The sequence below is a fragment of the Pseudomonas sp. L-22-4S-12 genome (assembly GCF_009799935.1).
GTDB lineage: Bacteria > Pseudomonadota > Gammaproteobacteria > Pseudomonadales > Pseudomonadaceae > Aquipseudomonas.
The window spans coordinates 1-53,821 of sequence record NZ_WELL01000009.1; the positions used below are offsets into that span (position 1 = coordinate 1).

The window sequence follows — 53,821 nt, forward strand, 5'->3', positions numbered from 1 at the left end:
GGCCATGGCGGCCTGACTTAAACGAAACGGCCTCCACAAAACCCGGGGCGATTCATTTGCCCGCTCGCTAGTTGATGTAACTCGGTGAGATTTAGCTGCTGAAGATATTTCAATGACAATGCAGTCAGCGGCCGCCCATGAAACATGTTTTCGAGGATCTTGCTCAGCCGAGTGGCTGGGATGGCCGCACCGTTAATGTAGCTAACGCAGAAGTGGCATGCGATGTAGTAGAGGGTTGGGCTTTTCAATCGTGAGTCCGTTCTTGCCTGGGTGACTTGAGCCGAATGTTCTCACAGTTATCTGGGATTAGCTGCTGGCTGGTGTCCCCAGCCACAGGTGGTCATAGCAGCTAATGCAGCACTCAACACCACTGATCTGAGCGTGGCTGTGCTGCCTTTCTCCCTGTGCCGCTGTGACTCTGCGCCTGAGCCTGGCGATCTCACTTCATGGCCTGGCGCTGGAGCTGTCGCGGCACAACATCCAGGTCAACGTCGTCGCCCCCCAGCATCATCGAAACGCCGATGTATGACCACGACCGAGTACCGCAGCAAGACTCCCCCAGGGTTGATCGGACGACTTGCCCCCAGCTCAGCCTTGGCCACCGGGAGGTGCAAGGTGGTTAGTCGGTCTTTTACCCGATCAGGTTGCGGGGTAGACCCGAGCCCCATAGTGGCATCCGAATGCTCGCTTCGGCTCGTTTGCCACCATCCCTTGCGGGGACCGGTAGCGCAGATAAAGCCCTCCTTGCTGATTTCACAACCCGTCACGCGCTGCCTTGAAGTGGCCCGCAAGCAAGCCCTGTCGCGGACATGGCCATGGCTCATGTGTAGCGAACATCACTGATATCGATCGACACCAGCAGCTCCGCAGCGATGGCCTGGCCGTTCGGCGCTCGACGATAAGCCCGGCGCTTGCTTGGCATGAGCAAGCCACTGGAGCTGACGTAGTCATGCACATACTGGGCAGCCGGAATGGCGCCACTGACGTCGACGCAGTAGTCATGTCGGCGCAAGAGGAAGTCATCGCCGAAATAGAACTCCTGCACCTGGCAATGGGTCGCGACGTCTGCGGGAAAACGGACCCGCAAGCGCCGCCAGAGCGCTGCCCCTTCCTGCCAAGGTTCGACCTCCTCGGCGTGCACCCCGGGCAAGCCAAACAGGAAGGGCATGGTCAGGTAGGACCAGAGCGCATAGCCGTTGAAGTAGGCGCGATGCAGTGGGTCCCAGGGGGTCGTTTCGCCATGCCCCAGAAAGGAACTTCTCGGATCAAGCCGCTCGGCCACCAGCTGTCCTTCGACGGTCTCGATAGCGATGCGCTCGGGAGAATAGGCTGTACGCTGATTAGGGGCGCCGAAAGGCATTAGCGAAGCGCGCTGCTCGTGCAGCCAGACCGACATCTGCCGCGCCTGGCTATCCTGCTTCATGCCCTTCATTCCCCACAAACCACCTCCACTGGTGATGCTGGCTTCCACCCGGTTGAATTGACGCCAGCGCTCCAGACCGCCATGGGCGTCCAGTACCAGCTGCAGCAGTGCAGATTTCTGATGGTTCATCTCATTGCCCTCTTGCAGAAGCTGATTGCCCAAACACCGCCCTGACCCGCGCGGCGATGAGGTGACAGTGGGTTTCCAGGGCGAAGTGCCCGGTTTCCAGCAACTCGACCACCGCGTGCGGCACGTCGCGGGCGAACGCTTCGGCACCGGCTGGGAGGAAGAACGGGTCGTTACGCCCCCAGATGACCAGCACCGGGAAGTCGCTCTTGCGCAGCCAGGCCTGGAAAGCCGGGTAGTGCTTTATGTTGTTGGCGTAGTCGAGGATCAGATCGAGCTGGATCTCTTTAACCCCGGGCCACTCGAGAAGGCTGTTGTCGAGCATGATGGCTTCCGGCGCGATCAGCTCCGGGTCGGGAACACCGGTGAGGTACTGCCAGCTTGTGGCCTCGGCGCTCAGCAGGGCATCGCGGATGGCAAGGATCGGACCAGTACGCCCGCACCGGCGCCCAGGCCTCGCTGAGTCCTTCCTCGTAGGCGTTACCGTTCTGTGAAACCAGGCCGACTATCCGCTGCGGCTGCAACAGCGCCAGGCGCAGCCCTACGGGCGCTCCATAGTCGAACAGATAGAGTGCATAGCGCTGTAGCCCCAGCGCGCAGGTAAAGGCAGCCAGGGTGCCGGCAATCTGCTCGAAGCTGTAGACATAGCCACGCTCGGCGGGCACCTGAGTGAAACCGAAGCCGGGAAAGTCGGGAGCAACTACATGAAAGTGCTCAGCCAGCAGCGGCAGCAAATGGCGGAATTGATGCGAGGAACTTGGGAAGCCATGGAGCAGAAGCAAGGTCGGCAGCTCGGGCTGCCCGGCCTCGCGATAGAAGATACGTACGCCATCAACCTCGGCGTAGCGATGGCGTACGGCTGTCGGGGGCAAGGCGCTTGCTTGGTTCATGACAGATCACCTGACGGGGTCGTAGTCGCAGACATTTCGGCACCTCACGATGCTTAGTGAGTCAACCTGGAGACGGCAGGCGACAAACACTCTGCCGCCTGCACCGATCATCTTTGCTCAGTCGCGGCGATAGCGTTCGGCTACCGACTGGCGGGACAGATTGGGCAGTAGCTTCTGCCGTGCAGCCTCATAAGCCTGCCAATCGGCCAGCTCGGGCAGCGATGGAAGGGTAAACAGTTCCCCCTGGTCAAAACCGGCCAGCGCCGCATCCACCAGGTCTGCCGGCTGCATCACGATCTGGCTCGGCAGGGCCTCCAGCGGAGTCCCGGCGACCGCCCAGAAGTCGGTGGCGATAGCCCCGGGAACGACGGCCTGGATTTGCACGCCCTTGCCGGCCAACTCGTGATGCAGCGATTGGCTGAAGGCCAGCACGAATGCCTTGCTTGCGCCATACACCCCGTTGAGGATCTCCGGGGCAATCCCCACGATCGAAGCGATGTTGATGATCGCGCCCCGGCCACGCGCGACGAATCCCGGTGCGGCGGCATAGGCCAGGCGGGTCAACGCGGTCACGTTCAGCTCGATCATGCGGGTCATCGCCTCCACATCCGAATCGAGCAATGCGGAGGTCGCGCCGACGCCCGCGTTGTTGACCAGCAGCGAGACGTCATCCTGCGTGCGCAGCAGCTGCTCCACCCGCGCCAGCCCCGCCTGGTCGCCCAGATCGGCGACCAGCACCTCGACCTGGCAGCCGGTCTCTTCTCTCAGACGCTGGGCCAGCAGATCCAGACGCTGCCGCGAGCGCGCCACCAGAATCAGGTCATAGCCGCGGCGGGCCAGGCGCTCGGCGTAGAGCGCCCCGATACCGGACGAGGCGCCCGTGATCAATGCACTGCCATGGGAAGTCTGAGTAGTCATAAGGGTTTCTCCTGAGGCGTTTGCAAGGTTGTTGAATAGAAGCCTTGAGAAGAGATTAACCAGCCTTGATAACGTCTCAAATGTCATATATACGTCTTTTTAGGACATGGCTCGAAACAGGTCAGAGAAACACGTGCATCGCGTAGGTTTTGTCGTTTTTCCCAACTTTCAGGTCATGAGCCTGGCGATCGTTTCGGCCTTCGAAATGGCCAACATCGCCGTCGGCGAGGCCTTCTACGGCATTCGCCTGTTATCCGAACATGGCGGCCCGGTGCGTACCTCGGCCGGTTTTGCGGTTGAAACCGAGCCCTTCGGCAAAAGCGCGCTGGATACGCTGGTGGTCAGCGCCGCAACCTACATCCATCCGGCATCGCCGGGGTTGCTGGACTTTGTGCGCCGGTCCGTCAGCACCTCACGACGCGTCGCGGCGCCGTGCACCGGGGCCTTTACCCTGGCCGAGGCCGGCGTCCTCGATGGCCGCCAGGCCACCACGCACTGGTTCTTTGCCAGCGACCTGCAAAAGCGCTTCCCTGCCGTACGCTTGGAGGAAGACCGCATCTTCATCGTCGATGGCAATGTCTGGACATCGGCCGGCATGACCGCCGTCGTCGATTTGGCCCTGGCAATGATCGAGCAGGACCTCGGCCCCGAAGTTGCCCGCGACGTAGCCAAGAGCCTGGTCGTCTACCATCGCCGCGCTGGCGGGCAGTCCCAGTTCTCCGCGCTGTCGAAGCTGAAGCCGAAGTCCGACCGCATCCAGAAGGCGCTGGACTACGCCAAGAAGAACCTGCACAGCCGCCTGGCGGTGGACGAACTCGCCGAAGCCGCCAATCTCAGCACCCGCCAGTTCAGCCGAGCCTTCCGGGACGAAACCGGTCAATCGCCGGCCAAGGCGGTCGAGAGCCTGCGCCTCGAGGCCGCGCGCCTGCTGATCGAAAAGGGCCGCCTGTCGATGGATCGGATCGCCGTGGAAACCGGTTTTGTTGACCGGGAAAGGATGCGCAAGGCCTTTCTCAGAGCCTTTGGGCAGCCGCCACAGATGCTCAGGCGCGCCTCCCGGACCGAGCTATAGCCGGCGCATGCAGCTCCCCACCCTGCGGCTGCGCATCTGTGCAGCCGCAGGCAACCCGAGATCAGGCCGGGCCGGCAGAAAGACCGGCCAGCAACTCGATAACCGTCTTGCCCTGGCCGCGCCCCTGCACAACCTGGCGTAAAGCCTCGTTGACCGCATGCAGCCCGTAGCGCTGCGGATCCACTCTGACCCTCAATTGCCCGGCGTCGGCCAGCGCCGCGGCCTCGCGCAGGATGGCACCGTGGTGTTCGCGCCCCTGGCCGGACAGCAACGGCAGCAGGGTGAAAACGCCCGAATAGGTGGCGCCCTTGAACGACAGCGGCGCCAGGCTGTGCTGCCCCCAGCCCAGACAGCTGAGCACATGCCCGGTGTAGGACTTCACCGAGCGGAACGCGGCGTCCAGCGTAGCGCCGCCGACGGTGTCGTAGACGATGTCGAAGCCTTCCCCGGCCGTATAGCGCTCGACATAGCCCTCCACGGCCTCCTCCTGGTAGTCGATGGCCGTGGCCCCCAGCGCACGAATGAAATCGAGACTGGCCGCCGAGCCGGTGGCGTAAACCTCGGCGCCCCGGGCCCTGGCCAGCTGCACGACCATCTGGCCGACCCCGCCAGCACCGCCATGCACCAGTACGCGCTGACCGGCACGCACATTGGCGCGATCCACTAGGCCCTCCCATGCCGTGATGAACACCAGCGGCACTGCCGCAGCCTCGCGCATGCTCAGCTGCCGCGGCTTCGGTGCGATCAGGCGGGCATCGACGGCGATATAGTCGGCCATGCTGCCTTGGGCACCGCCGATCCCGCCGGCCATGCCGAAGACCTCATCGCCTGGTGCGAAATCTTCAACCCCGGCCCCCAGCTCGACGACCGTACCGGCCAGATCCAGGCCAAGCACGGCGGGCAACGGCTGGCGGGCATGCGCCGCCGCGCCGGCGGCGATCTTGCCATCGAGCGGGTTGAGCCCCGCGGCATGCACTCTGACCAGGACCTGCCCTTTGGCAGGCACCGGGCGAGCAATGCTGCGCACGACCAGAGGGGCCTGGGCGGATTCGGCGATGGCGGCAAGCATGGTGTTATTCATGATGGTGAACCCCGAGAGATTGGACATCTGCAGGTTGCCGTCACCCTTGCATTCCGATAAGAAGCTAAAAGTGCATATCACCTATTCCGGTAAGAGGCCTAATTGCCGATGGACCTGTTCGACAGCATGCGCATCTTCGTTCGTGTCGTGGAGCGCGGCTCGTTCTCCGCGGTAGCTCGCGAGCGCAACCTCGGGCAACCGGCGGTGAGCAAGCAGATCCGGGCCCTGGAGCAGCATCTCGGTGGACCGTTGTTCGTCCGCAGCACCCGACATCTGGCCCTCACCGACCAGGGCCAGCGGTTCTACGAACACAGCCAGGACATTCTTGCCAACCTGGAAAGCGCCACGCTGAGCTTCGCCAGCGGCCAGGAAAAAATCGCCGGGCAACTGCGCATTGCCGCGCCCGTAAGTTACGGACGGCTGTGCATGGCACCGCGGCTAGGCATTTTTCTGCAGCGTCATCCCGAGGTGCGGATCGACTTCAGGCTGAGCGATCACAACGAGGATCTGCTCAGGGAAGATATCGACCTGGCCATCCGTATCGGCGTACTGAGAAATGAGGGCCTGGTGGCGGCACCCCTCGGGGCCAGCGCCCGCCGGGTCTACGCAGCGCCGGCCTATCTGGCGCGCCATGGCGTACCGCGCACGCCAGGCGAGCTGAGCGGCCACAACTGCATCGGCTTCACATTGCTGGAGCACTACGATGTCTGGCACTTCAGCCGTGGCGCAGAGGAGTTCGAGGTTGCCATCGCGGGCAACATGACCAGCAACAGCAGCGAGGCCATCCGCGAAATGGTCCTCTCCGGCCTGGGGATATCCCTGTCTCCCGAATGGCTGTTCGCGGCCGATCTCGAACAGGGCAAGGTTGTCAGCGTGCTGGACGATTATCGGACCATGGCACTCCCCATCCATGCCGTTTTCAGCGCCGAGCGGCGACGTTCGGCGCGGACGATGGCCTTCGTCGACTTTCTACGGGAGCAGCTCTGAACGTGAGCGATGAATCGCCACTGATCCGGGCGTGGGCTGTGTAGGCTTTCTCCTGGTGCAGCTGTGACGCTGCGCGTACGCCTGGCGGTCTCAGCAATGACCAGGCCCTGTCTTCTGCTTGGCTGATCCATACTCCAGTTCATCCACCGATGCCTGTTCGGCCTGTTTCCCCAGGCTCTCACTGATCGAACCACCGAGCTGTCCATGACCAGTATTTGGAAGTCGTTTCGCTCACTGTATTTCGCCACCTTGCTGATGCTGATCGGCTCCGGCCTGTTGAGTACCTATCTGGGCCTGCGCCTGGCCGCGGATAAGGTCGATACCGCATGGATCGGCGCGCTGATGGCGGCCAACTATCTCGGCCTGGTGCTGGGCGGCAAGGTTGGCCATCGGCTGATCGCCCGGGTCGGCCATATGCGCGCGTTTGTTTCCAGCTCCGGGGTGGTCGGTGCCGCCGTGCTCGGTCACGGCCTGATCGATTGGCTGCCGGCCTGGCTGGTGCTGCGCGCGCTGGTGGGCCTGGGCATGATGTGCCAGTACATGGTGATCGAGAGCTGGCTCAACGAGCAGGCTGATGCCAGCCAGCGCGGGCGGGTGTTCTCCGGCTACATGATTGCCTGCTACCTCGGCCTGATGCTCGGCCAGCTCACGTTGGTGTTGCATCCGGCGCTGGGCTTGGAGCTGCTGATGCTGGTGGCGCTGTGCTTCACCCTGTGTCTGGTGCCGGTGGCCATGACCCGTCGCAGCCACCCGGCGCCCATGCAGCCGGTGGCGCTGGAGCCGCTGTTTTTCATCAGGCGGGTGCCGCAGTCGCTGACCACCATTCTGGTCTCGGGCCTGGCCATCGGCTCCTTCTATGGTCTGGCGCCGCTGCACGCCTCGCGCATGGGCCTGAGTACCTTGCAGGTCGGCCTGTTCATGGCCAGCTGCATCCTCGCCGGCCTGCTGGTGCAGTGGCCGCTGGGTTGGCTGTCGGACCGTTACGATCGCGGCGCGCTGATCCGCAACTGCGCGGTCTTGCTGACCCTGGCCAGTCTGCCCCTGGCGATCCTGACCGAGCTGCCGCTGGCGCTGCTGTTCCCCCTGGGCTTTGTCTTCTGCCTGCTGCAGTTCAGCCTGTACCCGCTGGCGGTGGCGTTTTCCAACGACTACATCGAGGCCGAACACCGGGTTTCGCTGACGGCCATGCTGCTGGTGACCTTCGGCATCGGTGCCTGCCTGGGGCCGCTGACCGCGGGGCTGCTGATGCGCGAGCTGGGGCCGAACATGCTCTATGCCTTCGTCTGCTTCTGCGCCTTCGTGCTGATCTTCCGCGTGCGCCCGGACACCATCAAGAACATGCAGCCGGTGGAAAATGCGCCGCTGCAGCACGTGGCCGTGCCGGACAACATGACCAGCTCGCCGCTCTCGGCCGCCCTCGATCCACGTGTGGAGGAACGCACGGTGCATGAGCAGATGCAGCGGGCCAATCCGGCGGCAGAGGCGGGTGACCAGTCGGCGCCGTGATGGCGCCCGGCCAATCAGTGGCCAGCCCGCCGGCATTTCCGTAACATCGCCGGCCCTCGTTTCCCACACGCTCCGCGGACCGGCCTTGCCTGCCCGCTCTTGGGTCATTACATGAAAATGAAACGGCTGCGCGCCGACGTCCTGGCCGGGCTCACCACCTCCTTTGCGCTGGTGCCCGAATGCATCGCCTTCGCCCTGGTGGCGCACCTCAATCCGCTGATGGGGCTGTACGGCGCCTTCATCATCTGCACCCTGACCGCGTTGTTCGGTGGGCGGCCGGGCATGGTGTCCGGTGCCGCCGGTTCGATGGCTGTGGTGATAGTCGCGTTGGTGGTGCAGCACGGTGTGCAGTACCTGCTGGCCACTGTGCTGCTCGGCGGGTTGCTGATGATCCTGTTCGGGGTGCTGCGCCTGGGCAAGCTGATCCGCATGGTGCCGCACTCGGTGATGATCGGCTTCGTCAACGGCCTGGCCATCATCATCGCCCTGGCCCAGCTGGAGCACTTCAAAGAGGGCGAGGCCTGGCTCAGCGGCAACGCGCTGTACCTGATGCTCGGCCTGGTGGCGCTGACCATGGCCATCGTCTACCTGCTGCCGCGTCTGACCCGCAGCGTGCCGCCGGCGCTGGTGGCGATTCTCGGCGTGGGCCTGGCGGTGTACCTGCTCGGCCTGCCGACCCACACCCTGGGCGACATGGCCCATATCGCCGGCGGCCTGCCGGAGTTCGCCCTGCCGCAGGTGCCCTGGACCCTGGAAACCCTGCGCATCATTGCGCCCTACGCGATCTTGATGGGCCTGGTCGGTCTGCTGGAAACCCTGCTGACGCTGAACCTGACCGACGAGATCACCGAGAGCCGCGGCTTTCCAGATCGTGAATGCGTGACCCTGGGCGCGGCCAACATGGTCTCCGGGGCATTTGGCGGCATGGGCGGCTGCGCGATGATCGGGCAGACCGTGATCAACCTCAGCTCCGGTGGCCGTGGCCGCCTTTCCGGCGTGGTCGCCGGGGTGATGATCCTGCTGTTCGTGCTGTTTCTCTCGCCGCTGATCGAGCGCATTCCGCTGGCGGCGCTGGTCGGGGTGATGTTCGTGGTGGCGCAGCAGACTTTTGCCTGGGCCTCGCTGCGGGTACTCAACCGGGTGCCGCTGAACGATGTGCTGGTGATCATTGCGGTAACCAGCATCACCGTGTTCACCGACCTGGCCACCGCCGTGCTCTGCGGCATCGTCATCGCCGCGCTCAACTTTGCCTGGCAGCACGCCCGCGAGCTGTATGCCGACAGCCATCTACAGGCCGATGGCAGCAAGCTCTACAGCCTGCACGGCACGCTGTTCTTCGCCTCGACCACGCCTTTTCTCAACCAGTTCGACCCGGCCAACGATCCGCAGCAGGTCGTCCTCGACTGCCGCCACCTGAGCTTCGTCGACTACTCGGCCATCGCCGCGTTGAAGACCCTGCGCGAGCGTTACGCCAAGGCTGGCAAGCAGCTACGCGTGCTGCACCTGTCCGCGCGTTGCAAGCAACTGCTCAAGCGCTATGGCGTAGCGCACGACTGAGGTCGCCATGCGGCGCGGCTTGGCTGTCCTCAGTCTGAACCTTGGCTAGCGGGGCGGCGGCGTGCCCTTGCGCAGGCTCTTACTGCGCTTGCGCTCATGCGCGCTGGCGGCCGCCGCTTGCACCAGGCGCTGGAAGGTCGGGCACTCGGCGTGGCTCGGTGCCGGGCAGGCCGCTGCGTGGCGTAAGCCATTGCTCATGGCCTGCAGGCGCTTGATGGTGGCATCGAGCTCATCGGCCTTGGCCGCCAGCATCTGCCGGTCGATGGCCGGCGCACCGCCGGGCGCGAACATCGAGCGGATTTCCTCCAGGGTGAAGCCGGCCGACTGGCCGAGCGAGATCAGCGCCAGCTGATCGAGGATCTGCGGCGCGAAGCTGCGCCGCTCACCCTGGCGGCCGAGCGAAGCGATCAGCCCCTTTTCTTCGTAAAAACGCAGCGCCGATGCTGGCACACCGGATCGTCTGGCGACTTCAGCGATATCCATCAGCTACCCCTTGACCTCAAGTTCACTTGAACTTGTAGATTCGAGCAGAACCCCTGGCGGGTCAACCTTGAAGAGGTCCTTATGACGAACTTACTGCAATTCATAACCCTGGCGGCCGGCATTGGCATCCTGGCCACGGCGCTGATGGATATCTGGCTGATGCTGTTGAAATACGCCGGCGTGCCGACCCTGAACTTTGCCTTCATCGGCCGCTGGGTGGGGCATCTGCTGCGCGGCAAGCTGGCCCATGCGGCCATCGCCAAATCGCCGCCGATCCGTGGCGAATTGGCCCTGGGCTGGCTGATGCATTACGTCACCGGCATCGCCTTTGCGGCGCTGCTGCTGGCCATCGTCGGCCTGGACTGGGCCTGGCAGCCGACGCTGCTCCCGGCGCTGCTGCTGGGCATCGCCACGGTCAGCATCCCCCTGCTGGTGATTCAGCCGGCCATGGGCTCCGGCTTCGCCGCCGCCAAGACGCCAACCCCACTGCGCAACTGCCTCAAGAGCCTGGCCAATCACAGCGTATTCGGCCTGGGCCTGTACCTGGCCGCCGCGCTGATCGGCGCGCTGCTGCGCTGAGCGCAGACACCTATCCCTCGGCTTCCTGGAGTTACAGTCATGAACAAAGTCGCGATCATCTACCACAGTGCCCATGGGCACACCGCGCACATCGCCCGCATCGTTGCCGAGGGCGCGCGCAGCGTGCCCGGTATCGAAGTTGGCCTGTTGCAGGCGCAAGACCTGGCCACGGCGCCGGATGCGCTGCTTGGGTTCGACGCCTACATCCTCGGCTCACCCACTTACCTCGGCGGGGTGTCGGCCCAGGTCAAGGCCTTCATGGACGCCACCGGCGGGCTGTGGCGCAGCCAGCAACTGCGCGGGCGCCTGGCGGCGGGTTTCACGGTGTCGGCCTTGCCGGCCGGTGACAAGCAATCGACGTTGCTGTCGATGTTCGTCTTCTGCATGCAGCACGGCATGTTGTGGGTCGGCAATCCGATTCTGCCGGAGCAGCATATGGGCGTTGCCTACGACGAAGCGGCAAACCGCCTCGGTTCCTGGTCGGGGCTGATGGCCCAGGCGGAGAAGGCCTCGTCGGCCGATTCGTTTGTGCCGGGTGATATCAAGACCGCGCGGTTGTTCGGGCAGAACTTCGCCGCCACCCTGCAGCGCCTGCACCACGGCAGCCCACTGACGCAGAGCCTGGAGGTGGTCGGATGATCCCGCGCAAATACAGCCCGCTGCTGTTCGCCCTGATTCTCTCGGGGGTGATGTCTCTGCTGGTCTCGGGACTCTCCACCTTCCGCGCCACGGGTCTGATTCCCGGCTTTGCCAGCCTGTGGCTCGGCGCCTGGCTGTCAGCCTGGCTGCTGGCTTTGCCGCTGGTGCTGCTGATCAGCCCGCTGACTAGGCGCCTGGTCGAGAGGCTGGTGCGCAGCGACTAGGAACGTTTGCCGCAATCATCCGCTCAGTCCCGCCGCGGAATCGCCAGCCCCCGTACCACCGCCGGCCGCGCCAGGAAGCGTTCGAGCACCCGCTGTACATGGGCAAAACGCTCGAACTCCACCAGTTCGCCCGCCCCATAGAAGCCGATCAGGTTGCGTACCCAGGGGAAGATGGCGATATCGGCGATGCTGTAGGCCTCGCCCATGATCCACTCGCGGCCCTGCAGGCGCTGGTCGAGCACGCCGAGCAGGCGCTTGGCTTCCTCGATGTAGCGGTCGCGCGGGCGTTTGTCCGCGTAGTCCTTGCCGGCGAATTTATGGAAGAAGCCGACCTGGCCGAACATCGGGCCGACGCCGCCCATCTGCCACATCAGCCACTGGATGGTCTGGTAGCGCGCGGCGGCGTCCCGGGGCAGCAGCTGGCCGGTCTTCTCGGCGAGGTAGAGCAGGATCGCGCCGGACTCGAACAGCGCCAGCGGCTGGCCGTCCGGGCCGTTGGGGTCGAGGATGGCGGGGATCTTGTTGTTCGGGTTGAGCGAGAGGAATTCCGCGCTGAGTTGGTCGTTGCTGTCGAAGCTGACCAGGTGCGGCTCGTAGGGTAGGCCGGTCTCTTCCAGCATGATCGACACCTTGACCCCATTGGGCGTGGGCAGCGAGTAGAGCTGCAGGATATCGGGCTGGGTGGCGGGCCATTTGTGCGTGATGGCGAAGGCGGACAGGTCTGGCATGGGCGCTCCGGTCGGGCTGGCGGAAAGGGGCAGGATAGCGGCGAATGTCCGTTCGGTCAGGTGGCGGGTTTCTCCCGGCGGGCCGAAACCGGTATGGTTCGCTCCTTTGCACAGCGCTACCGGAGATCCTTGATGAGCCTGCACGGCGATTACGATGAACAGAACATCTTTGCCAAGATCATTCGCGGCGAAGCCCCCTGCTACAAGCTGTACGAGGACGACGAGGTGCTGGCCTTCCTCGATGTGTTCCCGCAGTCCTTCGGCCACTCGCTGGTGATCCCGAAGCAGGTGCAGGCGCGCAATATCCTGGAAATCGACAGCGCCAGCCTGGCCAAGGTGATGGCCGTGGTGCAGCGCCTGACCCGCGCGCTGGTGGACGAGCTGCAGCCGGCCGGCGTGCAGGTGGCGCAGTTCAACGGCGCGCCGGCCGGGCAGACGGTGTTTCACATCCACATGCACGTGATCCCGCGCTTTACCGGCGAAAGCCTGGGCATCCACGCCAGCGCCAAGGCCGACCCGGCCGAGCTGGAGCAGCTGCAGGCACGCTTGCTGGCGCGTCTGGGCTGAGGGCGGCGCTGGTCGGTGAACCGTCCGGGCCGGGTTTATTGCTCCAGGGCCAGGGCGACATCCGGGCAGCGGGCTTCCTCGCTGACGGTCTGGCGCTTGAGCCATTGTTCGGCCTGGGTGTACCAGGCGGTATCGCTGGTATCCAGTTCGGCGATGGCCTCTTGAGAGCCGCTGGCCGCGGCCTTTTCCAGCCAGAGGCGGCGTTGGATCTGGTTGCTCGGCATGCCGCGGCCGATGCTGTAGGCATGGCTGAGGCCGTACTGGGCCTGTTCATGGCCGCCCAGGGCGGCCTTGCATAGCCACTGCAGGGCCTTGTCGTCGTTGCTGACGTAACGCTCGGCGAGGCCGTCGTCGCTGCTGATGTCCTGAATGCCGTTGTCGTCGGTCCAGTATTCCTCGGCGAGGAGGTACTGGGCGTGGGCGTTGCCCTGTACGGCGGCCTTTTCGAACCACTGCATGGCGATGAACTGCTGCTGCGGGTCGTCGCCCTGCAGCAGGTAGTCGACGCCCAGTTCCACCTGGGCCAGGTCGAGGCCCTGGTTGGCGGCCTGTTCCAGCAGGGGCAGGCGTTTGGCATCGCCGCCGGGGAGCAGTTCGTCGCGGTAGAGGATGGCCAGCTCGAAGGCCGCGCGGGCGACCCCCTGGTCCGCGGCCTGGGCATACCACAGCTCGCTGAGGGCGTAGGCCTGGCGGGTGTAGTACACATAGCCGAGGTTGAACTGGGCACAGGCATCGCCCACCGCGGCCTTGGCCTTGAGGGCCTCGACGCCGGGCGCATCGGCCGGGTCGACGACTATGGCGCAGGTGCTGGCCCAGGCGCTCCCGGCGCCGAGGCTGCCGAGCAGGGCCAGGCTGGCCAGCAGTCGTGGAAGATGGCGGGGGTACTGCATGGTGGGGCTCCTTGCCGGTTCCGGCTCTGCGGTGGGTGCTGGGCGGTTGGGTTGGGCGGGCTCGCCGCCAGGCTGGCGATGGGGCTAGAAGATCGTGTCGATCCTGCCGATCAGATTGGCCTTGGGCACCAGGCCGAAGATGCGGCTGTCCCTGGAGTTGTCGCGCGAGTCGCCCAGCATGAAATAGTGCCCGGCAGGTATGCGGGTGGGTGCCAGAGACCCGTAGCTGCCTCGCCCGGGGAAGAACGGCCGGCGAATGTAGGGTTCGGCAATCGCGACCTCATTGATGTAGACCTGATGGTCGTACATGGCCAGCAGGTCGCCGGGCAGGCCGATCACCCGTTTGACATAGCTGGCTGCGGTCTTGTCCGGGACCCGGAAGACCAGGATGTCGCCGCGTTTGGGCTCGCCCAGGACGTAGGGCCAGATGTTGCACAAGACCAGATCGCCCGATTCCAGTGTGGGCTGCATCGATTGCGAGGGCACCGAGTAGAGAACGAAGCCGAGCATGCGCGCCCGCGGGTCGAGGCTGGGGATGCCCAAGGGGTTGGCCAGGTAGTAGGCGGCTGCGGCCACGAGAATGCCGGCGAACAGTTTCCAGGGTTTGACGCGCATCGAGATCCTTCCGTGGTCTTGCCGGGCGTTCCGGCGCTGCGCTCCATGCGCGGGGTGCCGGCCGAGGTGGCGGGCAGGCTGGGGACGACATTAGCCATTCGCCGCAAGCCGCACAAGTTGCCCGTGGCGGGCTTGCCGGCTGGGCACGGGCGGACGTTCGCCCCGGCCCACGGCGCCGCTGCGCTGCAGATCTGCGCCGCGCCCGGCTTGTGGTGAGCGGCGCGAGCGCCAATACTGGGGCCGCATCTTCGATCGCCCAAGGAGGGCTTCCATGCGCTTGATCTCTGCGGTTCTGCCCCTGCTGTTGCTCGCCGGTTGTTCGTCCTTCCGTGCCGATCCCGAGGATGTGCGCCCGGTGCCGGCCGATCGGCTGCTGGCCTTTCAGGATGCGCGCGAGGGCGGCGGGCAGATCGTGGTCAACCGCGACCTGGGCATGATGGGCGGCGGCTGCTACGTGGCCATCGAGGTGGATCGCCAGGTGGCCGCGCGCATCGGCGTCGGTGAGGTGGCGAGCTTCCAGGTGCCGGCCGGCACCCGCGTGGTGGGCATCACCTTGGACAAGCAGGACGACACCCTGTGCAGCAAGGGCCGCCTGCTGCGCGAACTGGCCGTGCCGGTGAAGGCCGGCGAGAGTCATGCCTTTCGCATCGTCAGCCAGAACAAGGGCGGTTTCGACATCCTGCCCGAGCAGCCACGGCCCTGATCGCCCGTGCCGGCGAGCCTGGATGACCCGGGTTTGCCGGCCGGACGCCAGCGGATGAGCTGTGCCGGGCTGCTGCGCGGCCCGTCGGCTGCCGCGAGTGGTAAGGCTATGTCCCAATAGCGTGTTGCACAGGCCATCAAGCTTTAGTGGGAGCGGATTTATCCGCGATAAACAGGCAGCTCGGCGTAGGCCCTGATCGCGAATGAATTCGCTCCCACGAACAGCCAGAGCAGCCACCGCGAGCGCTTGAGCCAAACAACAGCGCGGCGTAGCAAGGCGTAACAGGTACATAGCCAGTGGTAACCCGCTTTACAACTCGAACAGCAGCAGGTTGCTGGTGCCGCTGAACAGCGCATAGCGACCGCTCTGCATGAACGAGCCCAGCTCCTGCTGGCTGGAGAGGTGGTCCTTGAGCGAGCCGTCGCGCCGGTCAAGCAGGTACAGCTGATCCTCGGCGCTGCGCAGGAACAGGGTGTTCCCGGCGAAGTGAAGGGAGCTGTCGCTAAGCTCGCTGCCCAGCTGGACCTGCCATTGCGGTTGGCGGTTACGCAGATCTATGGCCTGCAGATCGCTGTTGGCGCTGCTGTGGAGATAGAGCAGGTGCGCGTCGGCATCGAGATGGGGCGTCTGGCTCTCCTGGAAGCCGAGCCGCCACAGCGTCTTGCCGTTGTCCGTGGCCAGGGCCTGCAGGCTGTGCTGCTCTTCGTCGAGGACGTACAGCTGGTTGCCGGCGAGCAGGCTGCCACTGGCACCCATGGGGCGTTGCCAGAGCGCCTTGCCGTTGCTGTCGAAGGCCTGCACCCGGCCCTCGCCGTCGAGCAGGAACAGGCGGTTATCTACGCTGCGCAAGGCTTGGTAGCCCTCACCTTGCAGTTCGAGCCGCCAGCGTTCGTCACCGCTGGTGCGGTCGATGGCGACCAGCTGGAAATCTTCTTCGATCCATACCAGCAGGTCGCCCAGCACGGTCAGGTCGCTGGCCAGGCCTTGCTGCTCGAAACGGGCCAGGGTCTTGCCGTTGCTCGTGTCGATTGAGTGGATGAAGAAGGCTTCGTCGGCCAGGTAGATCTGCCCGCCGGCGAGGGCCTGGCTGCTTATCTCGCTATCCAGATCGCGTTTCCACTGCGCCTTGCCCGTGCGCAGGTCGACCGCGTGGAGGACGCTCGTGCCGCTGCTGAACAGTGCCTGGTCGGCCGTGCTGGCGAGCAGGTGCAGGCCCTCGCTGGCCCGGTTGTAGGACCAGGTCATGGCGCGGGCAGGCTTGCCCTGCGGGCTGTGCAGGTTGTCCAGGCGCAAGTGGCTGACCAGCTCGACGCGGCTGCCGGTATTGGGCTCCGGATTTTTCGCCAGTTGCCGGTGGCAGGCGCGATAGGCGCTTTCATCGAACTCGGGTTCGCTGGCGCGTGCGGCGAGCAGGGCGTTGAACTGGGCTTCGACATAGGGGGGCAGGTCCGTGCCCTGCAGGCGCTGGTTGATCAGGCGCTGGCGTTCGGGGTCGTTGTCCTCGTAGCCATCCTCGAAGAACAGCCCGTCGATGCAGTGGATCTGGGTCTGGTACCAGCCGAGCTGTTGTTCATCGAGGGCGGCATAGGCGTTGCTGTGGTCGGCTGGCGCCGCCTTGGCCGGGCAGGCCTGGGTTTGCTGGCTGAGCTGGCCGGCAGCGTTCGCGCACAGGTACTGGGTGGCATGGCAGGCCTGGCTGATGCTGGCGAGCAGGAGAAATCCCCGCAGGGAAAGTGATAAACGCATCCTTGTGTTCCTGGCAGATGCCCATGGCGTGGGCGACGCGGCATTCTAAGCAATGCCGCGGGCAAGGGCCGGTCGACATGCCCAGGCCATGCTCGGCGTCACGCTATCGGCGCTTGCCCGCGCCGGCCATGGGCGGCTCCGCTCAGCGCACCACGCCACGCCCGGTGAAGTGCAGGTGGGCGAAGTGGCCGTGGCTGTTCTGCGCCTGGATGTGGATCGGCCCCTGGGTCTGGTAGCTGCCGCTGGCCATTTCCGCTTCGTTGAACTCGAAACCGTCGGGCAGTACCAGGCGCACGCGCTGGGCTTCGCCGCTGACCGGGTTGCGGATCGGTTCGCCACTGGCTTCCAGCACCTCGGGAATGCGCACCCGGGCCTGGCGCCCGTCGACATCGACGCTCAGCTCGATGGCGACGAACTGGGGTTCGTGCATCTCGCTGATGGTGCCGGCGAACACATTGAACACGGTGGCGCCGGGATCGGTTTCGGCTCCGGAGAGAATGGTCAGCAGGGCGTTGCGCTGTTCGGCGCTGGCGCGCTGGTCGATGAATACCTGGCAGCGGCCGTTGCCTTCGTGGATGGCGCCCGGCCAGGCGAACATGCCGACCCAGCACAGGCCGTCGAGAACGGTTTCGTTGAAGTGGCCCCGGTCGATGCGCATCGACACCACGGCTTCACACTTGCCGCGGCTGGGCCGGGCGCTGAATTGGCAGGGGCAGCCCCAGTCGCAGTTGCAGGTGACGAATTCGTCGCCCTGCATCCGCCAGTCGGCCATGGACATGGCGTCCTCCTTCCCGCCGCAGCGGGGTTGGCAATCCCCCATCAGTCAGGCTAACCCCGGGGCCGGGTGGGCGGGGCGCGAGCCGACTAAAGGCGGCCGCCGGCTCAGCGGTACTTGGCCAGGATCGCCTCAAATTCGCCGTCCTGCTTCATCCGCACCAGGGCGCGCAGCAGGCGCATGGTCGGCACGTCCGGCTCGTCGCGGACGATGCAGGCGATCGGGTCGGCGCTCACTTCGCCCACTGCCTGCAGCTTGCGTTCGGCGGGCTGCCGGCGGTTGTACCAGTCGAGGGACAGTTCATTGCTGACGGCGTAGCGGTAGCGCCGCGCCTGCAGCTTGTCCAGGGCCTGTTCCTGGGTGCGGGCGTCGTCGCGGCGCAGCCGGCCGCTGGCGAACAGCGCGTGCAGCCGCGGATAGCTGAAGCCCAGCACGGTGCCGATCGTTTCGCCCGGCAGTCGGCGCGGATCGAGTGCGGCGCCGTCGCGGCGGCTCACCAGCAGGTCGCGCTGGACCATGAAGGGCACGCTCCAGATGTACTGGTGATGGGACTCCTGCAGCCAGTCCTGGGTGACGTAGCAGCGCACGTCGATCTCGCCGCGCACCAGCACCTGCTGCACGCGCAGGCGCGGCATGACCAGCAGTTCGGCGCGCCGCCCGACCTTCTGCGCCAGGCGGGTCTGCAGGTCGTAGAGAATGCCGCCGGTGGCGCGCCGGTCATCGATCTGCATCATCGGCATGGCCCAGCTGTCGGTCACGGCAAAGCGCAGCGGCCGCTCCTCGGCGGCGAGGGCGGCGCTCAACAGCAGGAGGGCGAGCGACAATAGATGCATGGCGATGGCGGGTGGCGGCCTGGGGCTCGGGGTGCGGGGGCGCGCGCCACAGCTTACCGAGAAACCGGCTCGGTGGTCCTGTGCCGGCTTCAACGGGTCAGCGGCAGGGCCAGGCCCATCGCCGTGAACAGGCCGCCGCAGCCGCGGTTGAAGACCTTGCCGCTGCGCTCCAGCCAGGGGCGGATGCGCTGGGCCATGCGTGCCAGGGCATATTCCACCAGGCCTTCGACCAGGGCGAAGGTCAGCGCCATGACGGCGAACTGCAGCCAGAGGTCCGCCGCCGGGTCGAGGAACTGCGGCAGGAAGGCGGCGTAGAACAGGATCACCTTGGGGTTGGAGACTGCCGCCAGCAGGCCCTGGCGCAACAGCTGCGGACCGGGCCTGGCGGCTGCCGGGGCGAGCGCGGCCAGGTGCAGGGGCGGGGCGCGCCAGAGCTGCACGCCGAGCCAGATCAGGTAGGCGCCGCCGAGCCACTTGAGCAGGATCAGCGCGTCGACCGAGGCCTGCAACAGGGCGGCCAGGCCGAACATCGACAGGGCCATCAGCAGCACGAAGCCGAGCACGCCGCCGCTCACCGTCCACAGGGTGCGGCGGTGGCCATACAGGGCGCCGTGGCTGAGGGCGAGCAGGCCGTTGGGGCCGGGCGTCAGCGCCAGGCCGATGACGGCGCCAAGGTAGATGAGCCAGGTGTGCAGGGCCATGTTCGATCCCCAGGCGGCCGGGAGGCCGATCATCCAGCAGACCCTAGCCCATGGGCGCCGCGTCGCACAAGGCCGGGCGCCTGCCGTGGTGGCCGTTATGCCCTGCTTTATGGCGGGGGAGGCCTGTGCCCCCGGCGGGCTGGCGAGCATCTCTCCTAGCAGGGATGCAGTCGCCGGCAGTCTGTCGGGGCAGCGCCGGGCGCCCGGCTGTGGCACACTCTGCCGCTTACGACAGGCGTGCCGCCACCGGCGTTGCCGCTTTGCCGGTCCAAGAATTTCTGCCCGCGGCTGGCCGCGGGCCTATCGCACACCTGGTCGCCCGCGCGACCCAGACCAAGAGGAACGCCCCGTGCACAAAGCCGTAATCAGTGGCACTGGCCTGTATACCCCGGCTAACAGCATCTCCAACGAGGAGCTGGTGGCTTCCTTCAACAGCTACGTTCAGCAGTTCAACAGCGACAACGCCGCCGCCATCGAGCGTGGCGAGGTCGAGGCGCTGAGCGAGTCCAGCGTGGCCTTCATCGAGAAGGCGTCGGGCATCAAGAGCCGCTACGTGATGGACAAGGCCGGCATTCTCGACCCGCAGCGCATGACCCCGCGCATCCCCGAGCGGTCCAACGACGAGTGGGGCATCCTCTGCGAGATGGCCGTCGGCGCCGCCAAGCAAGCCCTGCAGCGCGCCGGCAAGACCGTCGCCGATATCGACGGGGTGATAGTCGCCTGCTCCAATCTGCAGCGCGCCTACCCGGCGGTGGCCATCGAAGTGCAGGCGGCCCTCGGCATCCAGGGCTGGGGCTACGACATGAACGTGGCCTGCTCCTCGGCCACCTTCGGCCTGCAGGCGGCGAACAACGCCGTGCAGACCGGCCAGGCCCGCGCCGTGCTGATGGTCAACCCGGAGATCTGCACCGGCCACCTGAACTTCCGCGACCGCGACAGCCACTTCATCTTCGGCGATGCCGCCACCGCGGTGATAGTCGAACGCGCCGACCTGGCGACCTCGGCCCACCAGTGGGACATCGTCGGCACCAAGCTGCTGACCCAGTTCTCCAACAACATCCGCAACAACTTCGGTTTCCTCAACCGCGCCGCGGAAGAGGGCATCGGTGCCCCGGACAAGCTGTTCGTCCAGGAAGGCCGCAAGGTGTTCCGCGATGTCTGCCCGATGGTCGCCGAGCTGATCGCCGCGCACCTGGCCGAGAACCAGCTGAATGTCGGCGACGTGAAGCGCTTCTGGCTGCACCAGGCCAACCTCAACATGAACCTGCTGATCGCCCGCAAGCTGCTCGGCCGCGACGCCGAAGAGGGCGAGGCGCCGGTGATCCTCGACACCTACGCCAACACCAGTTCGGCCGGTTCGGTGATCGCCTTGCACAAGCACCAGGACGACCTGCCCAGTGGCGCGCTGGGCGTGCTCAGCTCCTTCGGTGCGGGTTACTCCATCGGCAGCGTGATCCTGCGCAAGCACTGAAAATCAACTTAATGTCTGCTGCGCTTGGTCATGCTGCGTTGAAAACAGGCTCGGACAGTGGCTTGCCACTGAACGCCCAAGGGGCGACCCGTGAGGGCGAACGGAGTGAGTACTGCTCATTTACAACACGTAAACTCCGCGCCCTCGCCTGTTTGACCAGCCTGCGGCTGTTACTGCGTATCGCCGCCTGCCCTGCGCTCGCGACGACCTTAAGCTGATTTTGTCTATGCCTATGAGCGATGATGATCTGCTGCCGCGCCTGCTGGCGGGCGAGCAGCAGGCCTTCCGCGAGCTGGTGGCGACCTACCAGGGCGCCATGCGCGCGGTGGCCTATGCCATAGTCGGCAGCCGCAATGCCGACGAGGTGGTGCAGGACGCCTGGCTGGCCGTGGTGCGCAATCTGGACGGCTTCCAGTGCCGCTCCAGCCTGAAGACCTGGCTGCTGACCATCACCGCCAATACCGCCAAGAGCCGCCTCAAGCAGCATCGCCGCGAGGTGCTGCTGGATGACCTGCCGGCGCCCCATGGCACGCTCGGCGACGAACGTTTCGCCGCCAGCGGCCACTGGCAGACGCCGCCGCACGCCTGGCACGAGGATTCGCCCGAGGCCCTGCTGGGCGAGGACGAGCTGCGCCAGTGCCTGGAAAAGACCCTGGCCAGCCTCTCCGAGATGCAGGCCAGCGTGCTGCTGCTGCGCGAGCGCCAGGGCCTGGAGCTGGAGGAGATCTGTAATCTTCTCGAGCTTTCGCTCTCCAATGTGCGGGTGCTGCTGCACCGTGCCCGGCTCAAGGTGTTCGCCACCCTGGAGCATTTCGAGGAGACCGGCCAATGCTGAGCTGCAAGGAACTGGTAGCCCACTCCAGTGATTTTCTCGACGGCCAGCTGAGCCTGCGCGAGCGTCTGAGCGTGCGCGCGCACCTGGCCATGTGTCGCCACTGCCGGCGCTTCATCCGCCAGATGAAGGTGACCCAGGGCGTGCTGCGCGCCCTGCCCGAGACGGCCATCCCCGAGCTGGAGGCCCTGGCCGAGCGCCTGGCGCAACAGCGCCGCAAGCCCTGAGCGATCTGCCAGCCGGCGCTTTCTGCGGCCTGGGTGATGCTGGTGGCCACGGCTCCAGCCGCGATCTTTCGCGGATAAATCCGCTCCCACGAAGAGCGGGGGCCCTTAGCGCCTTAGCGTCGTTCGTCGGCCGGGCGTGTTCTACGGCAGCGGCTTCGGCCGCCATTGACCGGATCAACCCGTGCCCACTCGGCGCGCCGGCCAGGCGCAGAAAAAACTTTTCGCCGCGCTGTAACGCCCCGTAGTCTGCTGGGTCTAGTGTTGCGAGGGGGCCATGCCGGCCTCCAGCAACCAACCACCTCCGGAGAGACTCCATGAAACAGCTGAATACCGTTGTCGCCACCCTGGGCGCCGCCCTGCTGAGCACCGCCGCGCTCACCGCCCAGGCGGCCGGCAACCCGTTCGCCGCCGAGGAGCTGAGCAGCGGCTACAGCCTGGCGGCTCACGAGAAGGGCCACGAAGGTTCCTGTGGCGAAGGCAAGTGCGGTGGCGAGATGAAGGCCGCCGACGGCAGCAAGGCCGGCGAAGGCAAATGCGGTGGCGAGAAAGCCGCCAAGGAAGGCAGCTGTGGCGAGGAGGGCAAGATGGCCAAGGAAGGCAGCTGCGGCGCGGCAAAGGCCGAGTAAGGAACGGCGCACATGACCTCGCAGCCTTTCGTCAGTGGCGCCGGCCTCGGCCTGCGTCGCGGCCTGCTCCCGGCGCTGGTCGACAGCGCCGAGGGGCAGGTGGATTTCCTCGAAATCGCCCCGGAAAACTGGATCGGCGTGGGCGGGCGCTTCGCCCGCCAGCTGCGCAGCCTGAGCGAGCGCCTGCCGTTTCTCTGCCATGGTCTGTCGCTCAACCTCGGTGGCTTCGCTCCGCTCGATTTCGAGCTGCTCGAGGCCATCAAGGCCTTCCTCGACGAGCATGGCATCCGTGGTTACAGCGAGCACCTGTCGGCCTGTGCCGACGATGGCCAGCTGTACGACCTGATGCCGCTGTCGTTCAGCGACGAGTCGGTGCGCCGCGTCGCCGCGCGTATCCGCACGGTGCAGGAGGTGCTGCAGCGGCCGCTGATCATCGAGAACGTCTCGGCCTATGCGCGCCTGCCCGGCGAGCTGGACGAGGCCACCTTCATTCGCGCGGTGCTGGCGGAGGCCGATTGCCGGCTGCTGCTGGACATCAACAACGTCTACGTCAACGCGAGCAATTTCAGTTTCGACCCGCGCGCCTACATCGACGCCATGCCCGGCGAACGCATCGCCTACCTGCACATGGCCGGGCATTCCGACGAGGCCGCCGGCCTGAAGATCGACACCCACGGCGCGCCGGTGTGCGACCCAGTGTGGGCCCTGCTGGAACATGCCTACGCCCGCCACGGCGTGCGTCCGACCCTGCTCGAACGTGATTTCAACTTCCCGCCGCTGGCCGAGCTGTATGCCGAGGTGGCGCAGATCCGTGCCCTGCAGCAGCTGGCCGGCAGGCGCCGGGAGTCGGCGGCATGAACGCCGTGCAGGCCCAGGCGGCCTTCGCCGCGCGCATCCGCCAACCCGCGGCGCAGGTGCTGCTGGCGGGCATCCCCGGCGAGCGCATGGCGGTGTACGAGGCGCTGTTCTTCAACAATATCGAGAGCTTCCTGGACAGCGGTTTCCCGGTGCTGCGCCGGCTGTTCGAGGACGCGCGCTGGCAGCGCCTGGTGCGCAGCTTCATCGCCGGGCACTGCTGCCGCACGCCGTACTTCCTGCAGATCGGCGAGGAGTTCATCGCCTGGCTGCAGCAGGGCTTCGTCGCCGAGGCGGATGATCCACCGTTCCTCCTCGAACTGGCGCACTACGAGCGGGTCGAGCTGGCCCTGGATGTGGCCTGCGCGGAGCTGCCCGCGCACGGCTGGTCGCCCCTGGCCTGGCCGCTGGCCTATGTCTGGCCGGTGCAGCGGCTGAGCGCCGAATACCGCCCGGCGCAGCCGCCGGCCGAGCCGACCTGCCTGCTGGCCTGGCGTGATCGCGCGGACAAGGTGCGTTTCCAGCAGCTGTCGCCGTTCGCCTACCGCCTGGCCCTGCGCCTGCAGGCCGGCGAGGACAGCGCCGCGGCGCTGCCGGCCGTGGCCGAGGAAAGCGGCCTGGTCGCCGATGCGAGCTATTTCAACCATGCCCGTGCGCTGCTGGATGACTGGCGGCGCCAGGACATTCTCTTCTAGCGGAGCTGCCCATGCTGACCCTGCTCAATCGCCTCCAGGATGCCCTGGACGCCACGCGTCGCCTCGATTTTCTCGGCCCGTTGCTGCTGCGCCTGTACCTGGTGCCGATCTTCTGGATGGCCGGCACGCACAAGCTGGCCGACATGCCGGCGACCATCGCCTGGTTCGGCAACCCGGACTGGGGCCTGGGCCTGCCGTTCCCCACGCTGCTGGCCTGGCTGGCGGCGCTGACCGAGACGGGTGGGGCGCTGCTGTTGCTGTTCGGCCTGGCCCTGCGCTGGATCAGCATCCCGCTGATGGTGACCATGCTGGTGGCGATCGCCAGCGTGCACTGGCCGTTCGGCTGGCAGGCGATCGCCGATCCGTCCGCGCCCTTCGCCAACGAACGGGTGCTGGCCTCGGTGGAGAAGCTCGAACGGGCGCGCGCCCTGCTCAAGGCGCACGGCAACTACGACTGGCTGACCAGCAGCGGCAAGCTGGTGGTGCTGAACAACGGCATCGAGTTCGCCGCCACCTACCTGCTGATGCTGCTGGCGCTGTTCTTCACCGGGGCCGGGCGCTGGGTCAGCCTGGACTACTGGTTGGCACGGCGCTGGCGCCGCCCCTGAGCCGAAATGACCCGGGTTTTTCCCGCCCGAGGCCGGCCCGGCGCCCCGGCGCGGGGCGCCTGAAGGGCGCCGGGACGTGCTCTGACTTTGCTTATTAGTAAACGGAGTAAAAAGTTCCGCTGTCATCGAACTTTCATATATCAGAAACCGGGCTGAAATAACCCCCCGCCAAGATTCCCCTCCAGCACCAAGGGCAGTTGCCCGCGTGTTTTCAACGCAAAAGACCAATAGGGGAATTTTCGATGATCCGTAAGCACTTCGCCGGTTTCGTAACCAGCGCCCTGGCTCTGGCCGTTTCCGCCCAGGCTTTCGCCGGCACCGTGACCACTGACGGTACCGACATCGTTATCAAGACCAAGAGCGGTCTGGAAGTCGCCACCACCGACAAACAGTACAGCTTCAAGCTGGGTGGCCGTCTGCAGGCCGACTTCGATCAGTTCGACGGTTTCTATACCAAGAACAACGACGCGGGCAACGAAGCCTATTTCCGTCGCGCTCAGCTGGAACTGGGCGGCAACTACAAGGACTGGCGCTACCAGATCAACTACGACTTCGCCGACAAGTCGGGTTCGAGCCAGAAGTTCGACGAAGCCACCATCACCTACACCGGCTTCACTCCGATCAACATCAAGATCGGTCGTTTCGACCCCGACTACAGCCTGGAAAAAGCCACCAGCTCCAAGTGGGTCACCGCCATCGAGCGCTCCTCGGTACTGGACCTGGCTTCCTGGACCACCGACCACGAAGACGGCATGGGCGTGCAGGTCAACGGCACCTACGGCGGCATGTTCTACGGTTCGGCCAGCGTCCAGCAGCAGGACAAGGGCGACTACCTGGAAGACAGCGACGGCAAGGACGTCAACAGCTTCTTCGCCCGTGGCGTGATCGCCCCGATCGTCAGCGAAACCCAGGTGCTGCATTTCGGTCTGGACTACGCGACCCGTACCTACGGCGGCGCCAAGGCTTTTGACGGCAAGATCGACAGCCGTCTGGGCGTACGTGGCGTCGACCAGGGCGGTTCGAGCAACACCGGCAAGGTGCTGCTGGCCGGTGCCGATGGCAACGCCGCAGGCTTCGACGACGACAGCGTGGTCGGCCTGGAATTCGCCTACATGTACGGCCCGTTCTCGGTGCAGAGCGAATACCTCAAGCGTGACCTGACCGGCGCCGATGACAATGGCGATCGCGAAGCCACCGGCTACAACGCCCAGCTGGCCTACACCCTGACCGGCGAATCGCGCGTGTACAAACTCGATGGCGCCAAGTTCGACACCATCAAGCCGGCTGACAAGCAGTACGGTGCCTGGGAAGTGTTCTACCGCTTCGACAACCTGACCGTCGAGGATGACGACGAGAACCTGGGCGTGGCCGGTATCGACGAAACCACCGCCGACGTCCACACCCTGGGTGTGAACTGGTACGCCAACGAAGCCGTCAAGCTGTCGCTGAACTACCTGATGACCAAGTCGGATGCCGAAACCGTTGCCGTGCAGAAGCGTGGCGAGCATGACGACGACGATGGCCAGGCCATCTCCCTGCGTGCCCAGTACGTGTTCTAAGTCAGACCCCATCATCTGACTGCTCCTTTAAGCCCCGCCATTGGCGGGGCTTTTTTTCGTCCCGGGGAAAAGGGACACTGCGGCATGCCCGTACAGACCCTCGATTCGATCCGCCAGATCGCCGCCGCCGACTGGGATGCGCTGCTGCCCGGCGCCGCCCAGCCCTTCCTGCGCCATGCCTTCCTCGCTTGCCTGGAGGACAGCGGCAGCGCCGTGGCCGCCACCGGCTGGCAACCCAGCCATCGCCTCTGGCGTGACGCGGGCGGCGAGCTGCGCGCCATCCTGCCGGCCTGGATCAAGAGCCACTCGCACGGCGAATACGTGTTCGACTGGGGCTGGGCCGAGGCTTGCCAGCGTGCCGGCATCGCCTACTACCCCAAGCTGCTGACGGCCGTGCCGTTCTCGCCGGTGGTCGGCCCGCGCCTGCTCGGCGCCCCGGCGGCCTGTGCCCAGCTGCTGCAGGCAGTGAGCGCCACGCTGGGGGAGCAGGGCCTGTCGAGCTGGCACCTGAACTTCACCGAACCGGCCGAGGCGGCGCTGCTGGCCCGCCAGCCGGGCTGGCTGCAGCGCAGCGGTTGCCAGTTCCACTGGTTCAACCGCGGCTACCGCGACTTCCAGGATTTTCTCGACGGTTTCGCCTCGCGCAAGCGCAAGCAGGTGCGCAAGGAACGCGAACTGGTGGCCGGGCAGGGCCTGGAGTTCACCTGGCTGGCCGGAGATGAGCTGAGCGAGGCGCAGTGGGACTTCGTCTATCGCTGCTACGCCAACACCTACTGGCTGCGCGGCCAGTCGCCCTACCTGAGCCGCGAATTCTTCAGCCTGCTGGCCGAGCGCATGCCCGCCGCCATTCGCGTCAACCTGGTGCAGCAGGGCACGCGGCCGGTGGCCATGGCCTTCCTGCTGCGCGATGCTGAATGCCTTTACGGGCGCTACTGGGGCTGTTTGCAGGAGTCCGCCAACCTGCACTTCGAGACCTGTTTCTACCAGGGCATCGAACAGGCGATTGCCGGCGGGCTGCAGCGTTTCGACGCCGGGGCGCAGGGCGAGCACAAGCTGGTGCGTGGCTTCGAGCCGGTGCTGACGCAGTCCTGGCATTACCTGGAGCATGCCGGCCTGCGCGCGGCGGTGGCGGATTTCCTGCAGGAAGAGCGCGAGCATGTCCTGGCTTATCTGGAGCAGGCCCGGCAAGCCTTGCCCTACCGGCGTGGCTGAGCCAATAGCTCGCCGGGTGGGGGCTTCAGCGTAGGGGGCGCCGCGCGCACCAGACAAGCCGCAGAGGGTCCCCGGCGCGCATGGCGCACCCTACGGGAGCACGTGAGCCGGTGCCAGGGCGCAACGGCGAAAACCCGGCCCGGGATTGCCCCGGGCCGGGTCGATACGGCGCTGGCGATCAGCCCTTGGCCGGGGTGATGCCGTTGTTGATCTGGAACTGCTTGATCAGTTTTTCCGGCTTCTTCTCTTCTTTCTGCAGCAGGTAGACCACGCGCTCGCCGTTCGGGCCGCTGGCGACCTCGGTGTGGCGGAAGATCGGCTCGCCGATGGTGTTCACGTCGACCATGTCGCCGTAGCGCTGGCCCACATAGATGATGCCTTCCTGACGGATCTCGCCGTAGAAGCTGGCGGCCGGCGGCAGGCTGCGGTTGAGGAACTGGTAGGCGGCGATCTTGTTCAGATCCTTGCCCTGATCCTCGGCGCGCAGGGCCAGCACGATGTTCTGGCCGTACTTGTCCTTCTGCTGCAGATCTTTCAGGTAGGGCGCCTTGCCGCTGACGAGGAAGTCACGGTAGACCGTGGCGTCGTCGAACAGGTAGAGGCTTTCCTCGGTGCGCACCTGGTACCAGTCTTCGTTGTTCAGGCTTTCCGCCTTCGGCGCCGGAGCCTGGCTGCTGCAGGCGGCCATGGCCGCGGCCAGCAGAGCGATGGATACAGGTTTGAACATGGATTTCACGGACATCAAATTACCTCCCCAGGACGAATGGCAAGAGAGTCTCGCTGCGCCAGGTGACGAAATGATGACGTTTGCATAACAGGCTCGATTATCGCCGCAGCACAACACCGGCCTTTCGCCGGGGCGGGCGCGAATGCGGTCACGCCAGGCGGCGGTCGATCCCCGTATGATCCGCGCCTGTTCAACAGGGATGAGCCAAGAGGGCGCAACGGATGAAAAACTACCTGAATCAATGGGCCGCCCTGGCCCTGCTGTTTGTTCTGGGGACCCTGGCCGGGTGTTCCACCCACGGCCGTGACATCGGCGCGGCGGCCGCCGAGTCCGCCACCGCGGCGCCGAGCGCGCCGGTGCAGGGCAAGGCCTCCGGGCGCCTGCTGGTGTGGACCGCCGATTTCTCCCTGCAGGTGCAGGACATGGGCAAGGCCCGCAGCCAGCTCAGCGAGCGCATGCTGGCGCTGGGCGGCTATGTCGAGGAGAAGAGCGACTACGGCGATCACAGCCAGAGTTTCGTCTTCCGCGTGCCGGCGGATGCCTTCGAGACGGCCCTGGGCAGCGTCGAGCAGAGCGGCAAGGTGCTCTCGCGCCACGTCAAGGGCGAGGACGTCACCGAGCAGTATGTCGACGTGGAAACCCGCCTGCAGAACAACATCGCCCTGCGTGACCGCCTCAAGGAGCTGCTCGGCAAGGCCAGGGACATCCAGGACATCCTGCAGATCGAGAGCGAGCTGAACCGCATCCAGTCGGAGATCGACTCCATGCAGGCGCGCATGCGCATCCTCAAGGACCAGATCCAGATGGCCACGATCCGCGTCGAGCTGCGCCAGCAGGAGGCGCCGAAGCCGGCGACCATCTACGGGCCGCTGGGCTACCTGTACAAGGGCACCGAGTGGTTCGTGACCAAGCTGTTCATCATCCGCGAGTGAGGCTGGCTGCCATGGCGACCAGCCGGGCATGATTGCAGCCATGTACCTGTTACGCGTTGCTGTTGTTTGGCTCAAACGCTCGCGGTGGCTGCTCTGGCTGTTGGTGGGAGCGAATTCATTCGCGATCAGGGCCTACGCCGAGCCGCCTGTTTATCGCGAATAAATCCGCTCCCACTAAAGCGCGATGGCCTGTGCAACAGGGAACTGGTACATAGCCATGATTACGCTTCTTGCCGACGGAGGGCGCAGCAGATGGACGACACATTCCTGATCATCCCCGGCTACGGCGGCTCCGGCCCCGCGCATTGGCAGAGCCGCTGGCAGCAGGCCGATCCGCGTTTTCGCCGGGTCGAGCAGCGCGACTGGTGGCGCCCTGTGTGCAGCGAATGGGTGGCGGCGCTGGAGCAGGCGGTCGCCGCCAGCGGCCCGCATACCGTGCTGGTCGCCCACAGCCTGGGCTGCGGGCTGGTGGCGCACTGGGCGGCGCAGACCCGCCTGACGATCCGCGCCGCCATGCTGGTGGCCCCGCCGGACCCGGAAGGCCCGGCCGCGCAACTCGGCATCGACGGCTTCGTGCCGGTGCCCGACCTGCCGCTGGCCTTTCCCAGCCTGCTGGTGGCCAGCAGCAACGACCCCTTTTCCAGCCTGGAACACGCCCACGGCGCGGCGCAGCGTTGGGGCAGCCGCTGGGCCAATATCGGCGCGGCCGGGCATATCAACGGCGACAGCGGCCTGGATGACTGGCCGCAGGGACGGGCGCTGCTGCAGTCGTTGCTGGACTGAGGCGGCGTGCCTGCCGACTTGTGGTTAACTTGGCGTCCTGCAATTGCACATCACACAGGCCCACCGTGAGCGAACAAGCGAAGAACCCCCTGCATGGCATCACCCTGGAACAGCTGCTCACCGAACTGGTGGCGCGCTACGGCTGGGATGGCCTGGCCAAGCGCATCGACATCCGCTGCTTCAAGAGCGATCCGAGCATCAAGTCGAGCCTGACCTTCCTGCGCAAGACGCCCTGGGCGCGGGAGAAGGTCGAGGCGCTGTTCGTGCAGATGCGCAGCAAGGGCTGAGCTGATCCAGCATCCTTCCGCGATAACCCGCATTCAGCGATTGCGCACCTGGGGCGCGCTCAGCGGCAGCGCGCAGCCGGTCTGGGCGCCGGCCTGCAGGTAGGGACTGAGGATCGGCGCCATGCCCTTGAGCACCTGCACCGGCAGCGCCGAGGTGAAGCGGAAGTTCTCCGCCGCCTGGCCCGGCACGAAGGCGGTGAGGGTGCCGAAGTGGCGCGGGCCGAGGTAGAAGACGAAGGTGGCGGTGCGGTTCAGCGCCCGTGAGCTGAGCACGTGGCCGCCGCGGGTGACGCTTTCCACCCGGTTGTCGCCGGTGCCGGTCTTGCCGCCGAGGGTCAGCGGGCTGCCGTCGGCCAGGCTGAAGCTGCCGTGCAGGCGTCGCGCGGTGCCGGCTTCGACCACCTGCGACAGGGCTTCGCGCAGGGCCGCGGCGACTGCCGAGGGCAGCACCCGCTCGCCGCGCTGGGCGTTCTGCAACAGGTGGGTCTCGTAGGGCGTGGCGCTGGCGAACTGCAGGGTGTCGATGCGCACGCTGGGTTGGCGGATGCCGTCGTTCTGGATGATCCCCATCAGCTCGGCCAGCGCCGCCGGGCGGTCGCCGGAGCTGCCGATGGCGGTGGCCAGCGACGGCACCAGGTGGTCGAACGGATAGCCCAGCCGTTGCCAGCGCTGGTGGATATCGAGGAAGGCCTCCACCTCCAGCATGCTGCGGATGCGGCTGTCGCGGGCGCTCTTGTGGCGGCTCTTGAACAGCCAGCCGTAGACCTCCTGGCGCTCCTTGCCGCTGGCCGCCACGGCGTCCTTGAAACTGGCCTGCGGCTGCTCGATCAGGTAGCCCAGCAGCCACAGCTCCAGCGGGTGCACGCGGGCGATATAGCCCTGGTCGGGCAGGCTCCAGGCGCCGGGACCGTAGTCCAGGTAGAGGCTGTGGATCTTCTTGTCGGTCAGCCTGGCCTGCGGCAGGTGGGCCTCGAGGAAGGCGGCGAAGGTGGCTTCGTCCACCTCGGGCATCAGGTAGCGGTGCACGGCGGCCAGGCGGGTGGGCGTATGGCGCAGGCCGTCGAGGAAGGTGTCGAGGCGTTCCTGGGCCGTCTTGCCCTGGTACTTGCGCCAGAAGCGCAGGAGGAAGGTGGTGCCTTCGCGGTCGGCGAAGCGCTTGAGGTAGTCGGCGCGCAGCGGGTTCTTGTCGTCGCCCAGCAGCTCGGCGCTGTTGCTCTCGCCGTGGTAGGTGCTGTAGCGCACCAGGTCGCGCAGCAGGCGGATGAACGGCAGGTTGATCGACTCGCGCAGGGCCTCGCGCAGGGTGGGGATGCGGCCGTTGTCCTCGCGCTTGAAGTTGCTGAAGCTGTGCAGCCCGCCGCCGGTGAAGAAGCGCTCGTAGGGGCTGGCCGAATACTTGCGCTCCAGGGCCGCGTCGAGCAGGGCGCGCAGGTCCAGCCCGGGCTGGGCGATCAGCTGGTCGAGGGCCCAGCGGGTCAGGTGGTCCTGGGCGGCCACCTCGACCTGGCGCAGCTGCTCGGCGCTCTGCCCGGCGTAGCGGGCGTGCAGCTCGGCCATCACCTCCAGGTAGGTGGTCAGCACGCGCAGCTTGGCGGTGGAGCCCAGTTCCAGTTTGCTGCCCTCGTTGATGTCGAAGGGCTGGTCGGTGTTGTCGGTCTGCACCCGCACCCGCGCGCCGGCCGGGGTGCGTTCGAACAGGGTGAAGCTGTAGCGCACCTCGGCGGTCTTTTCCGGCGACAGCAGGCGTTCGCCGTACAGGCCGATCTGCCCGGCGAACTCGGGGTCGGCCAGCTGCCGCAGGTAGGCGCTGACCTGCTGCTGCAGCTCGGCGTTGAGCGTGCTGCTGGCGGCCAGGTCGAGGCGGTCGAGGTCGTACAGCGGCAGGTCGAGCAGGTTGGACAGGCGCGTGCGCGCCACGCTGATGCCCTTGTTGCTCTGCACCGGCTGGATCGCCGGGTGCAGCGCCAGGTCGCGAAAATGCAGGGTCTGCCCCAGCGCCGCGTCGCGCAGGGCCCAGCCGATCACCCCGCCGGCGGCCAGCACGCGGATATGGCTGTCGGTCAGGGCTTCCAGCTCGCGGCGGCCCTTGGTCAGGTAATAGGACGGGCGGCGCTGGGCGATCATCAGCGCCAGCACCTGGCGCAGGGCCTGGCCGCGCTCGCTGTCGCGCACCTGCGGGGTGCGCTGCGGGTCGAGCAGGGCATTGACCTGGGCGAAGTCGGCGCCGAACCACACCCGCAGGCCGTCGGCCAGGCCGTGCACTTCGCCATGCCCGGGGGCGGCGGAGAGCGGCACGCTGTTGAGGTAGTCGCGCACTATGGTCTGGCGCGCGGCGAGGCTGTCCGGGCCCTGCTGGTAGGCGCGCACGCTGGCGGAAACCATCTGCCGCAGCTTGTCGCGGGCGGAGGGGGTGCGGCCGTCCGGCGAGTGGCGGTATTTCTCCAGCTGGGTGGCCAGGGTGCTGCCGCCGGCCGACTGCTCCTGCACCCCGAACAGCTTGCCGAGCTGCGACAGCGCGGCCTTGGCGAAGCGCGGCCAGTCCACCGCCGGGTTGGCCTGGGGCTGGTCGGGGTCGAGCAGGTGGCGGTTCTCGATATACAGCAGGCTGCCGACGATCAGCGGCGGGATCTCGGCGAAGCTGGCGTACAGCTGTTGCGGGTAGCGGAACTGGTACAGCGGCAGGCCGCGGCAGTCACTGATGGTCAGGCCGGCCTGCGGCTTTTCGCGAAACGGCGGGAAGTAGCCGCTCTGGCTGTAGTCGAGCAGGGCGGGGGAGAAACGCACCTGCTCGGCGACCAGGAAGCCGCGTTGCTGCAGGCGCTCCAGCAGCTGCGGCAGGCTGGCGTAGCCGAGGCGCTTGTCGAACGGCCCGGCCGCCGGATAGTGGATCGCCGTGCTCGGCCCGGGTTGCAGCTGGTAGCTCAGCTCGGCGGCGTAGCGGCTGAATTCGCGGGCCTGCAGCCTGGCCGTGTCCAGCTCCTGGCGCAGGGCCAGGCCGAGGCCGGCGAGGGCGGCCAGCAGGGCGAGCCACAGCCAGGTCTTGCGGCGTTTGCGCGGCGGCGGTTTTTGCGGCGACGACAGGGGCTCGGAGTCGCCCACGGGGCGCGCGGTCTGCGGTGCGTTTGACTGCCATAGAACGCCCATGGGGATCGGCCTGGCCACCCGGGAAGCAAGCTCTTGCTGCAAGCTTAGCCGCGCTCTGCGCGGGCGGCGGCTTTTTGCTGGGGGCGCGGGGCGCCGGGGGGCGTGCCTCGCGGCCGAAGCCGCTCCTGCGAGGCACCGGCCGGCCCGTAAAAAGCTATGTCCCAATAGCATGTTGGATGGGCGCATGCCATCCGTGGGCGCGAGCTCTGCATCGTAGGGTGCGCCGTGCGCACCTGATGGCCTCGGAGCACCCTGCTGAGCTGATTGCCGAGCGGGCTGATGGTTTGGGTTTCGCCCACCCGGGCGACTTACTTTTCTTTGTTTGCGCAAAGAAAAGTAAGCAAAAGAAAGCGCACCCCGGCATTCGGCCCTGCGCTTCGCTTCGGGTGCCCTCCCTCCGGTGCCGCTCCGGGGGCCGGCTTACAAGGGCCATCCCTGGCCCTTTAAGCCTCTCGCCGCATCCCTGCGGCTCGTCCCCCTGCGCAACACCTCCACTCGGCCTCCTGACGGGGGCTCGGGCTCCGAGCTGCTTGATGGCTCGTTCTTGCCGCTACGCGGATTTGGTTTCCACCCTGCAAGCCATGGCGCCGCATACAACACGCTATTGGTACATCGCCCGTAAAAACCGTTACGCCGCCGGCTCGAAACTGTCGGCCCGGGCCATGGCCCACATGCGCGGGTAGAACTCGCCGGAAGCCTCGCCGCCGAGCAGCTCGCCGGGTTTGAGGAACACGTGCAGCTGCGAGTACAGCTTGATCTCGCTGGCCGACATGCGCCGCACCAGGTGCCTGGCCTCGATCTGCGCGGGGTGGCTGAGGCCGGCGGCGGCGAGCATCTCGGCCAGGGCCTTGAGGGTGTTACGGTGGAAGTTGTGCACCCGCTCGGCCTTGTCCGGCACCACCAGGGCGCGCTGGCGCAGCGGGTCCTGGGTGGCCACGCCGGTCGGGCACTTGTTGGTGTGGCAGGACTGCGACTGGATACAGCCGATGGCGAACATGAAGCCGCGCGCCGAGTTGGCCCAGTCGGCGCCCAGGGCCAGCACGCTGGCGATGTCGAAGGCGCTGACGATCTTGCCGCTGGCGCCGAGCCTGATCTTGTCGCGCAGGCCGCAGCCGACCAGGGTGTTGTGCACGAACAGCAGGCCCTCGCGCAGCGGCACGCCGATATGGTCGGTGAACTCCAGGGGCGCGGCGCCGGTGCCGCCTTCCTTGCCGTCGATCACGATGAAGTCGGGGAGGATGGCGCTTTCCAGCATGGCCTTGGCGATGCCCATGAACTCCCAGGGATGGCCCAGGCAGAACTTGAAGCCGATCGGCTTGCCGCCCGACAGCTCGCGCAGCCGGGCGATGAACTGCAGCAGTTCCAGCGGCGTGGAAAACGCGCTGTGGCGCGCCGGCGAGATGCAGTCCTGGCCCATCGGCACGCCGCGGGTCAGGGAGATTTCCGCGGTGACCTTGTGCCGCGGCAGGATGCCGCCGTGGCCCGGCTTGGCGCCCTGGCTCAGCTTGATCTCGATCATCTTCACCTGCGGCGCGGCGGCCTGCTCGGCGAAGCGCGCCGGGTCGAAGCGGCCCTGCTCGTCACGGCAGCCGAAGTAACCGCTGCCCAGCTCCCACACCAGGTCGCCGCGATGCTCGCGGTGGTAGGGGCTGATGCTGCCTTCGCCGGTGTCGTGGTAGAAGCCGCCGCGCTGGGCGCCCTGGTTCAGCGCACGGATGGCGTTGGCGCTGAGCGAGCCGAAGCTCATCGCCGAGATGTTGAACACCGAGGCCGAGTAGGGCTGGCTGCACTGCGGCCCGCCGACCGTGACGCGGAAGGTGCTGGGGTCGCAGTGCTCGGCCGGCAGCATGGAATGGCCGATGAACTCGAAGCCGCTCTGGTACACGTCGCTGAGGGTGCCGAAGGGCTTGTCGGCGCTCTGGTTCTTGGCCCGCGCATAGACCAGCGAACGCTGCGCGCGGGAGAACGGCAGCATGTCGCCGTCGGCCTCCAGCAGGTACTGGCGGATCTCCGGGCGGATGGCCTCGACCAGGTAGCGGATGTTGCCCAGGATCGGGTAGTTGCGCCGCACCGCCTGGCGCGTCTGCAGCAGGTCGTTGAGGCCGACCAGGCTGAGCACGCCGGTCAGCAGGGTCAGCGCCCACAGCCACTCGTGGCTGGCGACGAAGGGCAGGCTGAGCAGGGTGAACAGGACGCAGCAGGCGAAGAAGGCGTAGCGGTTCAGCAGCGACAGGCTCATGCGGGCTCCCGGGATGGCAGGTACAGAGGCACAGGGTAGGCCGAAGGGGCGGCGCTGTCGCCCTCAGTGGCCGCGCAGGCGCAGGCTGATGGCGGCCACCGCCTCTTCGTCGGCGCGCAGGCGCGCGGGCAGGAAGTCGCGGACGAACTCGACCCAGGTGCGGGTCTTGGCATCGAGGAACTGCCGCGACGGGTACAGCGCATAGATGCCCAGCGGGAACAGGCTGTGGTTGGGCAGCACGCGCACCAGGCTGCCGTCGCCCAGGCCGCCGACCGCCGAATACAGCGGCAGCGCGCCGATGCCCAGGCCGGCCTTGATCGCCTCGGTCATGGCGTCGGCGGTGTTGACCTGGAACGGCGTCTGCTTGATCTGCACCAGTTCCTGGCCGTCCGGGCCGTCGAACAGCCACTTGTCCAGGCCCATCACGTTGTTGACCAGGCGCAGGCAGTGGTGCGCGCCCAGCTCGCCGGGCAAGCGCGGCACGCCATGCCGTGCCAGGTAGGCGGGCGAGGCGCACAGCACGCTGTAGGTGCTGCCCAGCTGCTTGGAGATGAAGCCCGAGTCGGGCAGCTCGCTGGCGATCACCACCGAGATGTCGTAGCCCTCGTCGAGCAGGTCGGTGTTGCGGTTGGCCAGGGTCAGGTCGAAGCTGACGTCCGGGTACTTCTCGGTGTACCCGGCGATGGCCTTGATCAGGTAATGCTGGCCGATGCCGGTCATCGCATGCACCTTGAGCACGCCGACCGGGTGGGCATTGGCCTCGCCGGCCTCGGCCTCGGCCTCGTCGATGTAGCCGAGGATCTGCTCGCAGCGCAGCAGGTAGCGCTGGCCGGCCTCGGTCAGGGCGATGCGCCGGGTGGTGCGGTGCAGCAGGCGGGTGCGCAGGTGCGTCTCCAGGGTGGCGACGGCGCGCGAGACATAGGAGGTGGTGAGGGACAGGCGCTGGGCGGCGGCGGTGAAGCTGCCGGTCTCCGCCACGCAGACGAAGGCGCGCATGTTGAAGAGGGTGTCCATGGAGGATTCCGGCTCGGGCTGGGAGCGAATTCTGTCACGAAGTCTAGCCCGGATTATGGCTGTTTCAGTACACAATCCATCATCTATCCGCCCGCTTATCCCGTGCCCGGCGCCCCTCTAGAATCGCCAGCCTTCTCGGCTTCTTGCCATTCTCAGGATGTAGCGCAGTGCCCCGCACCTCTTGGCCGTGTCTTGTTCGCGCCAGTCTGTTGACCCTGATTTCCCTGCTCAGCGCCTGTATCGACAGCCAGGGCATCCTGCCACAGGCCGAACGCCTGCAGCCCGCGCGGCTCGACCCCGGCGCCGCCCTGCGCCAGGCCGAGCGGGAGGCCGCCTGGCCACAGGAACGCTGGTGGCAGGCCTATGGCGATGCGCAGCTGGACGCCTGGATGGCCCGCGCGCTGGCCGCCAGCCCGAGCCTGGCCATGGCCGCCGCGCGGGTGCGCCAGGCCCGCGCCCTGGCCGGGATGGTGGAGTCGGCCGAGGCGCCGCAGCTGGATCTTGAGGCCAGCGTGCAGCGCAAGCGCTGGCCGGACGACTACTTCTACGGCCCCGGCGTGCTCGGCCGCACCAGCAGCTGGAACAACAGCGCGCAGCTCGGCTTCAGCTATGACCTCGACCTCTGGGGCCGCGAGCGCAGCCGCAGCCGCCAGGCTCTCGACCAGGCCCGCCAGGCGGTGGCCGAGGCGCGGCTGGCGGCGCTGGAGCTGCAGGGCAACCTGGTGCGCAGCTACATCCAGCTGGCCCTGCTGCACGCCGAGGCGGATATCGCCCGGGCCAGCCTGGCCCAGCAGCAGGCGCTGCGGCAGCTGGCCGAACGACGCCTGCGCGATGGCCTCGGCACCCGCCTGGAGGTCAGCCGCGCCGAGGCGCCGCTGGCGGAAAGCCACCGCCGCATCGACGCGTTGCACGAGGCCATCGTCCTCAACCAGCACCAGATCGCCGTGCTGGCCGGCCAGGGCCCGGGGGCGGGCGAGGCTCTGCAGCGGCCGACGCTGTCGTTGCAGCGCCAGCCCGGCCTGCCGGCGCAGTTGCCGCTGGAGCTGCTCGGCCACCGCCCGGACCTGCAGGCGCGGCGCTGGCAGGTGGCCGCCGCCGCGCGCGGCATCGAGGTGGCCAAGGCCAGCTTCTACCCCAACGTCAACCTGCTCGCCGGGCTGGGCAGCAATGCCACCCAGGGCGGCCTGCTGGACTTTCTGCGCTACGACAAGCTGGCCTACAACCTCGGCCCGGCGCTGAGCCTGCCGCTGTATGACGGCGGCCGCCGGCGCGGCGAGCTGGGCGTGGCCAGCGCCGACTACGACCTGGCCGTGCAGCAGTACAACCAGAGCCTGCTGCAGGCCCTGCAGCAGGTGGCCGACGCCCTGGTGCGGCAGCAGTCGCTGGCGCAGCAGGCGCACCTGGCCGCCGAGGCCGTGGCGGCGGCGCAGCGCACCCATGAGCTGGCCCAACTCGCCCAGCAGCGCGGCCTGACCGCTTTCGACGAGGTGCTGCAGACCCAGCCGCTGCTGTTCGAGCGCCAGCTCACCGAGCAGCAGGTGCGCGCCGCCCAGCTCAGCGCCCAGGCCGACCTGCTGCTGGCCCTCGGCGCTGGCGTGCAGCCGCAGCCCGGCGCGCCGAGCGAGGCCGATCTGGCACCGGGCGAGCCGCGCCTGCGCTTTCTTCCCCAGCCCTGAGGACCTCCCATGCCGCACTCCTTCAAGCTCGCGCTGGCCGACTGGGCGCGCAGCGACGGCCTGACCTGGGCCTTCGTCGGCAAGGCGCTGCTGAGTGCCTTCATCGCCCTGTGGCTGGCCTACCGCCTGCAGTTGCCGCAGCCGACCACCGTGCTGGCCACGGTGTTCATCGTCATGCAGACGCAGAGCGGCCAGGTGCTGGCCAAGAGTTTCTACCGCCTGATCGGCACCCTGCTCGGGCTGGCGGTGATGGTGCTGCTGATCGCCCTGTTCAACCAGGAACGGGTGCTGTTCATGCTCAGTCTGGCGCTGTGGATCGGCCTGTGCACCGCCGGCGCCGCGCGTTATCGCGACTTTCGCGGCTATGCCTGCGTGCTGGCCGGCTACACCGCGCTGATGATCGGCCTGCCGGCCACCCAGGCGCCGGAAAGTGCCTTCATGCAGGCGCTGTGGCGGGTGCTGGAGATCAGCCTGGGCATTCTCTGCACCGGCCTGGTCCACGGCCTGCTGCTGCCGCAGCACAGCAGCGACGACCTGCGCCGCAGCCTGCAGGCGCGCTTTCGCGAGTTCGCCGGGTTCGCCAGCGCGGGCCTGCGCGGCAACCTCGGCGTGGAGCGTTTCGAGGCCTGCAACGTGCGCTTCGCCGCCGCCGCAGTGAGCCTGGAGAACCTGCGCAGCGCCACCGCCTTCGAAGACCCGCACATGCGCCTGCGCAGCGGCCGCCTGGGCCGGCTGAACAACGAGTTCATGGTGCTGTCCACCCGCTTCCACGGCCTCCACCAGCTGCTCCAGCGCCTCGCCGGGGCGCCCGGCCAGCGGGTGCGCGAGGCGCTGCAGCCGAGCCTGGCCGAGCTCGACGCCTTGCTCGCGCCGCTGCACGAGCGCCTGTGCAGCGAGGCCGATGCCGCCCAGCTGGCCGAGCGCCTGGCCATCGCCAAGCAGGCGCTGATGCACAGCATCCGCCAGGGCCGCACGCAGCTGGCCATGGGCCAACCCGGCGAGGCGCAGCGGCTCGACTACGACACCGCCGCCGAGCTGCTCTACCGCTTCGCCGACGACCTGCACGACTACGCCCAGACCCACGCCTCGCTGCTCGACCACCAGCATGCCCGCGAGGACTGGCAGGACAGTTTCCGCCCGCGCGCCAACGCCGCCGCCGCCGCGGTGGCCGGGGTGCGCAGCAGCCTGCTGATCCTCCTCCTCAGCCTGTTCTGGATGGCCACCGCCTGGCCCAGCGGCGGCACCTTCGCCATGACCGTGGGCATGGTCGCGGCGCTGGCGTCGACCTCGTCCAGCCCCAGGCGCCTGTCGCTGCAGATCGGCCTCGGCGCGCTCGGCGGCGCCTGCCTGGGCTTTTTCCTGACCTTCTGGGTGCTGCCCTGGCTGGATGGCTTCGCCCTGCTGTGCTGTGCGCTGGCGCCGGTGTTCGCCCTCGGCGCGTGGATTTCCGCGCGGCCGCACGGCGCCGGCTACGGCCTGGGCTTGCTGATGTGGTTCTGCATGCTCTCGCTGCCGGCCAACCTGACCCTCTACGACCCCCAGCGCATGCTCAACGAATACCTCGCCGCCTTGCTCGCCATGGGCCTGGCCACGGTGGCCGCGGCGGTGCTCCTGCCGCCCAACCGGCCCTGGCTGTGGCGGCGCCTGGAGCACGACCTGCGCATGTGCGTGGTGCAGGCGGTGAGCGGCCGGTTGCGCGGCCTGGTCGGCGAGTTCGAGAGCGGCACGCGCGACCTGCTCAGCCAGGCCTACGCCTTCTCCAGCGGGCGCGCCGACGTGCAGCGCCAGCTGCTGCGCTGGATGTTCACCGTGCAGGAGGTCGGCCACGCGCTGATCGAGCTGCGCCTGGAGCAGGAGCGCCTGCCGGCGCTGGCCTGCTACGCCGAGTCGATGCCCTGGCGGCATTCCATCCGCCTCATGGGCCGGGCGCTGATCCGCCTGTTCGTGCAGCCCGGCGAAGGCAACCGGCAGCGCGCCCTGCACGCGGTGGAGCAGGCCATCGACACCCTGCGCGGCACCGCCGAACCCTGCGCGCCGCAGTTCGACAGCTCGCCGCTGCGGCGCATGCTCAGCTACCTGCACGTCATCCGCAGCTCGCTGCTCGACCCGCTGTCGCCGCTGCGCTCGCCCGGCGCCTCGGCCTACCACCACGGAGTCGCCCATGCCGCGTGAAATCGCCCTGCACGGCGTGTACCTGCCGAGCCTGACCCTGCTGTTCCTGCTGGCCCTGCTGCTGGCCTGGGCGCTCGACCGGCTGTTCGCCTGGCGCGGCCTGTACCGCCATGCCTGGCATCCGGCGCTGCTGCGCGTGAGCCTGTTCACCTGCCTGTACAGCGCCCTGGCGCTGACCATCTACCGTTGAGAACCGCCATGCCCGTGAAACGCCTCGTCAGTGTCTGCGCGACCCTGCTCATCCTCGGCCTGGCCGTGCTGCTGGTGCGCACGCTGTGGCTGCACTACATGGATTCGCCCTGGACCCGCGACGGCCGGGTGCGTGCCGACATCATCAACATTGCCCCGGACGTGGCCGGGCTGGTGGTCGAAGTGGCGGTGCACGACAACCAGCGGGTGGCAGTCGGCGACCTGCTGCTGCGCATCGACCCGGCCCACTACCGGATGGCCGTGCAGCAGGCCGAGGCCCTGGTGGCGGCGCGCAAGGCGGCGCTGGCGATGCGTCAGGTCAACGCCCGGCGCCGCGCGGAGATGGACGACCTGGTGGTGTCGCGCGAGAGCCGCGAGGATGCCGGCCACCTGTCCGCCATCGCCCTGGCCGAATACCAGCAGGCCCTGGCCCTGCTGGATGCCGCCCGGCTCGACCTGCAGCGCACCGAGGTGCGCGCCACGGCCGCCGGCTACATCACCAACCTCAGCGTGTTCGAGGGCGACTACGCCAGCACCGGCGAGCCGAGCATGGCCCTGGTCGACAGCGACTCGTTCTACGTCAACGGCTACTTCGAGGAGACCCGCCTGCCGCGCATCCGCCTCGGCGCGCCGGTGGAGATGCGCATGATGAGCGGCGAGCGCCTGCGCGGCCATGTCGACAGCATCGCCCGCGGCATCTACGACCGCGACAACCCGCAGAGCCGCGAGCTGACCGCCGACGTCAACCCGACCTTCAACTGGGTGCGCCTGGCCCAGCGCGTGCCGGTGCGCATCCACCTCGACGAGGTGCCGGCCGGCCTGCAGCTGGCCGCGGGAATGACCTGCACCGTGGTGGTCGAGGAAGCCGCCGAGCAAGCGGCGGATGCCGAGGGCCGGAACGGCTTGCTGCAGGACGGATTGTTGTAGGACGGATTGTTGTTTGAGCGGTAACAGTGCATGCGCACTTCGCCGGTATATCGCCGCCGCCCGGCTACCTAGAATTGTCCTGCCTCCCACGACGAGGCTCAGCAGCCCAGGCTACCTCTACCGGGCCGACTGGCTGCAACTTCGGCCGCTGCATACCGGCACGGCCGAAGTCCTTTTCCCTGTACTCAGGAACACTGCCCATGAAAGCTCTTACCCTGCTGGCCCTGGCCGGCCTGACCCCGTTCGCCTTCGCGGCGGAGCAGGCGGACACCACCGCGCGCGGCGAACCGCCCGTCGAGGTCTACACCTACGGCATGGATGTGGACGTGGCCCGCGTCATCGCCACCACCGATGTGTCGCAGATCTGCGGCGTGACCCCGTCGATCATGACCTACGAGGATCACCAGGGCCGCGTCCATCGCCTGGAATACCGGGTGCTCGGCGGCGGCTGCACCGACGGCTGATACGCTCGGCCCGCGCAGAGTGAAACGCAGCATGCCCGGCCATCCGCCGGGCATCGTCGTTTCTGTGGGCGATGTACCAATTGCGTGTTGTATGCGGCTCCATGGTTTGTAGGGTGGAATGCATATCCGCGTAGCGGCAGGAAAGAGCCATCAAGCATCTCGGAGCCCGAGTCCCCGTCAGGAGGCCGAGTGGAGGTGTTGCGCAGGGGGACGAGCCGCAGGGATGCGGCGAGAGGCTTAAAGGGCCAGGGATGGCCCTTGTAAGCCGGCCCCCGGAGCGGCACCGGAAGGAGGGGACCCGGAGCGAAGCGCAGGGCCGGATGTCGGGGTGCGCTTTCTTTTGCTTACTTTTCTTTGCGCAAACAAAGAAAAGTGAGTCGCCCGGGTGGGCGAAACCCAAACCATCAGCCCGCTCGGCAATCAGCTCAGCAGGGTGCCCTCGGGGCCATCAGGTGCGCACGGCGCACCCTACAACGCAGAGCTTGCGTCCATGGATGGCATGCGTCTATCCAACACGCTATCGGGACACAGCCTTTCTGCGAGGGCAAAGCTGGCGGCGCGTTCAGCCGCGTTCAGCCGCGTTCGAGGCGGGCGTGCTCGGCCAGTTCGGCCTCGATGAAGGCGCCGATCATCGCCAGGTACACCTGGGCCACCACCTGCGGGTTGGCGCCTTCCTGCTCGGCCAGCGCGCCGACCTTGGCCAGCACCTGGGCCACCCGGTCCGGCGCCGGCACCTCGGCGCTGCTGGCCTTGAAGCGCGCCGCCTGGCTGACGTAGCGACCGCGCTCGGCGAGCAGGGCGACGATCTGCCGGTCGAGGCGATCGATCTGGGCGCGCACTTCGGCGAGGGATTCACAGTTGACGTCCATCTGTCTGGCTACTCCGGGTTTGCGGTTGGCTGGGGCGAGTTGCCGCCTGGTTGCAGGCGGCGGATCTGTCGGTCCTGCAGGCGCGAGAACAGCAGCAGGGCAAAGATGGCGCCGAGCAGGGCGAACAGCATGTCCGACTGGGTATCCCAGGGGTCGCCCTGGGTGCCGAGGAACTCCACCGCACCCTGGCCCACGGCCACGGCCACGCCCCATTCGATGAACTCGTAGCAGGCGCTGATGGCCAGCACGATGCAGGCCACGATGAAGGCCAGCATCGCGCGGGTGCGCACATAGGCGCCGCGCAGCAATATCTCGCGAGCCACCAGCGCCGGCACCAGGCCCTGGAAGAAGTGGCCGAGCTTGTCGTAGGGGTTGCGCTGCAGGCCGAACGCCTCGGCAAACTCGAAGCCCAGCGGTACCCGCGCATAGGTGTAGGCGCCGCCCAGCATCAGCACCAGCGCATGCAGGAAGATCAGCACATAGAGCAGGGTGCTCAGCGGGAAGCGCCGGTAGGTGGCCCAGAGAATGGGCAGGGCGATCAGCACCGGCGCCACTTCCAGGGCCCAGGTGGCCAGGTCGTAGGGGCGGTAGCCGGAGAGCGCCAACAGGCCGAGCAGCAGGAGCGAGGCGCCTATGAGCCAGGGCGTGCGGTTTGAGTTCATCGGGTCTCCGGGTAGTCGAATTGAATGACAGCGCGAGGCGCGTGCGCAGGGTTCAACCGACAATGCCATACCAGCACCCGCTCGCACAGGGCGCCAGGTAGGCGTTGAAGGCGGCGGTTATCGCCAGCAGCCAGAGCAGCCCGATGCCGGCCAGCAGCAGCCAGCTGCCCAGCCGTAGCCAGCGCCGCCGCAGGGTCTTCTTGGCCAGCAGCGCCAGCGCGGCCAGCACCAGGCAGGGCAGCACCACGAGCAGCAGCACCTGTTCGGGCGAGGCGCAGGGCTGGCTGGGGGCGGGGCAGGGCTGGAAGGCGTGCAGCTCGCCGCACAGCACCAGCAGGGTGGCGGGCAGGGCTCTACGCATGCCCGGCTCCCTGGGGCCGCGCCAGGCTGCGCAGCACCAGATAGAGCAACGGGCCGATGGAGACGAAGACCAGGGTGAGCGCGAAGTAGGGCAGCACCGCGGCCACCGACTTGCCGCGCGCCTGGTTGTCCCGGTACATCCAGATGCACGCCAGGGCGGCGAGGATATACAGGTCGATCACCACTTGGGCGGTGTCGGGGCTCGACATCAGCTGCAGGCCGAACTGCACGAGTGACTGCTCGGCCTGCAGCAGGCTGAACAGGGTATAGGCCGTGAAAGCCAGCAGGGTCAGCAGCGGTAGCAGGGCTTTTTTCATCTTCACGTCCTTGTTAACAAGCATCGGGGCAACGCATTCGCTTTGCGTAGGAGCGGCTTCAGCCGCGAATCCGGCAGGCGCAGCCGTTCCGATTGGGACTCCAGCAAGCCCTACGCGCTGCCTTTGTACCACCGCCACGGGCTGCACCGCTGCCCACTGGTGCACAGCGGCCGCCAGGCTTGCCGCTACTGCCCACGGCGGGCGGCCACTCAACGGCTGGCGTCAGGCGCCGCGCCCGGTTCGGGATGCAGATGCACCGCCAGCCACAGCGAACCCTCGGCGGCGCGCTCGACCGTATGCGCCACCCCGGCGGGCAGGAACAGATGGTCGCCGGCCTTGAGCGCCACCCGCTCGCCGGCCACCTGCAGCACGGCTTCCCCGCGAACCAGCAGCACCCACTCGTCCTGGGCCTGCACGTATTGCTGCGGGGTGATGACGGCCGAACTGACGATGCGCTCGATTTGCAGGTTGCGCTGGCTGAGCAGCGTGTCGAAACGCTCGCCTTGCCGCGGGGCGGCGGCATCGCTGAACAGGTTGCGGACTTGCATGACAGGCCTCCTGGGGTAGCTGGCGATTCGGTTGGCGCCAGGCGGCGTCGCTGCGGCGCCCATGCGGCGCTTACTCCGCGGTGATGGGGCCTTTGGTGCCGGCATCGAAGTCGGTCCAATGGTCCTCATTCTGCAAGCGACGATCACCCTGGATGGTGTAGAGGATATTCCCTCCCTGAAAACCAGGGCCCCATCGCTGCGCTTGGCCGGCACGCTCTTACCGTTGAGCCAGCCCCGTTCGCTGTCATCGATCCGGATGGTAGCCACCGTTCTTCCCGAGCTGGATCTGGCAACCAGGGCGTCTGGCTACTCGCCGATGTCGTTTCGGCGGGAGCCTGCGAGGCAAAGCCGGCCTGGGCATTTTCTGCCCTGGACTTGTGGATGTCGCAGCCCTGCAACTCGGAGACCTGGGTGCAGCCGGAGCGCTCGAGTTGCTGCCGGTATTGTTCATCGATTGCATGGGCCGAGGTGCAGGCCAACAGGGCAATGCCGGCGGTGATGATCAGTTTCTTCTGCATGGACTTCGACCTTGTTTGGGGTGGCTGGGCAAGTGGCGAAGATTGAATTTGCAGTGCGGCGTTTAACGTTAGGTTAAGGAGCGGGCTTTAGCTCGTCCCGAGCGAGCGACTTGAATCACTAGGCCGTGCGCGGAAGTAAATAAATATAGAAATAAAAAGCATGCCGATTGCCGCGCTTATACCTGAGACTTTTCGTGCAAGAAAATTTGACTTCATCCAAGATTGTGATAGTTGTTCGTATGATATCTCGGGGCCATGAGGAACGTTTATAGAGTAAACAGGGAAGGTCCTTAATCCGCTAAACCACGAAAGGTTACCTTTGGGGTGAGCTAAAATTCGTATGTTGATTTTTCTAGTGCTTTTCAGGCTTGCAAGGACTTCATCGTACTCAACGCCGTGAGCCTCAAATCTGAATTTATTGACCTCGGGCGTGAGCCAAAATTCAAAGCCTTGACCTCCATATTTTCCGCGACTTTCTTTTATTTCTGAAACTTTTCCGTAGACTTCAATAAGTTCATTTTGTGGGGCGGGTGATCCATGTGTAGCCAAAAAGAATACTGCTGAAAAGGCAATAAGGGTAAGGCCTAATGCTAAGCATCGCTTGTCTTTTTTTATGGTGTTTTTTGCGTGCATGTCTTCAAGCGTAACGTTGGAGTTAAGACCGCACCGGTACGGTGTCGGCCTTGAGAACTTGTTAGCGCCACCCTGCGGCATGGCGATGTTGGTATGCAAACTGGATGGTACGAAGCAAAGGATATTGCTCAGGAATAGCAGCTTGGGCAATACGCAAATTCCCGATCTCGGCGGTGATTTCCGCAAGAAGATCGGCGGAGGTCATGATGCGACCGCCGGCAAGTGTTTTGACGTTGGCATTGCTTGCGAAGCCAAGGAGTGCAATTTGCTCAATATTTTTTGGCAGAGTGATGCCGCTGAAGATGCCAGGGATGTACTTTCGACCGGCCTCGAATTTCTTCTCATACCGGGCTTCCCGCTTAGCCCAGGTGTGAGCATCCATGGATGGCTCAATATGAACCAAGTGCTGCCGCTGCGGACAGAATGCGACAACATCTAGCTCGCATTCATAGCCGCCCTTGGCGCGTTTACCTACGAGTACGTTACGACGCACGAAGTAGCCACGGTATTCGTACCATTCAGATGTTAATTGTTCGAGATGATTCATAGGGGCGGTAACGTTTGGTTAAGGGGCCGGCTTTAGCCGGTCCCAGCGAGCGATTTGAACCAGTTGTTATACGGTTACTCAATTTTTGACAAATACTCTTTAGAATTTGGTACGGACATAACCTTTATTTGCGATTTGCCAAAACCGAGCGGGAATATTGGGTTGCAAGGATCTAGCCCAATAAAATACTCCAGTAGAATTACGCTTGACTCTATGTAGTCTCTTGTTTTTATAGAGAATAGTTCGCTGAGTATTTCTGAACTATTGCTTGATTTGCTATGGATTATTTCGTTTCTTATCCGCTCAAGATTTTTGAAGTCACTCCAGAAGGTCTGGTTGGATGGGGAGTTGCATTTTAGTATGTTAGGAATTATTGCGGATATTTTTTCTGACGTGTTAATCCAGCGCTCTATTTGTTCCTTGCCATAGTGCTCAATAATGCCTTTGCTCGTTGGTTTTTTGTATATGTATGAGTCGGGGATGCTAGCATTGCAGAATGATTCTATTGCTTTATAGCTAAAGACAACGGCTTTCTGGATTTCTTCTAAGAAGTCATAAGCCATTTTTACATCAGTATCAAATATTGTAGTGCTTGAATTGGCTCGTTGTTTTATTTCTTTTTTCTTGTTCTCGGCTGCAGTTAATGATTTTTTCGAGATGCTGAGTGAGAGCGATATCTCGTTTGGAATCGCAATTGATACTTCCTGGTTACCAATTTTCGCTGTGATTATTTTCTGAAAAAAAGCAGTCTGTCCGTATTCTTGATCATGAATTCCAAATGGTTTGTTTGACCTAACATCGGGCGTTGGAATGGCCAGCGTATCGTCGGTCGGCTCGTTTAATGTATGAACGCAAACCATTTTTTCATTTTTCTTTAAGCTCATACTCGGTCTCTGAAAAAGCCGTATAACTATTATTGGGCGAAATACCTGTCGCAATTATCTACACAGATGCAGTCGTATAACCTTCCTTGTCGTCCATAAAGCCCTTGTCTGCCTTGGCAGCGCTCGCGCTGGAGGAGAATCGCTCGGGAGTAACGCAACAGGGGACGGCAAGCCCGTACGCCGAGCGGCTCGGCGGCTTGTTGTCGACGCTAGCGCTTTGCCCGGGAACTGTCCATGCGCCGCCGCGGGGGCGGCGCGGGGTCAGTTGCGTGCGGCGCTGACGCCCTCGAGGGTGGCGAAGGAGGTGTCCTTGGCGGTGAGCAGGAAGTCGCGCATGAAGGGCGCGTCGAGCATGTCGGCGCGGATGCCGGCGTAGAGGGTGGCGAACAGGCCCTTGTCGCCCAGGCGCTTGGCCGTGACGTAGCCGCGCGAGCTGTATTCGTGCAGCGCCCAGTTGGGCAGGCCGCACACGCCACGGCCGCTGGCCACCAGCTGCATCATCATCACCGTGAGTTCCGAGGTGCGCACCTGCGCCGGTTCGACGTCGGCCGGCTCCAGGAAGCGGGTGAAGATGTCCAGGCGGTCGCGCTCCACCGGGTAGGTGATGAGGATTTCCCGGGCCAGGTCCTCGGGGACTATGTAGGGCTTGCCGGCCAGCGGGTGCTGGTTGCCCACGGCGAGCATGGCTTCGTAGGTGAACAGCGGCACGTAGGTGATGCCGGCCAGTTCCACCGGGTCGGAGGTCACCACCAGGTCGAGGTCGCCGCGGGCCAGGGCCGGCAGCGGGGCGAAGGAGAAGCCGGAGGCCAGGTCCAGCTCGACTTCCGGCCAGGCGTCGCGGAACTGGTCGATGGTCGGCATCAGCCACTGGAAGCAGCTGTGGCATTCGATGGCCATGTGCAGTCTGCCCGCCGTGCCGCCGGCCAGGCGCGCCAGGTCGCGTTCGGCGCCGCGCATCTGCGGCAGCAGGCTGTCGGCCAGTTGCAGCAGGCGCAGGCCGGCGCTGGTGAAGCGCACCGGCTTGGTCTTGCGGATGAACAGCGACAGGCCGAGCTGGCTTTCCAGTTCCTTGAACTGGTGGGAGAGGGCGGACTGGGTCAGGTGCAGGCGCTCGGCGGCTTCCACCAGGCTGTCGGCCTCGCGCAGGGCGTGCAGGGTTTTCAGGTGGCGGATTTCCAGCATGGCGGCCTCGCTCTGTAGGGGGGATAACGCTTTGTTCATCCACCACTCGGGCTGTGCGGGTTGGCGGTGGACAAGCGCAGCCTTGTCCAGCCGGTGATCATCGTGAGTAAAACTGTAGATCGTCGAGAATATGTTGAGTTTGTCTCATGCGTGCCCGGCTGTCGAGAATGGCCACCATCAGCATAAGGAGACAGACCCATGGCATTGGCCCACACCCTCGGTTTTCCGCGCATCGGCCGCGACCGCGAATTGAAGAAGGCCCTGGAAGCCTATTGGCAGGGCACGCTGGACGAAGCCGGCCTGCGCGCCGTTGGCCGCCAGTTGCGCGCCGCGCACTGGCAGTTGCAGAAGGACGCCGGCATCGAGCTGCTGCCGGTCGGCGACTTCGCCTGGTACGACCAGGTGCTCGGCCACTCGCTGGCCTTCGGCGTGATCCCCGCGCGGTTTCGCCCGCACGGCGGCCAGCCGGGCCTGGATACCCTGTTCGCCATGGCCCGCGGCACCGGCGCCGGGCACGCCGGCCCGGGCTGCTGCGGCGGCGCCCATGGCCAGCCGCTGCTGGCCCTGGAGCTGACCAAGTGGTTCGACAGCAACTACCACTACCTGGTCCCGGAATTCACGGCCGACCAGCAGTTCGCCCTGAGCTGGGAGCAGCTGTTCGAGGAGGTGGCCGAGGGCCAGGCGCTTGGCCACAACCTCAAGCCGGTGCTGATCGGCCCGCTGACCTACCTGTGGCTGGGCAAGGCCAAGGGCAGCGAGTTCGAGCGGCTCGACCTGCTCGAACGCCTGCTGCCGGTGTACGGCGAGATCCTCCAGCGCCTGGCCGCCCAGGGCGTGGAGTGGGTGCAGATCGACGAGCCGATCCTCGCCCTCGACCTGCCGCTGGCCTGGAAGGGCGCCTTCGAGCGCGCCTACAACATTCTCCAGCGCGAGCCGGGCAAGAAGCTGATCGCCACCTACTTCGCCGGCCTGGAGGACAACCTCGGCCTGGCCGCCGGCCTGCCGGTGGATGGCCTGCATATCGATCTGGTGCGCGCGCCGGAGCAGTTCCCGGCGATTCTCGACCGCCTGCCGGCGTACAAGGTGCTGTCGCTCGGCGTGGTCGACGGGCGCAATGTCTGGCGCACCGATCTGGTCCGCGCCCTGGAGGTGCTGCAGCAGGCCCACGAGCGCCTGGGCGAGCGACTGTGGCTGGCGCCGAGCTGTTCGCTGCTGCACTGCCCGGTGGACCTGGGCCGCGAAGAGGGCTTGGATGAAGAGTTGCGCAGCTGGCTGGCCTTTGCCGTGCAGAAGTGCGAGGAGGTCGCCGTGCTGGCGGCCGCGCTGAACCAGCCGCAGGACGCCCGCGTGCAGGCGGCCCTGGCGGCGAGCCGGGCGGTGCAGGCCAGCCGCGCGCAGTCGAGCCGTATCCACAAGCCGGCGGTGCAGGCGCGCCTGGCCGCCGTCAGGCCCGCCGACAGCCGGCGCCAGGCGCCATTCGCCCAGCGCAGCGAGCGCCAGCGGGCGTGCCTGCAGCTGCCGGCGTTGCCGACCACCACCATCGGTTCCTTCCCGCAGACCGCGGCGATCCGCCAGGCGCGCCAGGCGTTCAAGGCCGGCAAGCTGTCGCCGGCCGAGTACGGCGAGGCCATGCACGGCGAGATCCGCCATGCGGTGCGGGTGCAGGAGCAGCTGGGCCTGGACGTGCTGGTGCACGGCGAGGCCGAGCGCAACGACATGGTCGAGTACTTCGCCGAGCAGCTCGACGGCTACCTGTTGACCCGCTTCGGCTGGGTGCAGAGCTACGGCTCGCGCTGCGTCAAACCGGCGATCATCTATGGCGACCTGAGCCGTCCGCAGGCGATGACGGTGGCCTGGAGCCGCTATGCGCAGAGCCTCACCGGCAAGCCGATGAAGGGCATGCTGACCGGCCCGGTGACCATGCTGATGTGGTCCTTCGCGCGTGACGACATCCCCCGCGAGCAGCAGGCGCGCCAGCTGGCCCTGGCCCTGCGCGACGAGGTGGTCGAGCTGGAGGCGACCGGCATTCGCATCATCCAGATCGACGAGGCGGCCTTCCGCGAAGGCCTGCCGCTGCGCCGGGCGCAGTGGCCGGGCTACCTGGCCTGGGCCAGCGAAGCTTTCCGCCTGGCTGCCGGCGGTGTGCGCGACGAGACGCAGATCCACACCCACATGTGCTACAGCGAGTTCAACGAGGTGATCGAATCCATCGCGGCGATGGATGCCGACGTGATCACCATCGAGACCTCGCGTTCGGACATGCAGCTGCTGCAGGCGTTCGAGGCCTTCGACTACCCCAACGAGATCGGCCCGGGGCTGTACGACATCCACTCGCCGCGGGTGCCGGATACCGCCGAGATGGTCGCCCTGCTGCGCAAGGCCGCGGCGCGCATCCCCGTCGAGCGCCTGTGGGTCAACCCGGATTGCGGCCTGAAGACCCGCGCCTGGGCGGAAACCGAGGCGGCGCTGGTGAACATGGTGGCGGCGGCGCGCCAGCTGCGTGGCGAGCTGGCCTGAACGCCGGGCTTGCCGATGGCGCAGTCCCCATTCCATGTTGCTGCGCAGCGCTGTGGGAGCGGCTTCGGTCGCGCAACAGCTGCCCATGTTGCGACTCGGGCGCGGATAGATGCGTCCGTCGGGTTCGTGCGGGGCCGCTGCTCCGGCTGTTCGTGGGAGCGGATTTATCCGCGATAAACCGGCCGCTCGGAGCAGGCCCCGAGCGCGGATAAATCCGCTCCCACCCCAGCTCGATGGCGGTTTGCGGCCAGGCGGTGATGGCGTGGGGGCGGCTTCGGTCGCGCAAGAGCTGCCCATGTTGCGACTCGAGCGCGGATAGATGCGCCCGCCGGGTTCGTGCGGGGCTGGCTGCTCTGGCTGTTCGTGGGAGCGGATTCATCCGCGATAAACCGGCCGCTCGGAGCAGGCCCCGATCACGGATAAATCCGCTCCCACCCCAGCTCGATGGCGGTTTGCGGCTAGGCGGCGATGGCGACCAGGCTCAGCAGGTAGCCGTCGAAGCTGGCGAACTGCCCGCTCAGTTGGCTGCCGGCCGGCCAGGCCTGGCTCAGGTCGAGCAGCAGGCGCAGCCGGGCCTGGCCGTCGCTGGCGTGCTCGAGCAGTTCGGCATCGTGGAAGTAGAAACGCTGCCGCACCAGCGGGTAGAGCGCCTTGAACAGGCTCTCCTTGAGGGAGAAGGTCAGGGTCACCCGCTGGGCCAGGGCCAGTTCGTCCAGCCCGCTGGCTCGCTGCAGTTCGGCCGGGGTGAGGATTTCTCCGGCCAGCCGGGCGGCACGGGCCGGGCTCAGCTGTTTTTCCAGGTCCAGGCCCAGGCCCTGCCAGGCATGGCTGTGCGCCACCAGGGCGGCGGCCTGGCCATGGCTGTGAGTGATCGAGCCGACGCTGCCGGTCGGCCACTGCGGCGCGCCGTCTGCGCCGCGCTGCGGTACGTTCGCGCGGCCTTGCAGCAGTTGCAGGGCCTGGCGTGCGCACAGGCGCCCGGCCAGGTATTCGCCCTGGCGCTTGGCCACGCCGTCGACCGGGGCGATGGCGCAGTCGGCGAAGTCGTCGCTGCGCAGCTGCGCCGGGTCGAACCGCGCCCGCACCAGGTGCGCGCCGGCCAGCGCCAGCGGCGTTGGCCAGGCAGCGGGGAGCAGGGTGCAGAAGGGCGGGATGGCTGTGGACGTCATGCCCGGCATTCTGCCGTGCAGCGGGGAAGCGGGCCAGCCGTTTACATTTCTTTGCACAAGGTTAACCAAGCGCTACAGAGCAAACGCTTGTTTTCTGTTTAGATGGGACACGCGTTCCAACTGAACGCTGGTGAGGTTGTAGCCACGGCCGGCAATTTGCCGCTGTGGATTTACTCTGATGAATGAGTGCGGGAGCCCGTTTGGGCTCCCGTTTTTTTTGCCTGCGGTTTGCCGCCTGGCCGCTAAACCGTAGGTTGGGTTGAGTCGCAACGCGACGAAGCCCAACGATCCAGACCCGCCTATTGGGCTTCGCTGCGCTCAACGCCAACCTACCCGCGCCTGCGCGCCGCGAACCCATGCCATACCGAGTCGGGCAGAGCCTTCTTGCCCATGAGTTGTCGACGGGTGCCGTTGCGCCCGCTCAGAACACCTCCTCGAACAGTGCCTGCATATCCACCCAGGAACGCTGGTCGGCTTCCTTCTGGTAGCCGACATCCATGCCGTGGGCCTGGTGCGCGTCGGCGTCCGGGTTGCTGAAGCCGTGCTTGGCGCCGGTCAGCTCGACGAAGCGGTAGTCGGCGCCGGCCTTGTCCATCTCGCTCTTGAAGTCGGCGACCTGCTGCGCGGTGATGAAGCTGTCGGCGCCGCCGTGTTCGACCAGCACCCTGGCCTTGACGCTGCCCGGCGTGGCCGGGGTGGCGGTGACCAGGGCGCCGTGGAAGCTCACCACCGCGGCCAGCGGCAGGCCCTGGCGGGCCATGTCCAGCACCACCTTGCCACCGAAGCAGTAGCCGACCGCGGCCAGGCGCGCCGGATCGGTCTGCGCCTGCGCCTTGAGCAGGTCGAGGCCGGCCTGGAAGCGCGCCTTGGGCGTGGCCGGGTCGGCCAGGGCGGCGTTCATGAAGGCCTTGGCATCGTCCGGGTGGCTGGTGTGCTGGCCGCCGCCGTACATGTCCACGGCCAGGGCGCTGTAGCCGAGGGCGGCGAGGTCGCGGGCGCGGCGCTTGGCGTAGTCGTTCAGGCCCCACCATTCATGCACCACGATCACCCCGGGGCGCTGGCCGGCGACGGCATCGTCCCAGGCGTGGTAGCCGACCAGCTGGGTGCCGTCGGCGGCGGTGTAGGGGAACTCGCGGGTCTGGATTTCGGCCTGGGCCAGGGCGCTGCAGCACAGCAGGCCGAGGAGCAATTTGCGCATGGTGGTTCTCCGTTCGACTGGGGTTGGCGTGGTAGCGAAGCCGCAGGTTAACCCCGGGGCCGGCACCGCTAAAGGGAGAAGATTAGCCTGCTATCGGTAGCCTTTCCTGTGCTAGCCTGAGGTTCCCATCGGCTCGTCCGTCCGAGAGTCTGCATGTCTGCCACGCCTGTTTCCACGCACCTGGTGCGCGGCACCGTCGCCTATCGACGGGCCACCCTGGCGCTGTTCTGCGCCGGCTTCGCCACCTTCGCCATGCTCTATTGCGTGCAGCCGCTGCTGCCGCTGCTGGCCGAGTATTTTGCCGTGTCGGCGGCGAGCAGCAGCCTGGCGTTGTCCCTGACCACCCTGAGCCTGGCGCTGTGCCTGTTGCTGGCCGGCGCCCTGGCCGAGAGCTGGGGGCGCAAGCCGGTGATGGTCGCCGCCCTGGGCCTGGCCGTGTTGCTGGGGCTGGCCTGCGCCCTGGTCGACAGCTGGCAGTGGCTGCTGGTGCTGCGCGCGCTGCTGGGCCTGGCCCTGAGCGGCCTGCCGGCGCTGGCCATGGCCTATGTCGGCGAGGAATTCGACCCCGACTCGCTGCCGGCGGCGATGGGCCTGTACATCGGCGGCACCGCCCTCGGCGGCCTGCTCGGGCGCCTGCTCGCCGGCCTGCTGGCCGACCTCGGCGGCTGGCCGCTGGCGCTCGGCGGGATTGCCGGGCTGGGCCTGCTGGCGCTGCTGCTGTTCGTCTGGCTGTTG

The 53,821-nt window shown here is 66.4% G+C and carries 55 protein-coding genes and 1 pseudogene (1 of these 56 cut by a window edge); 28 read left to right on the forward strand and 28 right to left on the reverse strand.

Annotated elements, in window-relative coordinates; genetic code table 11:
• Positions 1-820: 820 nt before the first annotated feature.
• From F3I16_RS18140 to F3I16_RS18150, 3 genes and pseudogenes are all read right to left on the reverse strand, one after another.
• Positions 821-1,552: a hypothetical protein gene (locus tag F3I16_RS18140; protein WP_160494951.1), complete on the reverse strand. Its 732-nt coding sequence runs from the start codon at positions 1,550-1,552 to the stop codon at positions 821-823.
• A gap of 1 nt (position 1,553) precedes the next feature.
• A pseudogene (locus F3I16_RS18145) lies at positions 1,554-2,439 on the reverse strand (alpha/beta fold hydrolase).
• A 117-nt stretch (positions 2,440-2,556) separates the two neighbouring features.
• Positions 2,557-3,357, reverse strand: coding sequence for an SDR family oxidoreductase (locus F3I16_RS18150; protein ID WP_160494952.1), 801 nt, complete (start codon positions 3,355-3,357; stop codon positions 2,557-2,559).
• Positions 3,358-3,490: 133 nt separating this feature from the next.
• Here F3I16_RS18150 and F3I16_RS18155 point away from each other — a divergent pair, with 133 nt between their 5' ends.
• Positions 3,491-4,429, forward strand: a complete 939-nt coding sequence (locus tag F3I16_RS18155) for a GlxA family transcriptional regulator (RefSeq protein ID WP_160494953.1) — start codon at positions 3,491-3,493, stop codon at positions 4,427-4,429.
• A 61-nt stretch (positions 4,430-4,490) separates the two neighbouring features.
• On the opposite strand, the gene F3I16_RS18160 is transcribed toward F3I16_RS18155, so the two are convergent.
• Entirely contained in the window at positions 4,491-5,510 is a 1,020-nt protein-coding gene (locus F3I16_RS18160) for a zinc-dependent alcohol dehydrogenase family protein (protein WP_160495061.1), read from the reverse strand.
• Between the two features lie 108 nt (positions 5,511-5,618).
• On the opposite strand from F3I16_RS18160, the gene F3I16_RS18165 reads away from it, so the two are divergent.
• The 3 genes from F3I16_RS18165 to F3I16_RS18175 all read left to right on the forward strand — a co-directional run bounded on the left by F3I16_RS18165 (position 5,619) and on the right by F3I16_RS18175 (position 9,560).
• A complete protein-coding gene (locus tag F3I16_RS18165; RefSeq protein ID WP_160494954.1) occupies positions 5,619-6,497 on the forward strand; it encodes a LysR family transcriptional regulator in 879 nt (292 codons plus the stop codon).
• Between the two features lie 204 nt (positions 6,498-6,701).
• The gene (locus F3I16_RS18170) at positions 6,702-8,003 is read left to right on the forward strand and encodes an MFS transporter (protein ID WP_160494955.1); all 1,302 of its coding nucleotides are present in this window, start codon (positions 6,702-6,704) and stop codon (positions 8,001-8,003) included.
• Positions 8,004-8,114: 111 nt separating this feature from the next.
• Entirely contained in the window at positions 8,115-9,560 is a 1,446-nt protein-coding gene (locus F3I16_RS18175) for a SulP family inorganic anion transporter (protein ID WP_160494956.1), read from the forward strand.
• 45 nt (positions 9,561-9,605) lie between these two features.
• Here the strand turns inward: F3I16_RS18175 and F3I16_RS18180 are convergent, their stop codons facing one another.
• Complete coding sequence (locus F3I16_RS18180) at positions 9,606-10,043, reverse strand: helix-turn-helix domain-containing protein (protein ID WP_160494957.1); 438 nt, start codon at positions 10,041-10,043, stop codon at positions 9,606-9,608.
• An 81-nt stretch (positions 10,044-10,124) separates the two neighbouring features.
• Between F3I16_RS18180 and F3I16_RS18185 the strand changes: the two genes are divergently transcribed.
• The 3 genes from F3I16_RS18185 to F3I16_RS18195 are packed head-to-tail and all read left to right on the forward strand — an operon-like array spanning position 10,125 to position 11,485.
• Positions 10,125-10,622, forward strand: a complete 498-nt coding sequence (locus F3I16_RS18185) for a DUF2938 domain-containing protein (protein WP_160494958.1) — start codon at positions 10,125-10,127, stop codon at positions 10,620-10,622.
• A 39-nt stretch (positions 10,623-10,661) separates the two neighbouring features.
• Entirely contained in the window at positions 10,662-11,261 is a 600-nt protein-coding gene (locus tag F3I16_RS18190) for a flavodoxin family protein (protein ID WP_160494959.1), read from the forward strand.
• Positions 11,258-11,485 (forward strand): DUF2798 domain-containing protein, encoded by a 228-nt coding sequence (locus F3I16_RS18195; protein WP_160494960.1) that lies wholly within the window; start codon positions 11,258-11,260, stop codon positions 11,483-11,485. Before F3I16_RS18190 ends, F3I16_RS18195 begins: the two co-directional genes overlap by 4 nt.
• Before the next feature lie 23 nt (positions 11,486-11,508).
• On the opposite strand, the gene F3I16_RS18200 is transcribed toward F3I16_RS18195, so the two are convergent.
• Entirely contained in the window at positions 11,509-12,213 is a 705-nt protein-coding gene (locus F3I16_RS18200) for a glutathione S-transferase N-terminal domain-containing protein (protein ID WP_160494961.1), read from the reverse strand.
• Positions 12,214-12,345: 132 nt separating this feature from the next.
• Between F3I16_RS18200 and F3I16_RS18205 the strand changes: the two genes are divergently transcribed.
• Entirely contained in the window at positions 12,346-12,780 is a 435-nt protein-coding gene (locus F3I16_RS18205) for an HIT family protein (RefSeq protein WP_160494962.1), read from the forward strand.
• A 35-nt stretch (positions 12,781-12,815) separates the two neighbouring features.
• On the opposite strand, the gene F3I16_RS18210 is transcribed toward F3I16_RS18205, so the two are convergent.
• Together F3I16_RS18210 and lepB are read right to left on the reverse strand one after the other, a co-directional pair.
• Positions 12,816-13,670, reverse strand: a complete 855-nt coding sequence (locus tag F3I16_RS18210) for a tetratricopeptide repeat protein (protein WP_160494963.1) — start codon at positions 13,668-13,670, stop codon at positions 12,816-12,818.
• A gap of 84 nt (positions 13,671-13,754) precedes the next feature.
• A complete protein-coding gene (gene lepB / locus F3I16_RS18215; RefSeq protein ID WP_160494964.1) occupies positions 13,755-14,285 on the reverse strand; it encodes a signal peptidase I in 531 nt (176 codons plus the stop codon).
• Between the two features lie 271 nt (positions 14,286-14,556).
• Between lepB and F3I16_RS18220 the strand changes: the two genes are divergently transcribed.
• On the forward strand, positions 14,557-14,988 hold the full coding sequence (locus F3I16_RS18220; RefSeq protein WP_160494965.1) for a 3-isopropylmalate dehydratase: 432 nt from the start codon (positions 14,557-14,559) through the stop codon (positions 14,986-14,988).
• 309 nt (positions 14,989-15,297) lie between these two features.
• Here the strand turns inward: F3I16_RS18220 and F3I16_RS18225 are convergent, their stop codons facing one another.
• The 4 genes from F3I16_RS18225 to F3I16_RS18240 form a co-directional block, all read right to left on the reverse strand.
• Positions 15,298-16,734 (reverse strand): PQQ-like beta-propeller repeat protein, encoded by a 1,437-nt coding sequence (locus tag F3I16_RS18225; protein ID WP_160494966.1) that lies wholly within the window; start codon positions 16,732-16,734, stop codon positions 15,298-15,300.
• A 142-nt stretch (positions 16,735-16,876) separates the two neighbouring features.
• Positions 16,877-17,512 (reverse strand): DUF1326 domain-containing protein, encoded by a 636-nt coding sequence (locus F3I16_RS18230; RefSeq protein ID WP_160494967.1) that lies wholly within the window; start codon positions 17,510-17,512, stop codon positions 16,877-16,879.
• Positions 17,513-17,616: 104 nt separating this feature from the next.
• Positions 17,617-18,342: an ABC transporter substrate-binding protein gene (locus tag F3I16_RS18235; protein WP_160494968.1), complete on the reverse strand. Its 726-nt coding sequence runs from the start codon at positions 18,340-18,342 to the stop codon at positions 17,617-17,619.
• Positions 18,343-18,431: 89 nt separating this feature from the next.
• Entirely contained in the window at positions 18,432-19,043 is a 612-nt protein-coding gene (locus F3I16_RS18240; protein ID WP_160494969.1) for a LysE family translocator, read from the reverse strand.
• A gap of 349 nt (positions 19,044-19,392) precedes the next feature.
• On the opposite strand from F3I16_RS18240, the gene F3I16_RS18245 reads away from it, so the two are divergent.
• The 9 genes from F3I16_RS18245 to F3I16_RS18285 all read left to right on the forward strand — a co-directional run bounded on the left by F3I16_RS18245 (position 19,393) and on the right by F3I16_RS18285 (position 27,128).
• Positions 19,393-20,514: a beta-ketoacyl-ACP synthase III gene (locus F3I16_RS18245; RefSeq protein WP_160494970.1), complete on the forward strand. Its 1,122-nt coding sequence runs from the start codon at positions 19,393-19,395 to the stop codon at positions 20,512-20,514.
• Between the two features lie 232 nt (positions 20,515-20,746).
• Positions 20,747-21,349 carry an RNA polymerase sigma factor gene (locus F3I16_RS18250; protein WP_372239658.1) on the forward strand — a complete coding sequence of 201 codons (603 nt, stop codon included), beginning with the start codon at positions 20,747-20,749 and terminating at the stop codon, positions 21,347-21,349.
• The gene (locus F3I16_RS18255) at positions 21,343-21,573 is read left to right on the forward strand and encodes an anti-sigma factor (protein WP_160494972.1); all 231 of its coding nucleotides are present in this window, start codon (positions 21,343-21,345) and stop codon (positions 21,571-21,573) included. The genes F3I16_RS18250 and F3I16_RS18255 overlap by 7 nt, the downstream gene beginning before the upstream one ends.
• A gap of 314 nt (positions 21,574-21,887) precedes the next feature.
• Positions 21,888-22,199, forward strand: a complete 312-nt coding sequence (locus F3I16_RS18260; protein ID WP_160494973.1) for a hypothetical protein — start codon at positions 21,888-21,890, stop codon at positions 22,197-22,199.
• 12 nt (positions 22,200-22,211) lie between these two features.
• Entirely contained in the window at positions 22,212-23,057 is an 846-nt protein-coding gene (locus F3I16_RS18265; protein WP_160494974.1) for a DUF692 domain-containing protein, read from the forward strand.
• Entirely contained in the window at positions 23,054-23,749 is a 696-nt protein-coding gene (locus F3I16_RS18270; RefSeq protein ID WP_160494975.1) for a DUF2063 domain-containing protein, read from the forward strand. Before F3I16_RS18265 ends, F3I16_RS18270 begins: the two co-directional genes overlap by 4 nt.
• Positions 23,750-23,760: 11 nt before the next feature.
• The gene (locus F3I16_RS18275) at positions 23,761-24,357 is read left to right on the forward strand and encodes a DoxX family protein (protein ID WP_160494976.1); all 597 of its coding nucleotides are present in this window, start codon (positions 23,761-23,763) and stop codon (positions 24,355-24,357) included.
• A gap of 242 nt (positions 24,358-24,599) precedes the next feature.
• Positions 24,600-25,916, forward strand: coding sequence for an OprO/OprP family phosphate-selective porin (locus tag F3I16_RS18280; RefSeq protein WP_160494977.1), 1,317 nt, complete (start codon positions 24,600-24,602; stop codon positions 25,914-25,916).
• 84 nt (positions 25,917-26,000) lie between these two features.
• Positions 26,001-27,128, forward strand: a complete 1,128-nt coding sequence (locus tag F3I16_RS18285) for a GNAT family N-acetyltransferase (RefSeq protein WP_160494978.1) — start codon at positions 26,001-26,003, stop codon at positions 27,126-27,128.
• Positions 27,129-27,306: 178 nt separating this feature from the next.
• Here the strand turns inward: F3I16_RS18285 and F3I16_RS18290 are convergent, their stop codons facing one another.
• On the reverse strand, positions 27,307-27,870 hold the full coding sequence (locus F3I16_RS18290; protein WP_256670225.1) for a hypothetical protein: 564 nt from the start codon (positions 27,868-27,870) through the stop codon (positions 27,307-27,309).
• A gap of 206 nt (positions 27,871-28,076) precedes the next feature.
• On the opposite strand from F3I16_RS18290, the gene F3I16_RS18295 reads away from it, so the two are divergent.
• The 3 genes from F3I16_RS18295 to F3I16_RS18305 all read left to right on the forward strand — a co-directional run bounded on the left by F3I16_RS18295 (position 28,077) and on the right by F3I16_RS18305 (position 29,857).
• Complete coding sequence (locus F3I16_RS18295) at positions 28,077-28,787, forward strand: DUF4349 domain-containing protein (protein WP_160494980.1); 711 nt, start codon at positions 28,077-28,079, stop codon at positions 28,785-28,787.
• A gap of 252 nt (positions 28,788-29,039) precedes the next feature.
• On the forward strand, positions 29,040-29,570 hold the full coding sequence (locus F3I16_RS18300; protein ID WP_160494981.1) for an alpha/beta hydrolase: 531 nt from the start codon (positions 29,040-29,042) through the stop codon (positions 29,568-29,570).
• Positions 29,571-29,635: 65 nt separating this feature from the next.
• The gene (locus tag F3I16_RS18305) at positions 29,636-29,857 is read left to right on the forward strand and encodes a VF530 family DNA-binding protein (RefSeq protein ID WP_160081768.1); all 222 of its coding nucleotides are present in this window, start codon (positions 29,636-29,638) and stop codon (positions 29,855-29,857) included.
• Between the two features lie 33 nt (positions 29,858-29,890).
• Here F3I16_RS18305 and F3I16_RS18310 read toward each other — a convergent pair whose 3' ends face one another.
• The 3 genes from F3I16_RS18310 to F3I16_RS18320 all read right to left on the reverse strand — a co-directional run bounded on the left by F3I16_RS18310 (position 29,891) and on the right by F3I16_RS18320 (position 36,254).
• Entirely contained in the window at positions 29,891-33,001 is a 3,111-nt protein-coding gene (locus tag F3I16_RS18310; RefSeq protein ID WP_160494982.1) for a transglycosylase domain-containing protein, read from the reverse strand.
• 628 nt (positions 33,002-33,629) lie between these two features.
• The gene (locus F3I16_RS18315; protein WP_160494983.1) at positions 33,630-35,240 is read right to left on the reverse strand and encodes an FMN-binding glutamate synthase family protein; all 1,611 of its coding nucleotides are present in this window, start codon (positions 35,238-35,240) and stop codon (positions 33,630-33,632) included.
• 63 nt (positions 35,241-35,303) lie between these two features.
• The gene (locus tag F3I16_RS18320; RefSeq protein ID WP_160494984.1) at positions 35,304-36,254 is read right to left on the reverse strand and encodes a LysR family transcriptional regulator; all 951 of its coding nucleotides are present in this window, start codon (positions 36,252-36,254) and stop codon (positions 35,304-35,306) included.
• Positions 36,255-36,421: 167 nt separating this feature from the next.
• Here F3I16_RS18320 and F3I16_RS18325 point away from each other — a divergent pair, with 167 nt between their 5' ends.
• The 5 genes from F3I16_RS18325 to F3I16_RS18345 all read left to right on the forward strand — a co-directional run bounded on the left by F3I16_RS18325 (position 36,422) and on the right by F3I16_RS18345 (position 41,682).
• The gene (locus tag F3I16_RS18325) at positions 36,422-37,930 is read left to right on the forward strand and encodes an efflux transporter outer membrane subunit (protein ID WP_160494985.1); all 1,509 of its coding nucleotides are present in this window, start codon (positions 36,422-36,424) and stop codon (positions 37,928-37,930) included.
• Between the two features lie 9 nt (positions 37,931-37,939).
• Positions 37,940-40,102: an FUSC family protein gene (locus F3I16_RS18330; protein ID WP_160494986.1), complete on the forward strand. Its 2,163-nt coding sequence runs from the start codon at positions 37,940-37,942 to the stop codon at positions 40,100-40,102.
• Positions 40,092-40,292 carry a DUF1656 domain-containing protein gene (locus F3I16_RS18335; RefSeq protein ID WP_160081758.1) on the forward strand — a complete coding sequence of 67 codons (201 nt, stop codon included), beginning with the start codon at positions 40,092-40,094 and terminating at the stop codon, positions 40,290-40,292. The genes F3I16_RS18330 and F3I16_RS18335 overlap by 11 nt, the downstream gene beginning before the upstream one ends.
• Before the next feature lie 8 nt (positions 40,293-40,300).
• A complete protein-coding gene (locus tag F3I16_RS18340; RefSeq protein WP_160494987.1) occupies positions 40,301-41,218 on the forward strand; it encodes an HlyD family secretion protein in 918 nt (305 codons plus the stop codon).
• Positions 41,219-41,418: 200 nt separating this feature from the next.
• Positions 41,419-41,682 (forward strand): DUF2790 domain-containing protein, encoded by a 264-nt coding sequence (locus F3I16_RS18345; RefSeq protein ID WP_160081754.1) that lies wholly within the window; start codon positions 41,419-41,421, stop codon positions 41,680-41,682.
• A 572-nt stretch (positions 41,683-42,254) separates the two neighbouring features.
• Here the strand turns inward: F3I16_RS18345 and F3I16_RS18350 are convergent.
• The 10 genes from F3I16_RS18350 to metR form a co-directional block, all read right to left on the reverse strand.
• On the reverse strand, positions 42,255-42,551 hold the full coding sequence (locus tag F3I16_RS18350) for a chorismate mutase (protein ID WP_160494988.1): 297 nt from the start codon (positions 42,549-42,551) through the stop codon (positions 42,255-42,257).
• Between the two features lie 8 nt (positions 42,552-42,559).
• Positions 42,560-43,213, reverse strand: coding sequence for a DUF2238 domain-containing protein (locus F3I16_RS18355; RefSeq protein WP_160494989.1), 654 nt, complete (start codon positions 43,211-43,213; stop codon positions 42,560-42,562).
• Positions 43,214-43,265: 52 nt separating this feature from the next.
• Positions 43,266-43,574, reverse strand: a complete 309-nt coding sequence (locus F3I16_RS18360; RefSeq protein WP_160494990.1) for a hypothetical protein — start codon at positions 43,572-43,574, stop codon at positions 43,266-43,268.
• Entirely contained in the window at positions 43,567-43,890 is a 324-nt protein-coding gene (locus F3I16_RS18365; RefSeq protein WP_160494991.1) for a DUF2834 domain-containing protein, read from the reverse strand. Before F3I16_RS18365 ends, F3I16_RS18360 begins: the two co-directional genes overlap by 8 nt.
• A gap of 209 nt (positions 43,891-44,099) precedes the next feature.
• Positions 44,100-44,438, reverse strand: coding sequence for a cupin domain-containing protein (locus tag F3I16_RS18370; RefSeq protein ID WP_160494992.1), 339 nt, complete (start codon positions 44,436-44,438; stop codon positions 44,100-44,102).
• Positions 44,439-44,581: 143 nt separating this feature from the next.
• The gene (locus F3I16_RS18375; protein WP_256670227.1) at positions 44,582-44,956 is read right to left on the reverse strand and encodes a hypothetical protein; all 375 of its coding nucleotides are present in this window, start codon (positions 44,954-44,956) and stop codon (positions 44,582-44,584) included.
• An 87-nt stretch (positions 44,957-45,043) separates the two neighbouring features.
• A complete protein-coding gene (locus F3I16_RS18380; protein ID WP_160494993.1) occupies positions 45,044-45,589 on the reverse strand; it encodes a hypothetical protein in 546 nt (181 codons plus the stop codon).
• Between the two features lie 61 nt (positions 45,590-45,650).
• Complete coding sequence (locus tag F3I16_RS18385) at positions 45,651-46,136, reverse strand: hypothetical protein (protein WP_160494994.1); 486 nt, start codon at positions 46,134-46,136, stop codon at positions 45,651-45,653.
• 74 nt (positions 46,137-46,210) lie between these two features.
• Positions 46,211-47,020, reverse strand: coding sequence for a hypothetical protein (locus tag F3I16_RS18390; RefSeq protein ID WP_160494995.1), 810 nt, complete (start codon positions 47,018-47,020; stop codon positions 46,211-46,213).
• 261 nt (positions 47,021-47,281) lie between these two features.
• Positions 47,282-48,202 carry a transcriptional regulator MetR gene (gene metR / locus F3I16_RS18395; protein ID WP_160083438.1) on the reverse strand — a complete coding sequence of 307 codons (921 nt, stop codon included), beginning with the start codon at positions 48,200-48,202 and terminating at the stop codon, positions 47,282-47,284.
• Positions 48,203-48,400: 198 nt separating this feature from the next.
• On the opposite strand from metR, the gene metE reads away from it, so the two are divergent.
• On the forward strand, positions 48,401-50,719 hold the full coding sequence (gene metE, locus F3I16_RS18400; protein WP_160494996.1) for a 5-methyltetrahydropteroyltriglutamate--homocysteine S-methyltransferase: 2,319 nt from the start codon (positions 48,401-48,403) through the stop codon (positions 50,717-50,719).
• Positions 50,720-51,177: 458 nt separating this feature from the next.
• Here metE and F3I16_RS18405 read toward each other — a convergent pair whose 3' ends face one another.
• Together F3I16_RS18405 and F3I16_RS18410 are read right to left on the reverse strand one after the other, a co-directional pair.
• Positions 51,178-51,897: a 4'-phosphopantetheinyl transferase superfamily protein gene (locus tag F3I16_RS18405; RefSeq protein ID WP_160494997.1), complete on the reverse strand. Its 720-nt coding sequence runs from the start codon at positions 51,895-51,897 to the stop codon at positions 51,178-51,180.
• Positions 51,898-52,309: 412 nt separating this feature from the next.
• Positions 52,310-53,086: a dienelactone hydrolase family protein gene (locus F3I16_RS18410; RefSeq protein WP_160494998.1), complete on the reverse strand. Its 777-nt coding sequence runs from the start codon at positions 53,084-53,086 to the stop codon at positions 52,310-52,312.
• A gap of 153 nt (positions 53,087-53,239) precedes the next feature.
• Here F3I16_RS18410 and F3I16_RS18415 point away from each other — a divergent pair, with 153 nt between their 5' ends.
• Positions 53,240-53,821, forward strand: partial view of an MFS transporter gene (locus F3I16_RS18415; RefSeq protein ID WP_160494999.1) — the beginning only. 603 nt of this gene lie beyond the right edge of the window; the window shows 582 of its 1,185 coding nt (coding positions 1-582); its start codon is at positions 53,240-53,242; its stop codon lies beyond the right edge, outside the window.

What these genes read in the sequence shown, in the direction of transcription:
- F3I16_RS18140 (WP_160494951.1), bottom strand. Translation starts at nt 1,552, where the DNA reads ATGAACCATCAGAAATCTGCACTGCTGCAGCTGGTACTGGACGCCCAT.
- F3I16_RS18170 (WP_160494955.1), top strand. Translation starts at nt 6,702, where the DNA reads ATGACCAGTATTTGGAAGTCGTTTCGCTCACTGTATTTCGCCACCTTG.
- F3I16_RS18150 (WP_160494952.1), bottom strand. Translation starts at nt 3,357, where the DNA reads ATGACTACTCAGACTTCCCATGGCAGTGCATTGATCACGGGCGCCTCG.
- F3I16_RS18300 (WP_160494981.1), top strand. Translation starts at nt 29,040, where the DNA reads ATGGACGACACATTCCTGATCATCCCCGGCTACGGCGGCTCCGGCCCC.
- F3I16_RS18230 (WP_160494967.1), bottom strand. Translation starts at nt 17,512, where the DNA reads ATGTCCATGGCCGACTGGCGGATGCAGGGCGACGAATTCGTCACCTGC.
- F3I16_RS18345 (WP_160081754.1), top strand. Translation starts at nt 41,419, where the DNA reads ATGAAAGCTCTTACCCTGCTGGCCCTGGCCGGCCTGACCCCGTTCGCC.
- F3I16_RS18360 (WP_160494990.1), bottom strand. Translation starts at nt 43,574, where the DNA reads ATGCGTAGAGCCCTGCCCGCCACCCTGCTGGTGCTGTGCGGCGAGCTG.
- F3I16_RS18200 (WP_160494961.1), bottom strand. Translation starts at nt 12,213, where the DNA reads ATGCCAGACCTGTCCGCCTTCGCCATCACGCACAAATGGCCCGCCACC.
- F3I16_RS18285 (WP_160494978.1), top strand. Translation starts at nt 26,001, where the DNA reads ATGCCCGTACAGACCCTCGATTCGATCCGCCAGATCGCCGCCGCCGAC.
- F3I16_RS18290 (WP_256670225.1), bottom strand. Translation starts at nt 27,870, where the DNA reads ATGTCCGTGAAATCCATGTTCAAACCTGTATCCATCGCTCTGCTGGCC.
- F3I16_RS18185 (WP_160494958.1), top strand. Translation starts at nt 10,125, where the DNA reads ATGACGAACTTACTGCAATTCATAACCCTGGCGGCCGGCATTGGCATC.
- F3I16_RS18365 (WP_160494991.1), bottom strand. Translation starts at nt 43,890, where the DNA reads ATGAAAAAAGCCCTGCTACCGCTGCTGACCCTGCTGGCTTTCACGGCC.
- F3I16_RS18250 (WP_372239658.1), top strand. Translation starts at nt 20,747, where the DNA reads ATGAGCGATGATGATCTGCTGCCGCGCCTGCTGGCGGGCGAGCAGCAG.
- F3I16_RS18405 (WP_160494997.1), bottom strand. Translation starts at nt 51,897, where the DNA reads ATGCCGGGCATGACGTCCACAGCCATCCCGCCCTTCTGCACCCTGCTC.
- F3I16_RS18260 (WP_160494973.1), top strand. Translation starts at nt 21,888, where the DNA reads ATGAAACAGCTGAATACCGTTGTCGCCACCCTGGGCGCCGCCCTGCTG.
- F3I16_RS18375 (WP_256670227.1), bottom strand. Translation starts at nt 44,956, where the DNA reads ATGCAGAAGAAACTGATCATCACCGCCGGCATTGCCCTGTTGGCCTGC.
- F3I16_RS18180 (WP_160494957.1), bottom strand. Translation starts at nt 10,043, where the DNA reads ATGGATATCGCTGAAGTCGCCAGACGATCCGGTGTGCCAGCATCGGCG.
- F3I16_RS18165 (WP_160494954.1), top strand. Translation starts at nt 5,619, where the DNA reads ATGGACCTGTTCGACAGCATGCGCATCTTCGTTCGTGTCGTGGAGCGC.
- F3I16_RS18265 (WP_160494974.1), top strand. Translation starts at nt 22,212, where the DNA reads ATGACCTCGCAGCCTTTCGTCAGTGGCGCCGGCCTCGGCCTGCGTCGC.
- F3I16_RS18295 (WP_160494980.1), top strand. Translation starts at nt 28,077, where the DNA reads ATGAAAAACTACCTGAATCAATGGGCCGCCCTGGCCCTGCTGTTTGTT.
- F3I16_RS18275 (WP_160494976.1), top strand. Translation starts at nt 23,761, where the DNA reads ATGCTGACCCTGCTCAATCGCCTCCAGGATGCCCTGGACGCCACGCGT.
- F3I16_RS18390 (WP_160494995.1), bottom strand. Translation starts at nt 47,020, where the DNA reads ATGAGCTTAAAGAAAAATGAAAAAATGGTTTGCGTTCATACATTAAAC.
- F3I16_RS18240 (WP_160494969.1), bottom strand. Translation starts at nt 19,043, where the DNA reads ATGGCCCTGCACACCTGGCTCATCTACCTTGGCGCCGTCATCGGCCTG.
- F3I16_RS18350 (WP_160494988.1), bottom strand. Translation starts at nt 42,551, where the DNA reads ATGGACGTCAACTGTGAATCCCTCGCCGAAGTGCGCGCCCAGATCGAT.
- F3I16_RS18175 (WP_160494956.1), top strand. Translation starts at nt 8,115, where the DNA reads ATGAAAATGAAACGGCTGCGCGCCGACGTCCTGGCCGGGCTCACCACC.
- F3I16_RS18310 (WP_160494982.1), bottom strand. Translation starts at nt 33,001, where the DNA reads ATGGGCGTTCTATGGCAGTCAAACGCACCGCAGACCGCGCGCCCCGTG.
- F3I16_RS18225 (WP_160494966.1), bottom strand. Translation starts at nt 16,734, where the DNA reads ATGCGTTTATCACTTTCCCTGCGGGGATTTCTCCTGCTCGCCAGCATC.
- metR (WP_160083438.1), bottom strand. Translation starts at nt 48,202, where the DNA reads ATGCTGGAAATCCGCCACCTGAAAACCCTGCACGCCCTGCGCGAGGCC.
- F3I16_RS18280 (WP_160494977.1), top strand. Translation starts at nt 24,600, where the DNA reads ATGATCCGTAAGCACTTCGCCGGTTTCGTAACCAGCGCCCTGGCTCTG.
- F3I16_RS18330 (WP_160494986.1), top strand. Translation starts at nt 37,940, where the DNA reads ATGCCGCACTCCTTCAAGCTCGCGCTGGCCGACTGGGCGCGCAGCGAC.
- metE (WP_160494996.1), top strand. Translation starts at nt 48,401, where the DNA reads ATGGCATTGGCCCACACCCTCGGTTTTCCGCGCATCGGCCGCGACCGC.
- F3I16_RS18410 (WP_160494998.1), bottom strand. Translation starts at nt 53,086, where the DNA reads ATGCGCAAATTGCTCCTCGGCCTGCTGTGCTGCAGCGCCCTGGCCCAG.
- F3I16_RS18255 (WP_160494972.1), top strand. Translation starts at nt 21,343, where the DNA reads ATGCTGAGCTGCAAGGAACTGGTAGCCCACTCCAGTGATTTTCTCGAC.
- F3I16_RS18270 (WP_160494975.1), top strand. Translation starts at nt 23,054, where the DNA reads ATGAACGCCGTGCAGGCCCAGGCGGCCTTCGCCGCGCGCATCCGCCAA.
- lepB (WP_160494964.1), bottom strand. Translation starts at nt 14,285, where the DNA reads ATGCGCGTCAAACCCTGGAAACTGTTCGCCGGCATTCTCGTGGCCGCA.
- F3I16_RS18235 (WP_160494968.1), bottom strand. Translation starts at nt 18,342, where the DNA reads ATGCATCTATTGTCGCTCGCCCTCCTGCTGTTGAGCGCCGCCCTCGCC.
- F3I16_RS18320 (WP_160494984.1), bottom strand. Translation starts at nt 36,254, where the DNA reads ATGGACACCCTCTTCAACATGCGCGCCTTCGTCTGCGTGGCGGAGACC.
- F3I16_RS18220 (WP_160494965.1), top strand. Translation starts at nt 14,557, where the DNA reads ATGCGCTTGATCTCTGCGGTTCTGCCCCTGCTGTTGCTCGCCGGTTGT.
- F3I16_RS18160 (WP_160495061.1), bottom strand. Translation starts at nt 5,510, where the DNA reads ATGAATAACACCATGCTTGCCGCCATCGCCGAATCCGCCCAGGCCCCT.
- F3I16_RS18190 (WP_160494959.1), top strand. Translation starts at nt 10,662, where the DNA reads ATGAACAAAGTCGCGATCATCTACCACAGTGCCCATGGGCACACCGCG.
- F3I16_RS18315 (WP_160494983.1), bottom strand. Translation starts at nt 35,240, where the DNA reads ATGAGCCTGTCGCTGCTGAACCGCTACGCCTTCTTCGCCTGCTGCGTC.
- F3I16_RS18335 (WP_160081758.1), top strand. Translation starts at nt 40,092, where the DNA reads ATGCCGCGTGAAATCGCCCTGCACGGCGTGTACCTGCCGAGCCTGACC.
- F3I16_RS18195 (WP_160494960.1), top strand. Translation starts at nt 11,258, where the DNA reads ATGATCCCGCGCAAATACAGCCCGCTGCTGTTCGCCCTGATTCTCTCG.
- F3I16_RS18380 (WP_160494993.1), bottom strand. Translation starts at nt 45,589, where the DNA reads ATGCACGCAAAAAACACCATAAAAAAAGACAAGCGATGCTTAGCATTA.
- F3I16_RS18355 (WP_160494989.1), bottom strand. Translation starts at nt 43,213, where the DNA reads ATGAACTCAAACCGCACGCCCTGGCTCATAGGCGCCTCGCTCCTGCTG.
- F3I16_RS18210 (WP_160494963.1), bottom strand. Translation starts at nt 13,670, where the DNA reads ATGCAGTACCCCCGCCATCTTCCACGACTGCTGGCCAGCCTGGCCCTG.
- F3I16_RS18370 (WP_160494992.1), bottom strand. Translation starts at nt 44,438, where the DNA reads ATGCAAGTCCGCAACCTGTTCAGCGATGCCGCCGCCCCGCGGCAAGGC.
- F3I16_RS18205 (WP_160494962.1), top strand. Translation starts at nt 12,346, where the DNA reads ATGAGCCTGCACGGCGATTACGATGAACAGAACATCTTTGCCAAGATC.
- F3I16_RS18340 (WP_160494987.1), top strand. Translation starts at nt 40,301, where the DNA reads ATGCCCGTGAAACGCCTCGTCAGTGTCTGCGCGACCCTGCTCATCCTC.
- F3I16_RS18385 (WP_160494994.1), bottom strand. Translation starts at nt 46,136, where the DNA reads ATGAATCATCTCGAACAATTAACATCTGAATGGTACGAATACCGTGGC.